This is a genomic window from Grimontia hollisae CIP 101886, assembly GCF_000176515.1.
Lineage (GTDB): Bacteria > Pseudomonadota > Gammaproteobacteria > Enterobacterales > Vibrionaceae > Enterovibrio > Enterovibrio hollisae.
The window spans coordinates 288357-346027 of sequence record NZ_ADAQ01000013.1 but is presented as its reverse complement, the minus strand read 5'-3'; the positions used below and the strand labels follow the sequence as shown (position 1 = coordinate 346027).

Genomic DNA, 57671 nt, shown 5'->3' with positions numbered 1-57671 from the left:
ACAGCAGGAAATTTTTATCAAAATATTTTTTTTGGCATGTCTCTGGTGTAGTGAAATATGTTTTCTTTCGAGGAGAGTCATGTCAGCCTAAACGTTCGTCATTAATGGTCTTAAAAGAACGGCTTTTAGAACGATAATCATGTTATTCACTGATGTCCATCATCATTGTATTGATATTGTGTTAGCAACATATAACGGTGAGAAGTATATTGAGGAACAGATAAAGTCGGTACAACGTAATGACGGTTATCAGTTTATTGTAAACAGTATTATCGTGGTGGATGATGGTTCTAGTGATAATACCGTATCTATCGTAAAACGGTTAGCTATCAATGACAGTAAAATCCAGATTTATGTCAATGAAAGCTCTTCGCTGGGAGCAATGAAAAACTTCGCTCGCGGGGTATATATTAGCCAAGCGAATTTTATTATGTTCTGTGACCAAGATGATGTCTGGCTGGAAAATAAAATATCCTTAACACTTGAGAGCATGATAAAGCATGACGCTACTTTGCCACATCTGGTTTTTTCTGATTTGAAGATTGTAGATGCCTCACTGAATACTATTTGCGACTCATACTTTACAGCTAAAAAAATCCCTAAGAACTGGCACGCCGATATGAATAATCTGGTTAAACAGAATGTCGTGTCGGGCTGTACTATGATGGCAAACCGGGCATTGTTGCAAAAAGCATTACCCATCCCCAACGAGGCTTGTATGCATGATTGGTGGTTTGCCCTGGTTGCAAAAACAGAAGGTAAACTGACCTTTGTCGATCAAGCATTAATGCTTTACCGACAACATGAAACCAACGCCATAGGGACGGGGGACAAGAACCCTCTTGGGCTGTTTAAGCGAATTTATCGTTTCAGGCAAAATGCAAGCAACAGCGTAAAACAAGCGGGGGCACTGTCTGCCCGTTATCCTTATTTGGCGAGCCAATACCCTTCAGTAGCAGCGCTCAGCCAACAGGCAACGCGTTCGCGTCTTCGCAATACCTATGCCGCATTATTTGGTGAGTTACGGAGAAGCTCCTTTCAAGGGAGTGCCGCGATGGCATTGTATTGCCTGTTTTTTTCGGGTTAGCCAAGCAGGTTACAAATGCAAGAGCATGAACATATTCTAAGCCTATCTTGCCTGAGACTTGACTACGCATGCTCTGCTCCTGCCTGCTTTTGTTTGCTTCACTTACCGCTTAATCTGCTAACGCTTTTGCCAAAAGGGTGATGGGGTGGATGGCTTCTAGTTGGGTGTTTTCATCCAGTTGCCATTTGCAGGTTTCGCAGTCAGTGATAATAAAATCAGCCTGTTGTGCCCGTATTTGGTCAAACAGGGCCTGCCCGATTTTGATTGAGGTGTCGTAGTTCTCGGTTTTAAATCCGTACGTGCCGGCACTGCCACAACACTGGCTATCCAACACCACCAATTCTAAATCCGGGATCAGCTTGAGCAGTTCTAAAGTAAAAATGACGTTGCCACTTCGCTCAAGGTGGCAAGGAGTGTGATAGAGCACACGCAACGGTGTTGATTTCAGCTTGAGTGTTTTGCCTTCCATGATGCGTTTGAGCAAGAAACGGGTGACATAATAGATCCGGTCGGCGACAGCACTGTTATCGACGTCAAGCACATGGGGATACTCTTGCTTGAGCGTAAACGCGCAAGTCGACGACGTAGAAATCACCGGCATGGATTGAGGCAGTTGGCGTATTTCACCCACATTGGTTTCGGCATTTTTCTTTGCTTTTTTGAAAAAGCCGTTGGCAATCAATGGGACACCACAGCACCGCTCTTTATCCAGCAATTTTACGCCAATCCCCATCGCGTTGAGCACCTTGACTAAATCTTTGCCCTGTTGGGGATTGTTATAGTTCACGTAACAACCATGGAAGAAGCAAACCTGTTCTGCGAACTGGTTTTGTGTCTCTTTTTGTGAATCGAACCATTTTCTGAACGTGATACGGCTGTATGTCGGCAACGATTTGTGTTCATCAATACCTACCGTATGATGCATTAATTTTTTGACCGGTTTTATCGCTGTTAAGGTGTTCACCACAGGTGCCAGAGGGGCAGACAGCGATCCAAATAAATCCGTATGGCTCAGCACATAGTCACGCAGCCGTTTGGGATTAACCGGGGCTTTTTCATGGTTCTTGCGCGCTAAGGCAATAATGTCGCCGATATTGACACCGGAAGGGCAAGCTGTTTCGCAGCGCTTGCAGTTGGTGCACATCTTCAGGGCATCATCGTAAAAGGTCGCATCTTTCAGTCGAAGCCGTTCACCGTCTGGCCCGCATTGTTTAGGGCCAGGATAGAGTGGATTGGCTTTGGCAACAGGGCAGTAGACAGTGCAAACGGTGCATTTCAGGCACTGTTCAAACCGGGTTTCTCGTTGGGAATGTTGCGCTGTGTTCATGCTGTTGCCTCTTGCTTTGTATCCACATTTTCTTTTTGCCATATTGCGGCGGCATAGCCGGTTGCAATGGAAACGCCACCACCACAACCTTCTTTCACCGGGTCAAACCCTCCCAACACACTCCCCACACAACGTAAGTTCGATACGGTTATGCCTTGAATAGAAGGGTGGAGCCTGTCGTCTGTCACCACGCCACTGCTAATGTAAGGATGGGCATCCAAAAAGCCTGTGCTGTATCTGTCATCCCGATGAGAAGGGGCGATAACGTCCAATCCAAACACAGGCTCAAATATACGATCTTGTGTGGAAACCAAGCCGTGGCTGAAAAAGCTGCCGCTGGCGAGCACAAATTCGGCGGCTCTTAAAGGCACGTCTCCCATTTTTTGTGTGTGGATACCTTCAACATGCCAAACCTTGTTATGCGTTTTCATGCTGGCGCTTGTCACGCAATCGCCTTTGAGGACAGTGCCGCCCGCCTGGGCAAACGCCCGGTGCAGGGCATCGGAGATACGAATTCCAAGCAGGGAAGGTGGCATCGTCGGGACTTCATGGAAATTCAGGTGGGTTTCTTTTTGCAGGCGAGCCATATATTCCTGCCCGTCACCATTACCGAATACACAAGGCAGTATCACCAGATCCCGGGGAGTCGCGTAACGGATGAGCTGGTCACGCAGGGCATGGTAAAGCGATGGTTCACGCAGTGCCCTTGCATAATCAATGGCGCGTTTGGCACGCATGCCATCGTCATTGGACTCAGGTAGAACGATGGAAACTGGCTTAACAGGAACACCAGCGAAATGCGGTAGCTGTGCAATATTTCCTGCGGCGACATTGGCCTGAAAATCACGGAATCCTTCAATACCAGCAACGATTACGCGCTCAAATCCGTGTGGTTTTTGATCATCAAGCAACAGGCTGAATACCTGTGATAACCAGGTCGCTTTGAGTGTGCCAAAGGGAGTTATCCGCCAGTGATTTTGCAAATCGTCCAACTGATGAAAATGAATGCCCTGTGCTTGCATTAGCGCATTGAACCAATCCAATGATGCCTGCGTGTGCTCAACGCCCACTTTTCGGTAAGGGTGAGCATGGCCAGCCGGCAGTTGGGAAATGGCGTTAAATGGATATCTGACAGGCGCGTGTGTCTGGGGATCTTTTGCCAATACATCAATCGAACCTGAAGCAAAATGCAGGCTCCCTTCTCCTTGGCTGATCAGGGCTGTTTTTCGGCCTTGTTGGGCGCTTTTAATGGCGGCACAGTACCCCGCTAAGCCACCGCCAATCACAATGGTGTCAAACGTTAGCATTGGCATCCTCCGCTCTTTTTTCAGTGTGTCGCTGTTGTTTTTCAGGCAGCTCATTACTGCCCATCAACGATTCATAAATCCAATAGCTGTACTCAGATTCACGCAATGCATCACCCCATAAAATGGGCTTTGCCCCTTTCCAACGCTCTTCAAGGAATTCGACCAGCAGGTGCGCCGCATTGGCAACTGAGTATTGTTGGAACAGACTGGCTGCGCGGTATGCACAAAGCTCTCCCTGACAAGGCCCCATGCCGAGTCGTGTGCGGCGGCGCAAGTCAATCAGGTTGTGAACATCCAATGACTGGATGGCGTAATGGATTTCACCGGCGGTCACCATTTCACATTCACAGATAATGGTGTCGCTGTCTTTGCTGCTACCAAGAAAAGCCGCTGCGCGTTCGCCATGACGATACACCGCACTTTCGTAAACCGGTTTGGCTAAGCTCGCGGTTTTCTTTGCAGATTTCGGTGGTGTTGCTGCCCCCGGCAGTAACCGGGTATGTGTAGTACATGGCGTCGTATTTCCAAGTTTCTTCGCGACCAGATCGGTTGTCCATTCCGCCATCAGGCGGCAGGTCATCAGCTTGCCGCCAGTAATGGTGATAAACCCGCCCAGACCATCACGTTCCTGATGATCCAATAACACGATGCCACGGCTGATATCCCTGCCGCTGCCATCATCATTGACTGCAACCAGTGGACGCACCCCCGCATAGGCGCGCAGAATCCGGCTGTTCGCCATAATCGGCGCCAGCTTAGTGCCTTCTTCGAGCAGGGTATCGACTTCATCACTGGTGACATGTAAATCGTTTATTTCGCTGTAATCGATATGTTTGGATGTGGTGCCAATCAGCGAAATTGTGTCTCCGGGCACCAGAATGTCGGCGTCAGAAGGGGGGCGGCAGCGATTAAGCACCACATTGTTAATGCGGTAATCCAGGATCAGTAACGAACCTTTGGCCGGGAACATTTTTATCCGTAAATCGGCATATTCTGCAATACCCTGACCCCAGATACCGGCAGCATTCACCACCTGGTGAGCATAAATATCAAAAGGCTGATGCTGGCACGAATTGTAGCAACGCACGCCAATGATCTGATCCTGTTCCCGGATCAAACCTGTCACCTTGGTGTGGGTGAATACTTTGCCACCCAATTCTTTGGCATCAAGGATATTGGAAGAACACAAGCGGAACGGATCGAGCGTTCCGTCCGGTACGCGAACAGCACCCAGTAAGGAAGGGTTGGCATTGGGTTCAATTCGCAGCGCTTCCTCGCGTGTCAGGCGCTGGGCATCGATCCCGGCTTTATGGCATGCATCGATAAATGTCGGCTGAAAGTTGATGTCATCTTCCGGCAGTGTCAGGTAAAGGCCGTCGGTTTCTTCCACACAGTGTCTGGCAATGCGTTTCAAAATCCGGTTTTCTTGAATGCATTCTTTGGCGGAGTGGCTGTCAGTGACAGCGTAACGGGCGCCTGAATGAAGCAAGCCATGGTTTCGCCCCGTGGTGCCGGACGCCAGGTCATCTTGTTCCAGCAATATCGCATTGATTCCTCGAAGCGCACAGTCGCGCAAGATAGACGTGCCCGTTGCACCCCCACCAATGATAACGACATCTGTCTCAAAATGTGCCATGCCCAAATCCTCATATAACTGATGGATTTATTTTGGCATTGTCACTTTCGTTTTGATATGAGCACACTCACAAAATGCTCGAACGAGCAGCGAGTATTGGTTTTTTTCGAATCTGTATGTTTTTTGATAAGCCTGGCATTTTCTCTTAATGTAACAGTTATGTTTGATTTATTGTCTTTTATTTGGATTTTTATGTTGTTAATTGTTTTCGTTGTGGCGATTAAGTCCTTTTTGTGCTACCTGATAATTGACCTGGATAACAAAAAATAATGCATCATATTTAAAAATGTGCTCGTTCGCTCATTTGTGATTTTGTCGAGTAGTGGTTTGTCGAGTTATGCGTATATTGAGCCTCACTGGTGAGAGGGAAAGTGACCTTTGCGGCTTTGGGGAACGTTTGCAGGCCGCAAAGGTGAATGCACTTTTTAACCACATAAAAACGAGGAGGTCATTATGACTAACAACCGGCAACACACGCTGCTGGGCCAGTGCATTGCAGAGTTTATCGGTACGGGGTTACTCATCTTTTTCGGCATTGGATGCGTTGCTGCGTTGGTACTTACCAATGCAGAATTCACACAATGGGAAATAAGTATTGTCTGGGGCTTAGGCGTTGCCCTTGCTATTTACTGCACGGCGGGTGTTTCAGGGGCTCACCTGAATCCAGCAGTGACTATCGCCCTTGCTGCATTCCATGGTTTTAATAAATCCAAAGTCGCGCCTTACATCTTGTCTCAATGTTTGGGGGCTTTTTCTGCGGCGTCTCTGGTGTATTTCCTCTACAGTCCACTGTTTACAGACTACGAACTGACACATGGTTTTACGCGAGACAGCGTTGAAGCATTGGCGACAGCAGGTGTTTTTTCTACTTACCCTCATGCATCGCTCTCATTCTTTGGTGCGACCATGGTGGAGTTCGCCATCACTGCTGTGTTGATGTTTGGCATTCTGGCATTAGGGGATGAAAACAATGGTGCCCGCCGTGGTGCGATGAACCCATTGTTGATTGGTATTTTGATTGCCGTTATCGGTGGTTCTTTAGGGCCTTTGACTGGCTTTGCAATGAACCCGGCGCGTGACTTTGGCCCTAAATTCTTCGCGTTTGTTGCAGGTTGGGATTATGCGTTGACTGGCGCTAAGGACATTCCTTACTTTATCGTGCCTATTCTTGGCCCCATTGCGGGTGGGTGTTTCGGTGCGTGGCTTTATCCAAAAGCCATTGGCTTTTTCCTGCCGACAGTGGGGACCGGTTGCACCATTCCCAACCAATGTGATGATTCAACTGAAATTGCTCAAATCTGAATAATGAATAAAAACAAAAGGTATAGAACAATGACAAACAAAAAATATATCGTCGCTCTGGACCAAGGGACTACAAGCTCTCGCGCAGTGGTGCTGGATCACAACGCCAATATCGTCAGCAGTTCACAGCGTGAATTTACCCAGATTTATCCTCAGGCGGGCTGGGTTGAGCACGACCCAATGGAGATTTACGCGACACAAAGCTCTACTTTGGTCGAGGCGTTGAGTAAAGCGGGCATTCGCAGTGATGAAGTTGCCGGCATTGGTATTACCAACCAGCGCGAAACCACCATCGTCTGGAACAAAGAAACCGGAAAGCCAGTTTACAACGCCATTGTATGGCAATGCCGCCGCACGGCAGAAATCTGCGAAGAGCTGAAAGCGCGTGGTCTGGAAGAATATATACGTGAAAATACCGGGCTATTGCTCGACCCGTACTTCTCAGGCACCAAAGTAAAATGGATTCTCGACAACGTAGAAGGTGCTCGTGAAGATGCGCAGGCGGGTAAATTACTTTTCGGTACAGTAGATACCTGGCTGGTTTGGAAGATGACTCAGGGCCGCGTTCACGTCACCGATTACACCAACGCATCACGCACCATGCTGTTTAACATCAATGAGATGACCTGGGACAGCAAGATCCTTGATGAGCTGGGTATTCCAGCGAGCATGATGCCAGAAGTGAAATGCTCGTCTGAAGTTTACGGCCAGACCAACATCGGTGGTAAAGGCGGCACACGTATTCCTATCGCAGGTATTGCCGGTGACCAGCAAGCTGCATTGTTTGGACAAATGTGTGTAGAAGCAGGGCAGGCGAAAAACACGTATGGCACAGGCTGTTTCCTGCTGATGAACACCGGCAAGGAAAAAGTCACCTCCCGCAACGGCTTGTTGACAACACTGGCTTGTGGTCCGAAAGGCGAACCGGCTTATGCACTGGAAGGCTCGGTATTTATGGGCGGCGCCTCAATTCAGTGGCTGCGTGATGAGATGAAGCTAATTGCTGATGCAAAAGACTCTGAGTACTTTGCAACGAAAGTGGATACATCAAATGGCGTTTACGTGGTGCCAGCCTTTACCGGCTTAGGTGCACCTTACTGGGATGCATACGCACGCGGCACCATTGTTGGCCTGACCCGCGGTGCAAATGCTAACCATATTGTTCGTGCAACACTGGAAAGTATCGCGTACCAAACCCGCGACGTGTTGGATGCCATGCAGGCAGATTCTGGCATTGAGCTGAGTGCATTGCGTGTAGACGGCGGCGCGGTACACAACAACTTCCTGATGCAGTTCCAGGCGGATTTGCTGAACACAGAAGTACACCGTCCGCAGGTCACCGAAGTAACAGCGCTGGGCGCTGCGTATTTGGCCGGTCTTGCGGTTGGCTTCTGGAATGGCATTGACGAGCTGCAAAATAAAGCGGTTCTCGACCGCTCATTCACCCCGGATGGCAATGAAGAAAAACGTGCCCAGCGATACAAAGGCTGGAAACGTGCCGTGAAATGTGCGCAGATTTGGGCAGAAATCGAAGAGTAATGCCCTGACATACACCACACAAGTAAAAGTCCTGCCCGAAAGAGCAGGACTTTTTTGAACGGTGTATTGTGGGTTGGGAAGGGGATTTGCAAAACAGGATAATGGAGTAGGGAGCAAGATACGAAAAAAGCCTGCTCGAAAGCAGGCTTTTGAAGTGGTGGGCGATACCGGGCTCGAACCAGTGACCCCCTCCTTGTAAGGGAGGTGCTCTCCCAACTGAGCTAATCGCCCGAATAAATGCTTGGGATGCCCTGAAAGGGTAGTGCATTTATTGGAATTTGGTGGGTCTAGGCAGACTCGAACTGCCGACCCCTACCATGTCAAGGTAGTACTCTAACCAACTGAGCTATAGACCCAAATTCTGATTCTATCCTAGTCAGGGATAGAATGGTGCGTCCGGGCAGACTCGAACTGCCGACCCCCGCCATGTCAAGGCGATACTCTAACCAACTGAGCTACGGACGCAAAGTGTTTTCTTTTCAGGCTGAAGCATGGTGCGTCTGGGCAGGCTCGAACTGCCGACCCCTACCATGTCAAGGTAGTACTCTAACCAACTGAGCTACAGACGCATATCTTAGTGATATTCAGCGCTGCTTCCCCTGAAAGCGGGATGAATATTAGCGAGTAGGGCTGGGCTGCGCAAGCGCAAAACGGGACTTTTTTGCGTCCAGGCGCGCGTTTGATGCTTTGCTGCACAATTTGCGCTTTCTTGCGCCAGAAATTTTGGTGCCCATTTGCCATTCTGGATTGCACTGGGCGGATTTTAGGCGTTATGCACCCACCTGAACATTGCAGCGTTTGAACAGTTTTTGCCAATAACTCACGTGATCTTTCACTGCCTGTTGGAACAGACGGTAATGTTCACCACCGAAATAGGCCGCGTTAAAGGCTGAAAACGCGCTGTTTTCTGGTAGTTGGCTGTGTAGTTTTTGAAGGGCGGGCTGGACGTCGAGATAGAGGCCGTTGATGTTCGACAGATACGGCTGCACTTCGCTGACAAAGAATTTGTCGAACACGTTCCTGAGGTAGTTAAAGCGGGTAGGGTCGCGATTGGGACCACAACTGACCAGTGGATCGTCCCGGTGTAGTTGTTTGGTGATGGTGTTAAGCCAGCGGGTGCTTTCATCCATGGAAAAAAATACCGCACCGAGGTAGCGCTGCTTCTCGATGGGCTCCTGAATGTTTACGATGTCAGCCCCTTGTTCTAATAAACTCGCATAAGTATTGATGGCAAGCAGTGCTTCGCTATGGGGAAACGGCTTGTCTGGCGCGATCAGGTTAGCAGAAGGGGGCGTGAGCTGCTGTCGCCATGCATCGCTACTGGTCAGGGTGTTCAGGTACACAATTGGCAGTTGCGCCTGCTTTTGCTTCAGCACTGTTTCAAGCTGAGCTTTCAGGGAATCACTGTCAACCTGCAACAAGCAGCGTTCCAGTGTTGCCAATAGCTGGAATTCGTAGCTTAGTTGACGAAAAGCATCCTGAACTTTGCCCAGGATGGAGTTTCTGTCTGCAACCAGTTGGAAAAGGCCACACTCCCTGAGCTCATACGCATCCAGCAAGCCCATGCGCACATCTTTCAGTGGCTGTTGAAGGTCCCGCTTTCTGGGAAGCGCGATGTAGATGCTGTTTTCGAGGGGAACAGGCTCTGTATTCACCACGTTGGCAAGGCGGGTTTGATAGTTTTCAAACTGCGTGCGGGCTTTGTCTGATCCAAAACAGCCAGATAAGGAGAACACGAGCAAAATAAGCAGACATCGCTTTAAAACCATCAGGTTACCGTTGGGTTGTTGTTTAATCACTGGTACGGAGTATAAAAGATATGGGATCGGATTGGGGTGTCTGGGCATGAAAATCCCGGCACTGGGCCGGGATGTGAGAGGGGTTTATGTCTTCTAAAAGCGAGGGCGTTATTTTTCTGCCATCGCCAACTGGAACTCGTCGGATTGTTTGCGAATCCAGTGAAGGCGCATGCCGAGCATGATAGCGGCAGAGGTGAGGCCAATGATGATACCCACCCAGAACCCATAGGCGCCCATTGGTGCCACAATCCAGTCTGTCAGACCAAGGATGTAACCGGTCGGTACACCCAATACCCAGTAAGCGATAAAGGTACGCTCGAAAATTGCGCGCATGTCCTTATACCCACGCAAGGCGCCGGCAGCGACCACCTGGATAGCATCGGTACATTGATACACCGCAGCCAGCAGCATCAGGTTGGCAGCAATGGCAACCACTTCCGGATTGCTGTTGTAAAGATGAATAATAGGTTCACGGAAAATCACCGTGAGAGCAGCTGTGATTACTGCGGTGCCAAGACCAATCAGGATGCCGAGCTTTGCGGCCCTTGCTGCACCTTCGGTGGATTTTTCACCGAGCTGGTGGCTGACACGGATACTTACCGCAGTGCCAAGGCTCATCGGTAGCATGAAAATCATCGAAGAAAAGTTAATCGCAATCTGGTGCGCAGCGACGACGGTTGAGCCCAACGGCGCGATCAGCAGGGCAATCACAGCAAAAAGGGTGACTTCGAAGAAAAGGGCCGCTGCAACAGGCAGGCCCATTTTGAAAATGCGCCATAAACCGGGAAAGTTAGGCTTCGCGAAGTGAGCAAATGCATCAATGCGCTTTAGTCGCTTGTTGAGTTTGATGTAGATAAACATCGCCACTAACATCAGCCAGTACACAATGGTTGTTGCCACGCCGCAACCTACTGCGCCGAGCTCTGGTGCACCAAACTTACCGTAAACGAAAATCCAGTTCAGCGGCACGTTGGCAGCCAGGCCGATAAAGCCAATCACCATGGCGGGGACGGTCAGCGACATCCCTTCCGCCAAGTTTCGCAGCACCTGGAACAACAGGAAGGCCGGCACCGCAAGGATCACCGCATACAGATAACCAATGGTCTTTTCTGCCAGCGCGGCTTCAACGTCCATATAGTTAACGATATGGCCAGCATTGTAGAGAATGAGCCCGATCGGTACTGACAGCATAAGGGCCATGTAGACCCCCTGTTGCACTTGAAACGGTATCTTTGCCTGACGGCCAGAGCCATTGAGTTGTGCAATGATCGGAACCATCGCCAGCAGAATACCAATACCAAATAGGATCGAGGGCAACCAAACACTGGTTGCGACAGCAACTGCCGCCATGTCGGTCGCACTGACACCACCGGCCATAACAGTATCAACAAAGCCCATCGACGTTTGCGCGAGCTGTGCAATAAAGACGGGGACCCCTAATTTGATAATGGATTTGGCTTCAAGGCGATAATTTTGCACCTACAACTCCAGAGAAAGAAAAAGAGCAGGAAAAGGACAGGACATTATACGTCTGCCGAGCAAATCGACAATCGATAGTGTGGCTTAACGGCAGTATTTTTAGACGCTTTATGCCAAAACAACCTGAATGCGAGCATCTTCAGGTTGTTTTAACAAAGAAAAAGCCAGCATCATCGTTGCTGGCTTTTGTGAATTGACGGCTTTGTGAGTTAGAAGATTTGTTCGTCGTCAGCATCTACGAATAAGTGAATGGTTTTGTGCTGGGAGTCGATCTGTAGATTCAGATGAATCGCGTTACAGCATGCCGGGCAATCATCGTAAAAATCTTGATCGCCACCACTGGTATCCAAAGTAATACGAATCCTGTGTCCACAGTGCGGACAATCGATCCCTCTTTCAGTAAAGTTTTGCATGTTCAACTTCCTCTCTGAACTGCGAGTCTACGATGTGACGCAGGAAAAATAGTGATTTCCTGAACCGTCCATATGTCTATTCTAGAAACACAAGAATGTTTGCTCAGTGAAATAAGATGAAACTATGACCATGTACCGGTATTTGAACTGAATCATCGAAATGCAACATGTTTCATTTGGTATGTATCCAGCACGTCGATAGAGATACGTAACCATATGTTAAAAAATGTATGACGAAATGACTTTTTGTGCGGAGTATTTAGGGAGGCGCTGAAAAAGCAGGACAAATTCAATAAATCTGCCCTGACTTACCGAATTAAAGCCCTAGTATTTCTTGGGTTAATTCGTTAAGCGAGCGAAGTTTTACGTCGCTAATGACCCACTGTGGTTTGTCTGCAACCTGATGTTCTGGCACGACAATCGTGCGCATTTGGGCTGATTTTGCCGCCAGTAATCCGGCGAACGAGTCTTCAAACGCCACGCAATGTTGAGGGTCGATGCCGAGGCCTTCGGCTGCGTTCAGATAAACCTCAGGATGGGGTTTGCCGTATTTCAGGTGTTCTGCAGAGTACCGTTGTTCGAACCAGTCATCCAGTTCCAGTGCTGTCAGTGTTGCGTTGATCAGTTTCAATGGAGACGAAGAAGCGAGTGCAATGCGTAGATTGGCTTCTTTGCACAATGTCAGCGCGTGTATAACGCCAGGCATCATGGGTTTGTGAATCGATACCAGTTCGATGACTTTATCAAGGATCATATTACAGACCGCTTCGCAGGAAGGGCCTTCCCAGCCTTGGGTCTCGTAATAGTGTTTAACGATCTGGTCGATACGGATACCTGTGGTATCAATGGTGTCCTGTCGGCTTACATTAACGCCGATATCGTGAAATACAGCAAGTTGTGCCTCTTGCCAGAACGGCTCAGAATCGACCAGCAGGCCGTCCATATCAAAAATAGCTGCTTGGATCATGAAGATGGGTTCCTAAGAAAGTCAAAAGGCGCCGAAACGCCTCACTCTATATTTTTAGCAGGAACATACTAAATCAATTCAATTCCAGTTTGTTGATTAACGCCTCAGTTTCAGTCAAGTAGGGGCCGCCGAACAGCAAACAATGGTTGAGCATGTGGTAAAGGTTGTAAATGTCTTTCCGCTTTTCAAACCCCGGATCGAGTGGCCACACTTCCTCGTAGCCTTTGTAGAAGCTTTCGGGGAATCCACCAAACAGGTGCGTCATGGCAATATCCACTTCGCGATCTCCCCAATAGCAGGCCGGGTCGTAGATGATAGGGCCACTCATGGTAGATGAAGCATTGCCTTTCCATAAATCACCATGGAGTAAACTGGCTTTGGGTTGGTGACCATTCAGGCGTTCTTTCACCTCATTAACGATGCGTTCGACATCGCCAAACGACATGCCGCGCTCTTCAGCCAGTTTTAGTTGAAAGCCAATGCGGTGATCGGCAAAAAAGTTTGCCCATTTGCGGTGCCAACTGTTTCGCTGTTCAGTAGTACCAATGAAGTTATCAATATCGAAGCCATACTCGAGCTGCTCGCCCCATTTGTGAAGGTTGGCCAACTCTTTGCCAAGCAGATAGGCATTTTCGTCATCCAATGGCTTCATGGGTATGAAATTAAGTACCAGTACCGATTTCTCTTTGATAATGCCAATGTAGACAACCTGCGGGATAGAGACTTCCCCGCTGTTGGCGAGATGGCGCAGGCTCTCTGCCTCTGCTTCGAAAACGGGCAGGTTATCTCTGGAGTTTATCTTTACGAAGAAGCGCATGTTTCCGTATGCAATGGAGTAGCACTCGTTTATATCACCACCGTCGATCGGTGTCTTTTCTTCAACTTCAAACCGTTGGCCCAGAGTAAGCGAAAGCTGAACTGAGAGCGAATGCCACATATTGCACCTCTTCATTGCAATGAAAATTGGTGTGATAACAAAATAGTAGCGCAATCTTGTCACTGTGATGTGTGTGTAAACCCACAATATCTGCTGGAAATAGGGATTTTATTTGAAATAAAACAAAGCCCCGTCAAAACGGAGCCTTGTGATTGGTTTTTACGTGCTACAAGCTGGGTAATAAGTGGGCGGGCATGTATTTGTTATGGCTGGCTTGCTTTAGGTGCATATTGGCTTTTTCAATGTCAGGAGCAAAGTATCTGTCTTTGTCATAGAAAGCGACATGGCTTCGAAGTTCAGCCTTAATTTTCTCGAGCTGTGATGTAGATTTTAGTGGCGCGCGGAAATCCAGCCCCTGACAGGCAGCAAGTAATTCCACGGCGAGGATCCCACGGGTATTTTCTGCCATGTCAGAAAGCCGCCTTCCGGCGAAGGTGGCCATAGAAACATGATCTTCCTGGTTTGCCGATGTGGGCAGGCTATCCACGGAAGCAGGATGGGCAAGGGTTTTGTTTTCGCTAGCCAGCGCAGCAGACGTCACCTGCGCAATCATAAAGCCACTGTTCACACCGCCGTTGTCAACAAGGAAGGGAGGCAGTTTGCTAAGGCTGCTGTCAATAAGCAGTGCCATGCGCCGTTCGGAAAGGCTCCCTATTTCAGCGATTGCCAGAGCAAGGTTGTCAGCCGCCATCGCCACGGGTTCAGCATGAAAATTACCGCCGGAGATGATGTCGCCATCCTCACAGAACACCAAAGGATTGTCTGATACTGAGTTGGCTTCAATTTCCAGCACATCGGCCGCGTGGCGAATTTGCTGCAAACAAGCTCCCATCACCTGTGGCTGGCAGCGCAGGGAATACGGGTCTTGCACTTTCTCACAGCCTTGGTGACTGTCCCCAATTTCGCTTCGGCTTTCGAGCAAATGGCGATAAGCCTCTGCGGCATCCATTTGAGCACGGTGTCCGCGAACGTGGTGAATGCGTGGATCGAAAGGACGGCGGCTGCCAAGCGCCGCTTCCACCGACAGCGCACCACATGCCGTGGCAGACGCAAACAAGTCTTCAGCCGCAAAGAGGCCTTCGAGCGCAAACGCGGTAGATGCCTGTGTGCCGTTCAGCAAGGCTAAGCCTTCTTTCGGGCCAAGGGTGACAGGTTCAAGGCCGGCAATTTTCAGGGCCGTCGCACCGGAAATGATTTCGCCTTTATGTCTTGCCTGACCTTCGCCAAGCAAGACAGTGCTCATGTGGGCGAGGGGAGCAAGATCACCCGATGCACCCACCGATCCTTTCTTGGGAATACAGGGAAAAACCTCGGCATTAATCAGTGTTGCCAAGGCATCGACAACAGAGAAACGGATGCCTGAATACCCTCGGGCGAGGCTTGCAATCTTCAGTACCATCATCAGGCGTACTGTGTTGTCATCCATAAAGTCGCCAATCCCTGCCGCGTGGGAAAGAACGATAGAGCGTTGCAAGGTTTCCAGATCGTCCAGTTCGATACGGGTGTTAGCGAGCAAGCCAAATCCGGTATTAATGCCATAAACGACACGGCCTTCTTCAAGCACATTGGCAACGGTATCCACGCTTTCCTGCATGGTTTCAGCGACTCCGTCAGCAAAACGCACCTGTACGGCTTCACGGTTTACCATGCGGAGTTGTTTGAGCGTCAATGCACCGGGTGTAATCACGAGTTTATTCATCTTGGCCCCTTACTGCTTGACCGGAACGTTGGGAAGATCGAGCAGTGGCAAATCCAGTTGCTGCTCTTTGGCGCAATTGATAGCGATGCCATAACCGGCATCCGCATGGCGCATCACCCCGGTTGCCGGATCGTTATGAAGCACACGGCCGATCCGTTTGGCGGCATCTTCCGTGCCATCACACACAATAACAACGCCAGAGTGTTGCGAGAATCCCATTCCCACACCGCCACCATGGTGCAGAGACACCCAGGTCGCGCCGGATGCTGTGTTCAGCAGAGCGTTGAGCAATGGCCAGTCAGACACCGCATCAGATCCGTCCATCATGCCTTCGGTTTCCCGGTTCGGGCTGGCAACGGAGCCGGAATCCAAATGATCGCGGCCAATCACAATGGGGGCTTTCAGTTCGCCGTTTTTGACCATTTCATTGAAGGCAAGGCCAAGACGGGCACGATCTTTTAACCCAACCCAGCAGATGCGCGCCGGCAGTCCTTGGAACTGGATACGTTCACGAGCCATGTCTAACCAGTTATGCAGGTGAGGGTTGTCCGGGATCAGTTCTTTCACTTTCTGGTCGGTTTTATAGATGTCTTCCGGATCGCCGGAAAGCGCAGCCCAACGGAAGGGGCCAATGCCCTGACAAAACAGGGGGCGAATGTACGCTGGGACAAAGCCCGGGAAATCAAATGCGTTCTCGATGCCTTTTTCCAGAGCCATCTGGCGAATGTTGTTCCCGTAGTCGAGTGTTGCTGCGCCGCGTGACTGCAATGCCAGCATGGCCTTAACCTGTTCAGCCATGGAACGTTTTGCCGCTTCAATGACAGTGGCCTCGTCAGTTTTGCGTTTTTCTGCCGCTTCTTCCATCGTCCAGCCCTGAGGAAGGTAGCCGTTTAATGGATCGTGGGCAGAGGTTTGATCCGTTACCACGTCGGGCGTGATGCCGCGGTTGACCAGATCGGCAAACACATCTGCCGCGTTGCCTAATAAGCCAATCGACAGCGGTTGGTTGTTGTCGATGGATTGTTGCAGCAGGGAAAGGGCCTCGTCGAGATCCGTCGCTTTTTTGTCGACATACCCGGTACGCAGGCGATAGTCGATACGGCTTTCATCGCACTCGACCGCAATCATGGAAAATCCCGCCATCGTTGCCGCCAATGGTTGCGCGCCGCCCATGCCTCCCAAACCGCCGGTAAGTACCCAGCGGCCTTTGGCATTCCCGCCGAAATGCTTTTTAGCCACGGCCACGAAGGTTTCGTAGGTGCCCTGGACAATGCCCTGTGAGCCGATGTAAATCCAGCTGCCTGCGGTCATCTGCCCGTACATCATCAGGCCTTGTTTATCGAGCTCATTGAAGTGTTCCCAATTTGCCCAGTGCGGCACCAGATTGGAGTTCGCAATCAACACGCGCGGCGCGTCTTTGTGGGTAGGAAAAACGCCCACCGGTTTGCCGGATTGAACCAGCAACGTCTGGTCGTCTTCAAGACGGCGCAATACATCGACAATTTTGTCATAACATTGCCAGTTACGTGCAGCGCGACCAATGCCGCCATATACCACCAGTGCATGGGGATGTTCAGCCACGTCCGGATGTAGGTTATTCATCAGCATGCGAAGCGGGGCTTCGGTCAGCCAGGATTTTGCAGTCAGTTCAGTGCCTGTCGGGACGTTAACCGTCCGCGACAGATCCAGACGGGGATCCTTCATTGCGTCATTCCTTGTGAGTGTCTAACTATTGGACCTGTAAGGCTGCGGGAAATCGTCCATACGAGACGGGCAGCGAGACGGGCAGTATGGTTATCGATGTCGTACCGCGGGTTCAGTTCGGCGATATCGGCAATTTTCAGTTTGGGCGAGCCTGCATCATCTCTGGCTTGGCAGATTCTGCGGATAAGGCGCTCGACCAGCGCATAATCCACACCGTGTGTTGCCGGTGCGCTGACACCTGGTGCAGTCGCAGCCGGGAATACGTCGAGATCAATGGTGAGGTACACGGCATCGACCTTGGCGATGAATGCGTCAATGTGTGTTTCGATGGTTTTCAGGTTAGCAATATGGAAGTCAACGTCTTCTATTGTCAGCACATTTAAGGCATTCGCTTTTTCAAACAGGGCTTGCGTGTTGCTGGCGCGGCTGACCCCGAGACAGGCGTAATGAAAAGGCCATTGCCGGTTTTGGCAAAACTCCGCAATTTGGGAGAAAGGGGTGCCGGAGCTTCCGTTCTGCGCGTTGCCTGATGTTGGGCGAAGATCGAAATGTGCGTCAAAGTTGATGATGCCGATTCGAGGGGGCTTACTCCTACCTTTTTGCAGATAATGGTTGGCTAACCCCTGAAAGCTTCCCCATGCCACTTCGTGTCCGCCACCTAGAATGCAAGGGAAGTGTTTTTGGCGAAGGGCTTCACTGATGTTATCGGCAAGCTGTTTTTGTGCTTTGGCCAGATCGTGGTCATCACAGCGCACATCACCACTATCGAACACGGCAAGTGATTGATGATGCCATGGCAGGTTTGCCAGCATTTTCCTGATTTCAATCGGGGCGGTATAGGCACCTACGCGGCCTTTATTGCGTGATACCCCTTCATCGCAGGCAAAGCCCATCAACATCACGCCCGGCTCACGTGCATGGTCAGCGCTTTTTATCTTTTGGTGAAAACGCAAACCGAGGTCGCCATCTTCTGTATCTGTCCGGCCTTGCCAGACATCCATATTAACGGTCATTGGCTTTAACCCCTTTCAGGTAGCGGGCATGAAGCGGTGCCAGCCCTACCTGATAACTGAGCTGGGCGGGGGAGTCTAAATCCCACACTGAAAAATCCGCATCAAATCCCACAGCAATTTGTCCTTTGTTTTCTAAGCCAAGTGCTTTTGCTGCGTGGCGGGTTACGCCATACAGGGTTTCCTGTGGCGTCAGGCCAAACAGGGTTGATGCCATGTTCATCATCAACGTGAGACTGGCAAACGGGGATGTGCCGGGATTGAAATCGGTGGCAATAGCCATAGGCACATTGTGTTTGCGGAGTGATTCAACCGGCGGCTTTTGGGTTTCACGCAAGAAGTAGAATGCGCCGGGAAGCAGGGTGGCGACGGTGCCGCTTGAAGCAAGAGCTTTTACGCCGTCTTCGTTAAGATATTCAATATGGTCGACGGAGAGCGCTCCCATCTCGGCAGCCAGCGCGCTTCCCCCCAGATTGGAAAGTTGCTCAGTGTGCCCTTTGATGTTGAGCCCATGTTTTCTGGCTGCGTCAAATACCCTCATCATTTGAGCGGGCGAAAAACCAATGCCTTCACAGAACACATCAACCGAGTCAGCGAGTTTAGCTTCAGCCGCTGCGGGGATCATTTCTTCACACACCAGCGAAATATAGCTGTCGCTGTCATGCTGGAATTCTGGTGGCAGGGCATGTGCGCCAAGCAAAGTGGTTGAGATGTTGACATCGAGCTCTTGCGCCAGCATTTTCGCCGCCTTGAGCATTTTTAGTTCGTGCCCGACAGTTAGCCCATATCCGCTTTTCACTTCGATAGTTGTGACGCCGTCACGTATTAATGCATTGGCGCGCGGAAGGGCCAGAGACACCAGTTCTTCAAGGGAAGCAGCACGGGTGGCTTTCACTGTGGAGAGAATGCCGCCGCCGTTTTTGGCAATTTGTTCGTAGGGCACGCCTTGCAAACGTTGTTCAAATTCACCTGAACGATCACCGGCATAAATGAGGTGGGTATGGGCGTCGATAAGGCCGGGCGTGACGAGGCGGTTACCGAGAGAAACGCATTCATAGCCGTCGACAGAGATATCCTTACCGATGGCAGTGATCACACCATTTTCGGTCGCAATCATGTGTTTTTCCCTGACCCGATAGCCTTCAGGTTGGCTTATATCGCTGTCCATGGTGACTACGCGGCAATCGGTGAAGATCGTCTTCATTTTATCTATCCCTTATTTGTATATATAAATGTATAGACAAATAAGAGAGCGGTTTCAACCCATATTGTTATGAATTTGTGATAATGGATGTAAACCTGTGCGACCAGTTTAAAAAATGTGCTGAGATCTGCGAGGGTTAACGATCGGTTCTGGCGCTCAGTTTGTACCGGTTACCGGGGTGGTAAAGCAGCGCAGCGCTCACCAGTTGGTTTTCACTCCATGTGCGGCGGTGGAGCAGCAGGCAAGGCTGGTTGGCGTCTATTTGAAGTTGTAATGCGATGTGGGCAGGCGGAAGAATGGCCTCTACCGTGTGTTCAATGGTCCCCAAAGGGCAGTGTTTCATCAGATAATGGTTAGGCGTGATTTGGGAAAAATCCTGCTTCAGGTAATCTGGTGCAAAAGTTGGGTTAACCCACCTGAGTTCTACCTGAATGGGCACATTATCAGCAAAGTGAACGATTTCACTTTTATACACATCACTACCAAGTTTCAAACCAAGGCGCATTGCAACGTCTTCCGCCGCGCTGATACGTTGCAGTGTGATGATTTCACTATGGTGCTTCTGCCCCCGTGCGCTGATTTCCTCGGCAATGTTACGAATATCCATCAAAGGGCTTTCTGCTTTAGGTTGGCAAACAAATGTGCCAAGCCTTGGTGTCCGTTCCAGCCAGCCGCTATTCACCAAATCACGTACGGCTTTGTTCACCGTCATCCGGCTTACCGAAAACTGTTCGCACAATTCGGCTTCGGTAGGGACTTTAGTGCCAACAGGCCATTCCCGTGACTCAATTTTCTGGATCAGGAAATCTTTGATTTGTTGGAAGCGGGGAGATTTAGGCATAGGTTCTCAGTTTTTCATTCGTATATACAATTCATGATTATTGAAGTCCTTATTAAAATCAAGGTAAGAAGACAGGATGATCGATATGGCAGAAGGTAATAATGGGCTCTGGCAAATCGTTAAATTGACATGAAACGGTAAAATTTCTGTATTAAATCATTCATCTAGAGCATTCAGAATGCCGCACCATGACATAACGCAAGTGTGTGCCCTAACATCCTGTTATTTGTGTGTTTGGGTGTGACGTCTTTTAATAAGGAAGCTATAGATGAAAAATATCGTCAAGTTTGGCTTGGTTTTCTCTGCACTTGTTGCAGGCAGTGCACTGGCAGCCAGTGATTACACGTTGGGCCCGCGTCCTTTGTTTCTGGTTACAGACATGGATGACGGTGAGTTGAAAGAAAAACTGGAAAAATGTCTGGATGACAAACCACGAAAAAGTGAGTTTTCTATTGGCCACCGCGGCGCACCGATGATGTTTCCAGAGCACACTAAAGAATCCTATATCGCCGCTGCGAAAATGGGGGCCGGTGTTTTAGAATGCGATGTTGCTTTCACCAAAGATAAAGCCTTGGTGTGTCGTCATTCCCAAAATGACCTTCACACCACGACAGATGTCCTTGCCCATCCTGATCTTGCAGCCAAATGCACCGTCCCCTTCACGCCAGCAAACCCTGAAACAGGAGAGGAGGCCAGGGTTGAATGCCGTACCACGGATTTCACACTGGAAGAATTTAAACGCCTGAAAGGCAAAATGGATGGCGCAAACCCTATGGCGACCACGCCAGAAGAATACATGAACGGTACACCGGGGTGGAGAACTGATCTTTATGCCAGTCGCGGTACATTGATGACGCATGCTGAAAGCATCGCCTTATTTAAAGCACTGGGTGTGAAGATGACACCAGAGCTAAAATCGCCTGTTGTTGAGATGCCTTATCAAGGATTCACGCAACAAGATTACGCGCAAAAAATGATTGATGAGTATAAAGAGGCCGGTATTTCGCCTAACCAAGTGTTTCCACAGTCTTTTAGTCTGGAAGATGTCAAATATTGGATAGCGTCGGAGCCGAAATTTGGCCGTCAAGCCGTGTATCTTGATGAACGTATGGGAGAAGAAAACTGGAAACCTTCTCTTGAAGAAATGAAGGCGCTCAAGGCATCGGGCGTTGAATACATTGCGCCTCCTTTGTTTGCACTCGTTACTCTTGATGACAAAGGTGAAATAGTGCCATCTGATTATGCGAAAATGGCGAAAGAAGCAGGTTTGGACATTATTACCTGGACACTGGAACGCTCGGGACACCTTGGTAACGGTGGCGGCTGGTATTATCAGAGCATAAAAGACGTTATCAACAACGATGGTGATATGCTCAAGTTACTGGATGTGTTGGCTCAGGACGTGGGTGTTGTTGCCGTCTTCTCTGACTGGCCAGCAACCACCACTTTTTACGCAAACTGTATGAACATCAAATAAAAAAACAGGCCTCAACGAAGGGAGCGTTGGGGCCTGAAACAACAGCATTGCAGTATCACATTGCATGATGTGATGACAGTTTATTCCGTTCAACTCTGCCGTATGATACGGCTGCTGATTCCTTTTACAGGTTGCGTTATTCCGCTACATAGTTACAATTCTTCATCTCTTCCCGTACATGTATTTTGATTTGTACCAAGATTTGTACCTGAAGACTTTCCCTAAAGACTCATTATTCTCAACATATTACGTTGTTATTAATGAGAAAAATTTTAAGCAAGTGCTACTTCGTGTGTAGCACCACTGTAAAATAGGACGAAATAATGCCTGTAATTACTCTTCCTGACGGTAGTCAACGTTCATTCGATAACCCCGTTTCTACTTACGATGTTGCAGCAGACATCGGTTCTGGTTTGGCGAAAGCCTGTATTGCTGGCCGTGTTAACGGTAAACGTGTTGATGCCTGCGATCTCATCACCGAAGATGCCAATCTTGAAATCATCACAGCAAAAGATGAAGACGGTCTTGAGATCATCCGTCACTCCTGTGCGCACCTACTTGGACACGCTATTAAGCAACTGTTCCCTGATGTGAAAATGGCGATTGGCCCGACCATCGATAACGGCTTCTATTACGACGTTGACCTTGATCGTTCTCTGACTCAAGAAGACCTGGATGCGATTGAAAAACGCATGAAAGAATTGGCCAAGACCAAATACCCGGTCATCAAGAAGAACGTGAGCTGGCAGGAAGCGCGTGACACCTTTGAGTCACGTGGTGAAACCTACAAGATGGAAATCTTGGACGAAAACGTATCCCGCGACGATCGTCCAGGCCTCTATCATCACGAAGAATACATCGACATGTGCCGTGGTCCGCACGTACCACACATGGGTTTTTGCCAAAACTTCAAAATCCTGAATGTTGCCGGTGCATACTGGCGTGGTAACAGCGACAACAAGATGCTGCAACGTATCTACGGTACCGCGTTCAGTGATAAAAAAGAATTGAAAGCACACTTACAGCGTCTGGAAGAAGCCGCGAAGCGCGATCACCGTAAACTGGGTAAGCAGCTTGATCTTTACCACATGCAGCAAGAAGCGCCGGGTATGGTGTTCTGGCACCACAACGGTTGGGTGGTTTTCCGTGAACTTGAAGCTTTCGTGCGTTCAAAACTGGCTGAATACAATTATCAGGAAGTGAAAGGCCCGCTGATCATGGACCGTGTTCTTTGGGAACGCTCCGGTCACTGGGACAAATACGCCGATTATATGTTCACAACGCAATCCGAAAACCGTGAATATGCCCTCAAGCCAATGAACTGTCCAGGCCACGTCCAGATCTTTAACCAGGGCCTGAAATCATACCGTGACCTGCCATTGCGTATGGCGGAATTTGGCAGTTGTCACCGTAATGAACCATCTGGTGCACTGCACGGTCTGATGCGTGTCCGTGGTTTTACCCAGGATGATGCGCACATATTCTGTACCCCAGAACAGGTACAACAGGAAGTCACATCTTGCATTAAAATGGTTTACGACACCTACAAGACCTTTGGTTTTGAAGATATTGTTGTAAAACTTTCTACCCGCCCAGAGATGCGAGTGGGTTCAGATGCGATGTGGGATCGCGCAGAAAAAGCACTGGCTGAAGCGCTGGAATCCATGAACATTCAGTTCGAGATTCTGGAAGGCGAGGGGGCATTCTACGGTCCTAAGATTGAATTTACCCTGCATGATTGTTTGGATCGTGCATGGCAGTGTGGTACTGTGCAGCTCGATTTTGCGTTGCCTGAACGTTTGGGCGCGACCTACGTAGGTGAAGACAACGAGCGCCATACTCCTGTGATGATTCACCGTGCGATTCTGGGGTCATTGGAACGCTTTATCGGTATCTTGATTGAAGAATACGCAGGCCACTTCCCAAGTTGGTTGGCGCCTCAGCAAGCGGTTGTCATGAACATTACTGATAATCAAGCTGAATATGTTCAAGAAGTCGCGAAAAAACTGCAAAAAGCAGGATTTAGAGCTTCTGCAGACTTGAGAAACGAGAAGATTGGCTTTAAAATCCGCGAACATACTTTGAAGCGCGTACCTTACATGCTGGTTTGTGGCGACCAAGAGATGGAAGCTGGTGAAATCGCGGTACGTACACGCAAAGGTAAAGACTTGGGTAAATACAAAATTGACGAATTCATTTCTCTGCTTGAGAACGAAATTCGTACCCGAACTCTTAATATTTTGGAGGAATAAGGTATTAAAGGCGCAAGAAAAGCCCCGGCTAAACAAAATGCTCACCGTCTAAACGAAGAAATTCGCGGTTTGCGTGAAGTACGTCTTACTGGTATCGACGGTGAACAACTTGGTGTTGTTTCATTTGAAGAAGCTCTGAGAACCGCAGAAGAAGCGGGCGTTGATCTGGTAGAAATCAGCCCTAATGCCGAGCCTCCAGTTTGTCGTGTGATGGACTATGGTAAGTTCATCTATGAAAAGAGTAAGGCTGCGAAAGAGCAGAAGAAAAAGCAAAAAGTTGTCCAGATTAAGGAAATTAAATTCCGTCCTGGTACCGATGTTGGCGACTATCAGGTAAAACTACGCAACCTGGTTCGCTTTATTGAAGAGGGTAACAAGGTCAAGGTCACAATCCGTTTCCGTGGTCGCGAAATGGCGCACCAGGATATCGGTGTTGACGTTCTGAATCGTCTGAAGGAAGACACTGCTGAAATTGCTTCAGTAGAAAGCTTTCCTTCAAGGATTGAAGGTCGTCAAATGATCATGGTTCTTGCCCCTAAGAAGAAGTAATTTCGGCATACAAGTAACATTGAGGCTATGCGCCAGCTCTTTTAGAGCGGGGTATGGCTTCTTTGTTCGCCAAATTACACAGTTATTAATGCATACAATGCGGAGTTATTCATCATGCCTAAGATGAAAGCAAATAAAGGTGCTGCTAAGCGTTTCAAGAAAACTGGCGGCGGTTTCAAGTTCAAGCATGCTACTAAACGTCACATCCTGACTAAGCGTACTACTAAGAACAAACGTCAACTGCGTCCAAACGCGATTCTGCCTAAGTGCGAAATCGGTGCAGTTGTTCGTATGCTTCCATACGCATAATTTTTCTTAGTATTTTTAACGAATTAGTTTAGGAGAGACATAATGGCTCGCGTAAAACGTGGTGTACAGGCTCGTGCACGTCACAAGAAAGTTCTGAAACAAGCTAAAGGTTATTACGGTGCACGTTCACGTGTTTACCGCGTAGCTTTCCAAGCAGTTACCAAAGCTGGTCAATACGCTTACCGTGACCGTCGTCAGAAGAAACGTCAATTCCGTCAACTGTGGATTGCACGTATCAACGCTGCGGCTCGTCAAAACGGTATGTCTTACAGCCGTTTCATCAACGGTCTGAAGAAAGCGTCTATCGAAATCGATCGTAAGATCCTGGCTGATATCGCTGTATTCGACAAAGTTGCATTCTCTGCTTTGGTAGAGAAAGCGAAAGCTGCTCTGTAATTTTTACAGAATAGACGTTTTGGGAAAGGGGAGCTTCGGCTCCCCTTTTTCGTGTTCCGTTTCCCGCTTTGAGCCATCAAAAGTTTACGTCAAGGTTTCAACAATTCTCCATCTTCATCATTAACGCAGAATGTGTTGAAAAAAATGTGGCTATGAAATAGGCATGGCAAGCACTTATCATGCATTTCGGATTGGCTTTGTTGAACCGATTTATTACTATGTGTCGTTACGTCTCATACCAATTCCCAGAGCACTTTCCGTACTAAGTTTATGACTGATGACATGCGGATTTTGCTCCGAGAATTGGTATATCTTTTACTCCCCCGTAGGACACTGCCTGTGCAGGCAGATGAGGAAACGATGCAACAACTAGAAGAGATTCTATCCAACGCAACGGCTGCGATCGAAGCAGTTGATTCGGTTGCGGCCCTAGATGAGGTACGTGTTAAGTACCTGGGTAAAAAAGGTGAGCTGACGCTTCAGCTTCAACAATTGGGTAAACTGCCACCGGAAGAGCGCCGTGAAGCAGGTGCGAGCATCAATAAAGCGAAACAAGCAGTTCAGCAAGCGTTGACTGAGCGCAAAGCCGCACTTGAGAGGGCTGAGCTTGAAGCCAAATTAGCAGCAGAAACGATTGATGTAACCTTGCCAGGCCGTCGTATTGAAAACGGTGGTATTCACCCAGTGACCCGTACTATCGAGCGTATTGAGAGCTTCTTTGGTGAGCTGGGTTTTACGGTTGAAACTGGTCCTGAAATTGAAGATGCGTTCCACAACTTTGATGCATTGAATATTGCGGAAGATCACCCTGCACGTACCGATCATGACACGTTCTTCTTCAACCCTGATCTGATGCTGCGTACGCATACCTCTGGTGTTCAAATCCGTACCATGGAAGCGAAGCAACCGCCGCTGCGCTTTATTGCACCGGGCCGCGTTTACCGTAACGATTACGACCAAACTCACACCCCAATGTTCCATCAGGTAGAGGGCATGCTGGTTGACGAAAACGTGAACTTCGCGCAACTGAAAGGCATTCTGCATGACTTCCTGTGTAACTTCTTCGAAGAAGATCTGGAAGTGCGTTTCCGTCCTTCATATTTCCCGTTCACTGAGCCTTCAGCGGAAGTTGACGTAAAAGGCAAAAACGGAAAATGGCTGGAAGTCTTGGGCTGCGGTATGGTTCACCCGAACGTTCTGCGAGCGGTTGGCATCGACCCAGAGAAATACTCAGGTTTCGCGTTTGGTATGGGTGTTGAACGCTTGACCATGCTGCGCTACGGCGTAAACGACTTGCGTGCGTTCTTCGAGAACGATCTGCGTTTCCTGAAACAATTCAAGTAAGCATTGGGGTAATTGATAAATGAAATTCAGTGAATCCTGGCTTCGCGAGTGGGTGAACCCAGCAGTAAACAGCGAAGAACTGGCACACCAAATCACCATGGCAGGTCTGGAAGTTGATGACATCGCAGCCGTTGCCGGTGAGTTTACCGGCGTTGTCGTTGGTGAAGTGGTTGAATGTAGCCAGCACCCTGATGCAGACAAACTGCGTGTCACCAAAGTCAACGTAGGTGGTGAAGAACTGCTTGATATTGTATGCGGTGCACCAAACTGCCGCCTTGGCCTGAAAGTTGCGGTTGCTACTGTCGGCGCCGTACTGCCTGGCGACTTCAAAATCAAAAAAGCGAAGCTTCGCGGCCAGCCTTCTCACGGTATGCTGTGTTCTTTCTCTGAGCTGGGCATCGATGTGGAGTCAAACGGCATTATGGAACTGCCAGCAGATGCACCAATCGGTACCGATTTCCGTGAATACCTCAAACTAAACGATGTCACCATTGATGTTGACCTGACGGCAAACCGTGCAGACTGTCTCAGCATTAAAGGTTTGGCGCGTGAGGTCGGTGTGCTGAACCGCGTTGAAGTATCTCAGCCTGCGTTTGAGAAAGTAACATCATCGATTGATGACAAAGTGTCTGTTGCGGTTGAAGCACCGGCTGCGTGTCCTCGCTACCTGGGCCGTGTGGTTAAAGGTGTTAACGTTAAAGCTGCAACGCCTCTTTGGATGCAGGAAAAACTGCGTCGTAGTGGTATTCGCTCTATCGATCCTATTGTAGACATCACCAACTACGTGATGCTGGAGCAGGGTCAGCCTATGCACGCCTTCGATCTGGCGAAGGTTGAAGGTGGTATCGTTGCACGTATGGCGAAACCCGGCGAGAAACTGGTGTTGCTGGATGGCAACGAAGCAGAATTGAACGAAAACACGTTGGTGATCGCCGACCACAACAAAGCACTGGCGATTGCGGGTATCTTTGGTGGTCAGGATTCTGGTGTAAACGCCGAAACCACCACTGACGTTCTGCTTGAAGCGGCATTCTTTGCACCGGAAGCCATCCGTGGTCGAGCACGTAACTATGGCCTGCACACGGATTCCTCACACCGCTTTGAACGTGGTGTGGATTCAACGCTGCAATACCATGCGATGGAGCGTGCAACTCAACTGCTTATTGACATCTGTGGTGGTGAAGCAGGGGAGATCGTCGGTCAGGAATCTGAAGAGCACCTGCCAAAAGCAAATACCATTGCGTTGCGCCGTAGCAAGCTGGATAACCTGCTGGGTCACCATATCCCATCAGAAGATGTGGTAGAAATTCTGACCCGTCTGGGCTGTGACGTTGAAGCAACGGACGAAGGCTGGACTGCAAAAGCACCATTCTGGCGCTTCGATATGGCGATTGAGCAGGATTTGGTGGAAGAAGTGGGCCGCATTTATGGTTACGACAACATACCAAACCAAGCGCCTGTTGCGTCGCTGAAGATGAATGATCACGTAGAAGCTAACCAGCCTCTGAAGCGCGTGCGTGATTTGCTGGTTGACCGTGGTTACCACGAAGCGATTACTTACAGCTTTGTCGAACCAAACCAGCAGAAACTGATTGTGCCGGATGTAGAACCCCTGATACTGCCAAACCCAATTTCTGCCGATATGTCAGCGATGCGTCTGAGCCTGTGGACTGGCCTGCTAAACACGGTCGCTTACAACCAGAAGCGCCAGCAACCACGCGTTCGCCTGTTCGAAGCCGGTCTGCGTTTCATTCCTTGTGAAGGTGCTGAGAATGGCATGCTCCAGGAGATGATGCTGGCAGGTGTGATCGCAGGCCCACGCGCTGAAGAGCATTGGGACATTGCAAGCAACACCGTTGACTTCTTCGACCTGAAAGGCGATCTGGAAGCGATTCTGGAACTGACTGCCAACGAGCTGAATTACAGCTTCAAGGCCGCAAAACACCCTGCACTGCACCCTGGTCAATCTGCAGCGATTGAAGTGGACGGCGAAATCGTCGGTTACATCGGTACTGTTCACCCAGAGCTTGAGCGTAAGTTTGGCCTGAATGGCCGCACCATCGTGTTTGAAATCGAATGGTCTGCTATCAACAAACGCGTGATTCCGGAAGCGGTTGTTATCTCCAAGTTCCCCGCAAACCGCCGTGACATTGCGGTGATTGTAGGTGACGATGTAGCATCTGATGCTGTTGTTCGTGCTTGTCTGGAGACAGACAATCCCCTTGTTACCGGTGCGAAGCTGTTTGACCTTTATAAGGGCAAAGGCGTAGAAGAAGGTAAGAAGAGTCTGGCAATAGCACTGAGCCTGCAATCTACCGAACGAACGCTGGAAGAAAGAGATATTTCTGAGGCAGTTGCTTCGGTTATTGCTTTACTTAGTGAGAAATTTGACGCACATCTTCGCGATTAATGATAAAAATATAAATAAAAAAGCGGCTGGTTGGCCGCTTTTTTATGTCTAAAAGTTCTAACACGTTTCATTTTGATAAATTGGTGCTTTATCAAAACCTTAACAAATCGCACTCCACAACTGTTTAAAACCTGAATAAAAACATTGCTTAATGAAACTCTACTCAATTAACTGTCTCATTTTTTATGCATAACTTAAGAATGAAAAGCTCATAAACAGAGCACTGTTCTAAATAATGATATGGAAAAAAGTTGGCGCAAATCAGCCAGTTGGCTTACACTGTTCGTAAGTTACTGCTAGAGAATAGGCTGCCCGACGAAGGAGCAAGTAAATATTTCTTTTGCAGTGAAATTCGTGGTGTAGATACGACGTATCACATTTGTGTTCAACATTTCTTGAGGGAATGACCTATGGCGCTCACCAAGGCCGATTTGGCTGAGAACCTGTTTGAAAATGTCGGGATGAGCAAGCGGGACGCCAAGGAAACTGTCGAAGCGTTTTTTGAAGAAATTCGAAAAGCGTTAGAAAGTGGCGAACAAGTCAAGTTGTCTGGCTTCGGAAATTTTGATCTTCGCGACAAGAATGAACGTCCGGGCCGCAATCCAAAAACGGGTGAAGATATTCCAATTACAGCTCGACGAGTTGTGACTTTCCGCCCAGGCCAAAAACTGAAGGCGAGAGTCGAGAAAGCCAAAGTAGACAAATAGTCGCCGTGCGAGAGTTTTCCAAAGAACCGTGGCTTATGTTATGACCACGGTTTTTTATTGCCCCGACATCGCATACGCCTGCTCTCATGAATTGCGTTTGTTATCAAAGTGTTTAGTTTGTATATTGACGGCTAAGACATGGATACCAAACAATTCATAAGGATAGTTAGAAATGGATAGTCAATTATTCAGGGGTTTTCTTAAGCATACGTTATTTCCACCTGAAAATTTCCAGCCATCCTGTATTACCTTGCCAAATGGTATAAATGTTAAGCATAGTGAGATTGGTGTGGTTGAAGTGACGCCACCGGTATCAGAAAAGGCGATTATTATTTCATCCGGCATCCATGGCGATGAAACCGCGCCGGTTGAATTGGTGGATGATTTGGTTGGCGGTATTTTGGAACAGCAAATTACACCTAAAAACCGCGTGCTTTTTATCATAGCCCACCCAAAAGCAATACATGCCCACACGCGCTTTATAAAAGAAAACTTAAATCGGCTCTTCACCAGTTTGAACCCTATCCGGAATGAAGAATGTACGCTTGCTAACCGGCTTCAAGAGAAGGTGAAGCATTTTTTTGATAGCGTCGATGACGAGCGTTGGCATTTCGACCTTCACTGCGCGATCAGAGCATCACAGCATTATATGTTTGGCGTTGTGCCTGCTTCTACTAAGGCAACAGACGTGCGCCCATTGATTGCTTTCCTGAAAGCAGCACATATGGATGCTGTGCTGTTGAGCCAGACGCCTTCTTCGACGTTTAGCTGGTTCAGTGCGGAAAACTATGGTGCGATGGCTGCCACATTTGAAATGGGTCGGGTAGCGCCGCTTTACCAAAACAATATGGCAGAATTTGTGCCGCTGCGTGAAGCGCTGATCGCAATGCTTGAAGAGCGTTATTTGCCACAAGAATCACAGACCAAGAGTTTTTCATCCTACAAAGTGACCCGCACGATTACCAAAACCGATGCGTCTTTCCAGCTGGCGTTCAGTGACGATACTGCTAACTTTACTTTCTTTCAGGAAGGCGAGTTGTTAGCTGAAGAAAATGGCGTACTTTATCATGCCTTACCGGGTGGAGAGGCCGTGGTGTTTCCAAATGCCAATGTGGCAATAGGGCAGCGTGCTGCTTTGCTGGTACAGCCTTTTGAACCCGATGACGCCCAGCCACTTTATGTGAATGTTGAGCGCAAATCTGGCACTTTCGCCGCCAGTTAGCACTTTTCATTTTGAGCGGTTCTATGTATGGTTGGCGGCAATCGTTAATTGAACCCGAAAACCATGCAGTTATTTCAACTTGCCAAGCGTCATGAGAGGCGCTGGCATGCCGCATTCATTGTTTCACTCTGCCTTCTCTTTGTGGGTGCTTTTGTCTCACTTTCCGTTGGAGAGATCTGGATATCTCCCTTTTCGTTTGGTTCTGCGTTAGAACAACAGCTTTTGGTTGAACTGCGGGTTCCCCGAGTGATTGCAGCCGTGCTGATCGGCGCATCACTGGCGGTGTCCGGTGGTGTTTTACAAGTCTTGTTGGGAAACCCTTTGGCTGAACCTGGCGTGCTGGGTATTTCTGGCGGCTCTAGCCTTGCTTTAGTGGTTACGATGTTTCTGTTTCCGGTATTCGCCACACCTTACGGTTTGATGGCCTCGGCGATGCTTGGCGCATTGGCGTTTACGACAATATTGGTGATGTTGGCAAGACGCAGGGCAATGTCGACGGCGAGATTGCTGCTGATTGGTGTTGCTCTCGGTATTCTCTCAGGTGCGATTGTCACCTGGGCATTCTATTTCAGTTCAGATCTAAATCTTCGCCAGCTTATGTATTGGTTGATGGGTAGTCTTTCTGGTGTGCATTGGTCTCAGCTCATCTTAGCGATCTTAATGGTTCCTGCTGTGATTTGGCTTTGTTTCCAGGGTAAAAAGCTGGATCTCATGATGCTCGGAGACGTGCAGGCTAGACAGTTAGGATTGAACATCAATGCATTGCGTTGGCAGTTAATCTTAATGGTGAGCTTATTGGTCGGTGCGTCGGTCGCCATGGCCGGTGTGATTGGTTTTGTCGGTTTGGTGGTGCCACACTTCCTGAGATTATGGTTTGGCACTGAAAACCGATTTCTTCTGCCGCTATCAGCGATTTCCGGCGCTTCATTGATGCTGGCAGCAGACACAATTGGCCGAATGGCGATCGCTGAAGCAGAGTTGCCTGTAGGAGCAGTAACGACGACAATCGGCGCTCCTTTGTTTATTTGGATGTTATTGAGGCGTGTATGATTGATGCTAAAAATATAGCGTTAGGAACGCGTCTTCTTCCCCTGAATTTTCGTGCAGGCAGAGGGGAGATTGTTCACCTGCTGGGTGCCAACGGCAGCGGGAAAAGTACACTTCTCGAATTGCTGTCAGGATTGACTGAAGGGCAGGGAAAAGTGATGTTGGATGGTGTTGAACTCGCGGGGATGGATGCGCTCTCTCTTGCCCGTCAGCGGGCATACCTGTGCCAACAACAAAAGCCAGCATTTGCCATTGGTGTGTATCAATATCTCAGTCTTAGTTTGTCAGCCATTCGTAACCTTATGCCAGAAGCCGCGGAGAAGGCAGTCAATGAAATATGTAGTGCTTTGGGGATTGCTGACAAGTTGGGTCGGAATACCGAGCAACTCTCAGGGGGCGAATGGCAGCGTGTGCGTCTGGCTGGTGTTTGCCTGCAAATATGGCCTGAAATCAACCCAGAAGGAAAGCTGTTGATTTTGGATGAGCCAGCTACAGCGTTGGATATTGCCCAACAAAGCGTGATGTACAATATCGTCAGGAAAATTGCGGACCAAGGGATTTCGGTAGTGATGTCCAATCACGATATTAACCGTACTTTGTCTGACGCGGACAGGGTTGTGCTGCTCAAAAACGGCCATATCGTCGCACAAGGCAGTCCTCGCGAGGTGATGACAGTCGACACTTTGGCGCATACGTTCGGTGTAAAACTTCGACGGGTAGAAGTGGGAACACAAACACTCATCTTAAGCCAATGACCCGTCTGGTGAAGAAACCAGCAGGTTCAATGCTTCAATAGAGAAACAGAAATAGAGGAACAGAGGCTATGAATCGATATTACCTGCCTCTGTAAAGCCCTTAGTTATTCTCGGTTACTTCCAGCTTCGCTTTAATAAACAGGGCGTGGTCGAGATATAAAAGTTCTGCGGTTTTGCGAATCACTGACTCTTCCAATGGATCCAGCCTACCATCAGCGTAGGCAACCTCCCACATGGCTTTTACCAGGGCATACCGCTGCGCTTGCTCCAACTGGCGTAATTTGTCTGTGTAGTCATACAATGACACTGCCTTTTGACTGTCGTTTCTGGCGTCGGTTAGCAGCGAGATTGCTTCTGCTTGTTCGATATCCAGTAACGCACAGAGAAGATTGGATTTTGCTGATTCTTCCCGGGGATCCAACTGATGATCGGCGCCAGCGACCTCACAAAGAAGCCCCGCCATTGCACGCTGGTAGTACGTCTTATTTGGGGCTACATTCCCACCTTCCTCGGCAAATACATCTCTTAAAATCGAAGACAGTTTTGAAAACACCGATTTACCCCCTGTTAGTGTGCTTAGCCTGAGAGTATGCGACAATGAAACATGATGTAAACTAGATTTACAAAGTGAAAAGCCCTGACGCTTTTAGAATGCTGTTGGTGCAAAACCGGTGACGACATCCAGCTTCAACGCTTTACCCAGCTTAGTCAGTGGGTGAACAACCACAAGACCACGTACAGATTTTTTCAGTTTGCCCATATCAGACTGTTCCAATTTAGTGATCTCGCGTGAGAAAGGCATATTCAACAATGCTTTGCGTTCTTTGTTTAACGAAAAGTTCTGTTTGTGGCTCAACTGGCTGATTTTTTTGTTTAAATCATCAATGTCGTTCGTGAACCTGGTAACCAATTCACTATCACCACGCGTTTTCGCGCCATCCAGTTTACGTTGGTTTTTGTCCAGACGGCTTTTCAGCTGTTGTAATTCTTGTTTAATGCTCATGGTGACCCAGTGTGTTTGTTTGCAAGGGCGCGGAGTGTATCACAGCATAGACACCAGGGTCATGCCAATTCCTGTTTAGGATGTTGTTCGTTATTCGGTGTCAACAGTTTAAAAAGGAGAAGTGAATGAAGATCGAGGTCATGGCGGTTTATGGTAGAATCTTCGCAATTTTTTAGACGGTACTGAGCCTGCTTTACGTTTACGCTCGTACTGTGAGTGGATTTTCTTCAAACAGCATTTCTCTGGATAACGATTTGACCGCTTCAATCCATCAAAACAACGCTAAAACACTTTTCGCTGCGCTTGATGACTGCATGCTGAAAGACAGGTTCCGCCTCAGCAAACGCATCAAGGGTGCACAACGCATCAAGAAAAACGAGGCCCGTCAGGCCGTCTTTGATGACATCGCACTGGATATTGCCAAATCCATGCAGGTTCGCTTACAACGCCTGAATGCCCAACCCACCATTACGTTCCCAGAACAGTTACCTGTCAGCCAGAAAAAAGACGAGATTGCGCAAGCCATTGCCAACAACCAGGTGGTGATTGTCGCGGGTGAAACGGGCTCAGGTAAAACCACCCAGTTACCTAAAATTTGCATGGAACTTGGGCTTGGCGTATCCGGGGTGATTGGCCATACCCAACCGCGCCGTCTGGCGGCACGCTCAGTCGCGACGCGGATTGCAGAAGAATTGGAAACCGAACTGGGTAAAACCGTTGGTTACAAAGTGCGGTTCAACGATCAGGTGTCAGAGGAATCCCGGGTCAAACTGATGACCGACGGTATTTTGCTGGCTGAAATTCAGCATGACCGTTATCTCAACCAGTATGACTGCATCATTATCGATGAAGCGCACGAACGCAGCCTGAATATCGATTTCATTCTGGGGTACTTAAAGCAATTGCTGCCGAAACGCCCGGATTTAAAACTTATCATTACCTCGGCAACCATCGACCCTGAGCGTTTCTCGAACCATTTCGGTGGTGCGCCAATCATTGAAGTTTCTGGCCGCACCTATCCGGTGGAAGTGCGTTACCGCCCTTTGGTAGAAGACAGTGAAGACACGGATCGCGATCAGCTTCAGGCGATTTTTGATGCTGTCGATGAGCTGCATGAAGAAGGGTCGGGCGACATCCTGATCTTTATGAACGGTGAACGCGAAATCCGTGATACTGCCGATGCCCTGAATAAGCGTAATCTGCGTGACACTGAAATCCTGCCGTTGTATGCGCGTTTGTCATCGTCTGAGCAAAACCGTGTGTTTCAGCCCCATTCTGGTCGCCGCATCGTACTGGCAACCAACGTGGCGGAAACTTCGCTGACGGTGCCGGGCATCAAATACGTGATCGATCCCGGTACGGCGCGGATTTCCCGTTACAGCTATCGCACCAAGGTGCAACGCCTGCCGATTGAACCGATTTCACAGGCAAGCGCTAACCAGCGTAAAGGGCGCTGCGGACGGGTGTCAGACGGTATCTGTATCCGTTTGTATTCAGAAGAAGATTTCCTTTCCCGTCCAGAATTTACCGATCCTGAAATCCTGCGTACCAATCTGGCGTCCGTTATCCTGCAAATGACGGCGATTGGTCTGGGTGATATTGCTGCGTTTCCGTTTGTCCAGCCGCCAGACAGCCGCAACATCTCTGATGGTGTTCGCCTGCTTGAAGAGCTGGGTGCGCTGAAAGAAAGCAAGAAAGGCGATGATCAAAAACGCCTGACGGATATTGGTCGTTCACTCGCGCGTCTGCCTATCGACCCACGACTTGCCCGTATGGTGCTGGAAGCGGGGCGTCTGGGTGCGCTCAATGAAGTGATGGTGATTGCTTCAGCGCTGTCGATTCAGGATCCCCGTGAGCGTCCGAGTGAGAAACAGCAGGCAGCCGATGAGAAACATCGCCGCTTTAACGATAAGGAATCTGACTTCCTGGCCTATGTAAACCTGTGGGAGTACATCAAGGAGCAGCAAAAGGCACTGTCCGGCAACCAGTTCCGCAAACAGTGTAAGAAAGATTACCTGAACTATCTGCGTATCCGTGAATGGCAGGATGTGCATTACCAGATCCGCCAGGTGATTCATGAGCTTGGCTTCAAGATCAATCAGGAACCGGCAGATTACTCATCCATTCATGTGTCATTGCTGGCGGGGTTACTGTCCCATATTGGCCAGAAAGATCAGGAAAAGAACGAATACCAAGGTGCGCGTAATGCCCGCTTCAACATCTTCCCGGCATCTGGCATCTTCAAAAAGCAGCCGAAGTGGTTAATGGTGGCTGAGCTGGTGGAAACCTCCAAACTTTGGGGGCGTGTCGCCGCTAAAATCCAGCCTGAATGGGTGGAGCCGCTGGCTAAGCACCTTATCAAGCGCAGTTACTCCGAACCGCATTGGGAGAAGAAGCAGGCCGCTGTCTTTGCCTTCGAAAAAGTGATGCTTTATGGCATTCCTATCGTGCCGAAACGTAAAGTGAATTATGGCAGCATTGATCCTGTGGTCAGCCGTGAGCTCTTTATCCGCTCTGCGCTGGTAGAAGGAGATTGGGAGACTAAGCACAAGTTCTTCCACCAGAACCGCAAAATGCTGGCCGAAGTGGAAGAGCTGGAGAAGAAATCCCGTCGCCGCGATATTCTGGTTGACGACGATACACTCTACGAGTTCTACGATCAGCGTATCGATCATACCGTGGTATCTGGCCGTCACTTTGACAGCTGGTGGAAGAAAGTCAGTCGTGATGAACCTGAAAAGCTGAACTTCGAGAAAGCCATGCTGCTCGCAGGCGATGCCAGCCATGTCACTGAGTTGGACTATCCGAACTTCTGGCATCAGGGCAACCTGAAGCTGAAACTCAGCTATCAGTTTGAGCCGGGTGAAGACCATGATGGTGTGACTGTGCATATCCCGCTGCCAGTGCTCAACCAGATTGAGCCTTACGGCTTTGACTGGCAAATCCCGGGCCTGCGCCATGAGCTTATTGTTTGTTTGATTAAGTCATTGCCCAAAACGTTACGACGTAACTTTGTGCCAGCACCAAACTACGCAACGGCTTTCCTTCAGCGTGTCACGCCCATGGAAATGCCGCTGCTGGATGCGTTGGAGAAAGAGTTGAAGCGCATGACCGGTGTGACTGTGCTGCGTGAAAACTGGCAACTGGAGCAATTACCGGAACACCTGAGAATCACTTTCCGTGCCGTTGACCACAAAAATCGTAAGTTAAGTGAAAGCTATGATTTGTATGAGCTGAAAGACGGCTTGAAAGAGAAAGTGCAGGAGACGCTGTCTCAGGTGGCTGATGACGATATCGAACAACAGGGACTGACCACCTGGAGCTTTGGTGCGCTGCCGAAAATGTATCAGCAGAAGCGTGGTGGATTTGAAGTCAAAGCTTTCCCAGCGATTGTGGATAATAAAGATTCAGTCGGCATCAAGCTGTATGAAACCGAAGAAGAGCAGCATCAGGCCATGCAACAGGGCCAGCGCCGCCTGATCCTTCTGAACGTACCGTCACCGATTAAGTACCTGCATGAAAACTTGCCGAACAAGTCGAAGCTTGGCCTGTATTTCAACCCGTATGGCCGTGTGCTGGATTTGATTGATGACTGTATTGCCTGTGGCGTTGATAAGCTGATAGAAGCGCAGGGCGGACTGAAATGGCAGCCTGAAGAGTTCGAGGCGCTGAAAGAGCATGTACGTGCAGAGCTTGGCGATACCGTGGTGGAGATTGCCAAGCAGGTAGAGCAGATCCTGACGACAGCCTTTAACATTAACAAGAAGCTGAAAGGTAAAATTGACTTTACCATGGCCTTTGCGTTGTCAGATATTAAAGCGCAGATTGAAGGCTTAATCTTCAAGGGGTTTGCAACGGAATGTGGCTGGAAACGTTTGCCGGACATCCAGCGATACATGAATGCGATCGAACGTCGTTTGGAAAAACTGCCTATCGATCCGAATAAAGATCGCTTGCATATGCTGAAAATTGAGTCTGTCACTAATGATTACAAAGAACTGCTGAACAAGATCCCGAAAGGGCAACGTGTTCCAGAAGCAGTGAAGGAAATCCGTTGGATGATTGAGGAGCTCAGAGTCAGCTATTTCGCACAGCAATTGGGGACACCTTATCCCATTTCAGATAAGCGCATTAAGAACGCTATCGATGCGGTCTAATAAACCTTTACATCTGTGTTTCAGTTAAGGAACATATTTCATTAAAAAAAGAAAGTCAGCGTTTATGCTGGCTTTTTCATTTTTTACCGTTATGGCAACATTCGCCGAAATCAGCAGCAATAAACGGCAAATTTACGCCTATGCCACTGAAATGAATGTTTGCGTGTCAACAGACAAATCGTGAAATTCAAGTCTTTCGGTATTCTTACCTTCTGAAAAATAAATAATTTGTGCCAAAAGAATTTGGTGCGGGCTTTGGTATGGCATTTATTATGCCGCCTTTAATTTGAGGTTACCGGGGAGAAATATGAGTTGAGCGTTGTACTGTACGGCACGCATGTGCTTATTACAGATCATTTACGGGTAAACGATGTTGTTAAAGGTATTGAAGGTAACTTTAGCATTCCTGTTAATGTTTCTTTCAGAAAATGTATTCGCAATTGCTATGCCCGATGCACAATCTATGTATCGGGAATTAAATTTATCGACGGAAGTTTCATTTGGAAAGTTCCAGAAAGCATATAACCATTTTCTGGCCCATCGTGGCAGTAAGGATGTTTTTACTGTGATTGATTACGGTAAACCGTCTTCTCAAAAACGATTTTGGGTTATTGATGCAGCGAAGCGCAAAGTCCTGTTTGCTTCTTACGTTTCTCACGGTAAAAACAGCGGGGCACTTTATGCGAGAAATTTTTCCAATGTTGTTAATTCACACCAGACGTCGATTGGTATTTTCCGGGCAGCAGAAACTTACTATGGCAAGCATGGTTACTCGCTTCGCCTAGATGGGCTTTCAAAAGGGATTAACGACAATGCACGGCGGCGTGCAATTGTTATTCACGGTGCCACGTATGCCCATCCCAGTGTGATTGCCAAAACCGGACAATTAGGGCGCAGTTGGGGATGCCCAGCTTTACCCAGTTACTTATCAAAGAAAGTCATCAACACTATAAAGAATGGCACATACATTTACGCGTTTGCTTAAGAGTGTATGGATTATTTCATGAATAAATGGTACCGGGTTTCAGGCAAACAAAAAGATAATTTGTCATAAACGCGCTACCATTGCTGGATATTAATGTTTATTGAGCAGAGCCGCAGAACGTTTATTTCTGCGGTTTTTTTTATTTCCATAACGGCCGATAACACATCGATTCTGATCATTAATAATCACTAAACACTCCAAGCATTGAATACATTCGTTATAGTCGATACGTCCATCAAAGCGTATCGCATTGATTTCGCATTTTTTATGACATAACTGGCAAGGGTTTCCGCACTCTTTTCTTCGTTTCAACCAGGAAAATAGTCTGAGCCTTCCTAGTATTGCCAAACCAGCACCCAAGGGACAAAGGTATCGACAATAGAACTTGTGGACGAATAACCCAGCGCCCAGTAATACGAAGGCATAGGTAACGAAAGGCCAGTGGCGGAAAAAATTCATAGTAAGGGTTGTTTTAAAGGGTTCGATTTCTGCGAGAGTTTCGGCCATCGACAAGTCAAAGAATGCAGCCATGATTAACCCGATAAGTATCGGGTATTTGATACGTTGCAATGTACGATGATGTGAGTCTAAGGGTTTCCATTGGGGAAGTCGCAGCCAATTCGCTAATCGTCCTATTAACTCTTGAAAGGCGCCGAAAGGACAAAGCCAACCGCAGAACAAGCCACGTCCCCACAAAAAAAGGCTAATGAAAACAAAACTCCAAATGATAAAAAGGATAGGGTCTAGCAAAAACACATGAACATCAAAACCCTGCCAAACTGAGAGCAGTAACGTGTAGATGTTGACGACTGAAAGTTGTCCTTGTGCGTAGTAGCCAATAAATCCAATGATAAAAAACAGTGATATAAGCCTGATGTTAGGTAGCCATTTCCCATATCGGGGGGCAAGCTGACGTTGGAAGACGAACAACCCCGTGAGAAAGCACAAATACACAGTTAACACAGCGATATCAATGGCTCTTTGCTGCCAGAGCCGTTGCCATAAGGGGGTAGGCGTCGCTTGGGGCATTTCATTTTTTTCAATGAGCGCCGGTGAGATGCTGACTTGTTTTGAAAGTGTGATGCTGGTGGTTTGAATGGGATTAGAGGAAATGAACAGGGTCATTCGAAGTTCAAAAGGGGATGATAAATCAAAGCCTGAATTCGCTTTGATGCGAAAAATGTTTATGTCCCGGTATGTCGGGAAGTTCTCTGTGAAAGATTCCGGATAAAAACTATAAAAATTCAGGTCTCTGATATCAACAGCATACCCATTTTGATAGATACTGAGCCTGTTGGGCGTTGAACCTGATGCAAACTCAGGTTCGATAAAACTTATCGCACCGTTGGAGCTCATCATTAGTGCCAGCTCCCCGGGAGCCAGCTCCTGGAAAAGCCGTTTATATTCATCATCGCCAAGAAGGTTTCTGCCAACGCGTTCACTGTTGATAAACGCCCAATGAATATCAATGAGTGATTCTGCATTGTTTTCTCTTAAGCTGTCGAGTTGAACGTTTTCAATACCGACGGATTCAAGCACGTGCCAGGATTTTAAATAGTCTTTTGATATAAGCTCGTTAACACTCATGGGGGTGAAACCTGATTTGAAGGCAACCTCTGGGGGCGCTTCAAAGCCTGATAGTTTCATTCTGGCAACGCGCATGGCAGCCCCTAAAATAGTGTCGTGGATAACCATGACTGACACCGTTGCTCTTGTTATGCCATCGATGTAGTTGGTGTTTTCATCCTTATCCGAAGAACTTTTACCAACCAACAGGCGTTGATCAATACGTCGGTTTAAGTATTGTTGCACAAACTCATGGAGGGGTTTTTGTCCAAGGCCATAAAGAAATATGGGCTCGTGATGGCTGATTATTTTTATTCCCCGGATAATCCCTTTTGTATCGAGAGCAATGCGTAGATTAATTGTTTCGCCTGAGAATCCAGGAAAGTTGGTGAGATTGTTACTTTCAAAAACATAGCCAATCAGTTGATTGAGTTGATAGATGGGAATTATCCCTAGTTCAGTATCAGGCTCTCCAACACGGGTAGCGGAGGGAAATAATTCAGCAATTTCGCTATTGGCAGGGGATTGGTCTTGTGCGTGTAACTCACAGCCAAACCATAATGTAGAAGCAAAAAAGATTGATACGAAAATACGTTTCAGCGAATTAAGGTGGAAACATTGCATTTTCCGTTTCCTCACTGACAGTTAGGCCCACTTTTCACTTATTGAACGCTTAAGTAGAGATGTTCCCCAGCTTTGTGTTTAACCGTGTTTTAAGCTCTGGATTACCAGTCTAACGGGCAGCCAGTGCACCCTTCCATATTCGCGCCTTCGAAAATGGCATAAAACGTTCGAGCACCTGTGATATCTGCATCTTGCAAGTTAGCATCATACATTTTGGTCTCTTGTAGGTTGGTATTGAGCATATTCGCTCTCAGAAAATCGGTTTTGGGTGCCCAAACCATTTCTAGATTCGCAGCTTGTAAATTGGCATCATGAAACTGGGCTTTGGCAATGCGTCCAAACTCTAGATTGGCACCCCGAAGATCTGCATTTTTGAAAGATGCTACTTGAGCAAAGATGGCCCACCCCTGTATAGCTTGAAGATTGGCATTATCAAAGTTGGCCACTCGGGCATTGGCATGCCGCAAGTCTGCCCGTGCCAGATTGGCGTTTTTAAATTGTGCTTTTCCTAGATTTGCATTTTTCAAAGTAACATGGCGTAAGTCTGCGCCACTAAAGTCTGCACCGTTAAAATCAGAGCCGGTCAGATCTAAATTAGCCAGATTAGCATTGCGAAGATCAGCACCCGGACAGGATGCAAAGGGCTTTAGTTTACAACCATTTACAACAAGGAACGCTTCTTCCTCGGCCCATCCATTTGACGATAGGCACATTGACATGCCGAGTAGAAAAATACCTTTAATAGTTTGGTTTATACAGTTCATGGCGCTTTCCTAGGGGGTAATCAGGGGAAAAAACGGTCAGCATACATGCTGACCGGAAACTTCGTGTTAGAGCCATTCAGGAAGACGGAACACCCAGAAAGCACCGCCTTGTGGAACAGGTTTGGTCAAATCGGCCATATCTCCTCCCCAAAGAGGGACTGCGCCACCATAACCCGAAGCGAGTCCAATGTATTGGACGCCATCTATCTCCCAGGTCACTGGGCATGAAATGACCCCAGATCCTGTTTGGAAGCGCCAAAGTTCTTCTCCTGTTTCGGCATTGAGGGCTTTGACATAACCATCACTGGTTCCTGTGAATACCAGGTTGCCTTTCGTTGCTAGGGTTCCAGACCACAACGGGAGTTTCTCTTTGTGCTCCCAAACGAATTTCCCAGTTTTCGGGTCTACTGCACGTAGTATTCCTACGTGGTCGTCATACATGCGCTTGATGCGAAACCCTTGACCGAGATATGCCGCCCCTTTTTTATACGTTACTTCTTCCGTCCAGTAGTCTTCCTTCCAGTGATTTGCTGGTACGTAGAACAACCCGGTATCTTGGCTATACGACATAGGGTTCCAGTTTTTACCACCTAAGAATGGCGGGGAAACTTCAACGGGTTTTCCTGATTTCTGTCCCGGTTCTGGCAAGGGGGGGCGTTGTCCTTTAACTTCCATAGGACGTCCAGTTTCTGGATGGATGCCTGTTGCCCATGTGATGTTATCTACGAATGGGAATGCTTTTATGAATTTGCCGTTATCTTGATTGACAAGGTAGAAGAAACCATTTCTGTCTGCGTGTGCCGTAGCACGAATTGTTTTGCCATTTTCTTCGTATTCGAATAACACGAGTTCGTTATTCCCGGAGAAATCCCAGGCATCATTCGGTGTGTGTTGGTAGAACCACTTCACTTCGCCGGTCGTTGGATCAACGCCTACTTGTCCAGAAGTATAAAGGTTATCGTAATCGAGAGGGTTACCACCTTCAGATGTACGCTTCCAAGTGTTCCAGGGAGCGGGGTTACCAGCGCCAATAATGATGGTGTTGGTTTTTGCATCATAACTTGCACTTTGCCAGGGTGCCCCGCCACCATGGTGCCAGGCTTCAACAAGGTTACCCTTCTTATCTCTTGGCCAGGTAGGGGCTTTAGGATCGCCAGTTGGTGTGCTTTCTTTTCCGTTCAAACGTCCCATGTGCCCTTCAACGAAAGGGCGCATCCAGATTTCTTCACCGGTATCAGGATCACGGGCAAACAATTTTCCGACCACACCAAATTCATCACCGGAAGAACCGTGAATGAGCATGACTTTGCCTGTATTCTGATCTTTCACAATGGTTGGTGCACCAGTCATGGTGTACCCGGCTTTATGATCACCGAATTTTTTGCGCCATAGACGCTTACCTGTATGACGATCAAGTGCAACGATAGCCGCATCAAGTGTTCCCATAAACACCTTATCACCATAAATTGCAGCACCGCGGTTTACGACATCACAGCAAGGACGAATGTCTTCTGGCAACCGATGTGTATAGCTCCAAAGCCTTTTTCCTGTTTTTGCATCAAGCGCAAACATTCTTGAATACGATGCTGTCACATAGATAACACCATCGTAGACGAGTGCTTGGGATTCCTGACCTCGTTGCTTTTCATCACCAAATGAGAATGACCAGGCAGGCACGAGCTTTTTAACATTATCTGTATTGATTTGCGTAAGACCACTGTAGCGCTGTGCTTTGGGGCCGATGCCATACATTAAGACGTTTTCGGGAGTGTTGGCATCATCCATGATGTCATCCCATGTGACGCCTTTTCTTGTATCTGCGATAGCAATAAAACTTGTCAAGACCAAGGTCATGGTTAAATAAAAACGTTTATGGTGAAGAAGATTACGATTATGCATTGTTCGGTTCTCCTAGGTTTTGCAACTAATTTGATTGCATTCGCACATCAGTTTTTTTGCGCTATTTGTGAGACGCTGAGGAGATCGGCACCATTTGCATATTTCGGAGCATTAAGCGTTTGAACTCGATAAGACGTTCTTATGCAAAGCATCTTGAAACACAATATTTCAAGCTGCTTCGTTGTATTTAACTGAATTAGTAAATAGGCCGAGCTTCTTCCTAACATATATAAGGTTTCAATGTCCGGTGCTCCCGAGCTGAGATGTATTCTAGAAGCAAAAGAAAAAGGGGGGCCATAGGCCATTGGGCGCTCCCAAATCCTACTTTGGTATATCGTACGGTTTATGTGGAGACTCTGATTGTTGGATGGCGCGTCAACGGAATATTGATAATTAAATGAAGAGTGTCTGCATTTCAGAAGTGTTCTGAGTGGTTGTACGTCGCTTTTTTGTTGATTTATGCAACGTTAAAGCAGGATGTTGATGAGACGTCTCAAATACCTTACCCAAATTGGCATCACAACTGTCTTCGTTAAAAATGGATGTCATCACAAACGAACAGACGGTAAAAATCATGAAGTCAGCGCCACTGATGTTAGCTATTTCATTAAGCTTGATCGCAAATCAGGAGGTTGAGGCTGTTACCAATCATCATTACAAGCCTCAGTTGGCAGTTTCTTTTGACGATGCAGAAATCAACGGTTGGACTCATTATTATTACAGCGAGAAGCTCGATGGAATTCGCGCTTACTGGGATGGTCAATCTCTGTTTACGCGACAAGGTAAGCAGATTTTCGCACCAACATGGTTTGTCGATGCGTTCCCTGATATCCCCTTGGAAGGTGAGCTCTGGATTGGGCGAAATCAATTTGAAGCCACAATGGCCGTGGTGATGGATAGCAAGCCGGATGATGAAGCCTGGAAACAAGTGCGGTTTATGGTGTTCGACATGCCAGCAAGCATTGATCGCTTTGAAAAGCGCTACAGTGATTTCAAAAGCCTGATTTTGAACATAGACATTCCACATTTAGGGTATGTAGAACATTATCCCGTTGAAGGTGAGGTGGCATTAAAGGAAATACTCAATGCCGTTGATAGTGTCGGTGGTGAGGGCTTGATGCTTCGCAAACTTTCCGGCGTCTATACTGCCGGGCGTTCAGACAATGTGCTCAAAATGAAAGTTGCTGATGATGCTGAAGCTGAAGTGGTTGGCTACGTTGGCGGAAAAGGTAAACATCAAGGTCGGATGGGGTCTCTGGTAGTAAGAATGCCTGATGGAAAAGAGTTTAAAATTGGTACAGGTTTTTCCGATAAACAACGGGAAAACCCACCTGCGCTGGGAGTGAAGATCACCTATCGTCACAACGGCTTTACCCACAATGGTGTCCCTAAGTTTGCACGGTTTGTGCGGGTGGATGCCAGCAAGCAATAATCCCGATTAAACACCGTACCGTTTTGTCTGAATGAAACCTGACATCGGTGTATGATCATGCCGTCATTGCAAGCATCCCTCCAAGCGTAGGAGACTTGAAAGTAAAGCGACCCATGCAAAAAAGCGCCCCGGAAGGCGCTTCTTTGTTTCAAGCTCAAACGCAATTAGATGCGGATGAAGTCCATGTGCATGACTTTTGGCTTGAATGGGTGACGCTGGATGTCCTGAGGCTTAACTTTCACTTCTGCGCCGTCGATTACCAGGGTAATCGCTTCGTAGAACTCAGGCTTGTCCATTTGAGTGATCACTTTAGAGTGATCCAGTGCGATGGCAACTGGTGCTGCTTCGCCACCGTAAACGACTGCTGGGAACTTGTCAGCGTGACGCAGGCGGCGGCTCGCACCTTTACCCTGCTTAGTACGTACTACTGCTTCGAATTTCATAATAAATACTCTTAAATAGAGAGTTGAAAATAAGTACTCAGATTTGCGACCAAACTGAGTACCAAGTAAATCGAGCGCGGATACTAACATTGAGACCGGGTAATAACAAGCTATCCCAGCAATTTAGTGCTCAATTGATGGCAAATTGTACGAGCCACGTTTGCTTGTGCAAAACACTGTTTAGGCTACGTTTGACAGCATGGTTCGAATCTCTTGCTGGGAAGCAAACTGGTTTAAATCAAAAATCTTATCCCTGATTGCCCAGAACCTGCCATTTTTGCGGGCAACGACAAAATCTGGAAACCTCAGCCTGTGCTCTGCACGCACCACTTTAGATGGTGCGGTGTCAGTAAATGGACGGTGTCTGTCTACCAAGTGGGGATTGACAAACTTTGCCAAAAATTCTTCTTTTTGCCGCTTGGTAGAAAGTGGCCAGATTTCGTGGATCTCAGCGCCATCTTGCCCGATATAGGTCACTTTAAGCTGTGGCTTGTCGAACTTGTTTTTCCCTGCCGTTAGGCGCATGTCGGTGCAGGCCATGATCATTGCGTCTTTAAGTTTCAGGGCATCACGCAGCTTTTTGTCCGGATCCACCAGGGCATGGTCACATTGGTGGCAACGGCGTGCAGCAATGTCATTGTCTGCTCCGCATTCACTGCAAAATTTGGCACGGAAACGGTAGCCACAGATTTCCCGTTCACCGTCGTCATTCTCAAAAAATCCCTGGCAGCGGCGGCCGTAATGCTCAATCAGAAAGCCGTTGTTATCCAACTTGCCCCAGAAATTATTGTTAAAACCGCAAGCCGGGCAGGGCACGGTGACAATTTCACTGTCGCTGTCAGGTTTAGGATCGCCTATTTCCGGCTGATACAGATCGTAGACGTTACCGGCGTAATCGAGGATCAAACAATCCTTTTTACCCGGTGAAAGGCGAAGGCCGCGTCCGGCAATTTGTTGGTACAGGCTGACAGATTCTGTCGGGCGCAGTATCGCAATTAAATCGACATGGGGGGCGTCAAAGCCTGTGGTGAGTACCGAGACATTGACCAGATATTTAATTTGGCGGTTTTTGAAGCGCTGGATAATGCTATCGCGCTCATCTTGCGCGGTATCGCCAATGACCAGTGCAGATTCTCCGTCTGGCAAGAGCGTCATGATTTCCTGGGCGTGTTTGACCGTTGCAGCGAAGATCATCACGCCGTGTCGCGCTTTCGCATACTCCAGCACCTGTTGGATGATCTGCGGCGTGGCACGCGGCGCATTTTCAATTACCCTGTCCAGATCCGCTTCTTTATAAAACCCCGTCGAAGAGGCTTTCAGCGACGAAAAATCATAGCTCAGCACCGGGGCGTCTAAAATCCGGGCCTCAGTCAGAAAGCCTTCATCCAGCAAGAAACGAATGGGTAACTCAAAGATGCAGTCACGGAAGAATCTTGGGGTTTCGCTGCGTACCCGGCCTGCGGTGTGATATTGGTATATCCATCCCATGCCAAGACGGTAAGGGGTGGCAGTCAGGCCAAGTACTTTGAGCCCCGAATTCATACTTTGCAGGTGTGCAATGACTTTGCGGTAACTGCTGTCTTCGTTGTCCGGTACGCGGTGGCATTCGTCGATAACCAGAAGGGAAAACTGGTCTTTAAACGCATCAAGGTTTCTGACCACAGATTGGACGGATGCAAATACCACTTTGTCTTTGCTCTCTTTCCTGCCAAGACCGGCAGAGAAAATGCCACCCTTCAGTCCGTAACCCTCATACTTTTCATGGTTCTGCTCGACCAGCTCTTTGACATGGGCCAGCACCAAAACACGGCCACGGGCGAGCTTTGCCAGCTCTGCAATCACCAGGCTTTTACCAGCACCGGTCGGCAGTACAGCGACCGCTGGCGTGGAATGGTGGCGGAAATAATGAACAACAGCTTTGACAGCGTCAGCCTGATAGGGGCGGAGGGTATACATGAAACTCAAAAGGCAGCCAATATAAGGCTGCCCAGTGTATCGAATCCGGTGGGGGCAATAAAGACTAGCGGATTAACCGCTTGGACATAATGCAGTGCTGGCGGCGCGGCATGTAATCAAACTGCTCATAAAACTCACGCGCGCCACTGTTGCCAATGTTCACTTCAAGAATCACTGCCTGACATGCTTTTTCTGTCGCATGAGCTTCTATCTTGGGCAGTATGTGAGAGCCGACACCCTGGCGGCGCCAGTCTTGTTGCAGGAATATTTGGTCAATGACCGCAATTTGCCCGCCCAACTCAATGCTGAAGCTGTAACACAGTACGACAAAACCAATAATTTCTTGTTCGTCATCCTGGTCAATACTGATGAGGAATACATCACCCTGTTTAGGGTTTGCGATGAGGAAACTGAATGCGGAAGTCACGTGTTCGATATCAAACGTCAGTGCTTCATGGTCGTGCATGGACTTGGAAAGTTCAAGGAGACGAGGCATTGATGCTACGGAAGGTGACTGCAGCGAGATTTTCATAAATGCTTCCTTAATCAATAAGTTAGTCAAAATAGGAGTATACTCAAAAATTGGAAGTCACGGGGTTAGGCTGTCTCGGAATTGTTAAGTTCGGCATCTCTTAGTTATAGACAGTGAATGAGAGAGTGCAATGTCAGCGCTGCATTTTGGGGTAGCCGACTTTCTTGTTTACACCAATCCCTCAGCGGTGAAAACTGACTATCAGCGTCATTTGAGTATATAATCCGCGCCCTAAGAAATTGGCGGTGAAAAGCAATGATCAGGCTAGATAAATTCTTGTGTGAAACAGTAGGTGTTACTCGTAAACAGGCAGCAAAAATATTAAAAGAAGAACGCGTTACTGTGGATGGCAACATCATTAAAAATGGAGCGATAAAAATTGCCGAGGAGGCCGACGTTGAATTTGATGGGATGTCACTGCGGCTGGCTGGCCCACGCTATTACATGATGAACAAGCCTGCAGGTTATGTCTGCTCCCATGACGATCCTTACAACCCAACGGTGTTTGTTCTGCTTGATGAAATTGGTGCGGAGAAGCTGCATATTGCAGGGCGTCTGGATTGCGACACAACAGGCCTGTTGCTGTTGACGGATGATGGGCAGTGGTCACACCGGGTAACATCGCCTAAACACAAGTGTGACAAGGTTTACCGTGTTTGGTTGGATGATCCCGTGTCACCTGAAACGGAACAGTGTTTTGCTGAAGGCATTAAACTTCGTGGTGAACGCACTGAAACCTTGCCAGCGCAAATGCAAAGGGTCGGTGAGAAAGAAGTGTTGCTGACAATTCATGAAGGAAAATACCACCAGGTGAAACGTATGTTTGCCGCGGTGGGCAATAAGGTGGTTGGCCTGCATCGTGAATCCGTGGGTGGGTTGGTGTTGGATGAGGCGCTGGAACCGGGTGAATATCGCGAACTGACGGATGAAGAGATTGCTCTGTTTTTACCGAAGCAATAACTGCCGCTACCCTGAGACGCTGCAAAAGAGCATTTGTGGCGTTTTTATGCTTTGGTTGTTTGACATTACATCCAGTTAGAAAGGGATTGTTTCCTCACTGGAATGAATCAAAGTGTTATTATGTGACTTATATCATTGTGGCGTTCAGCCACCCAGGTGTCGCGCAGTAGCCGAATCCTTCGGTGACGACATATTTTCACCTTCTCCTCTTTTTCAAGGCATACATGACAACAAACGCAGTAAACCAACCTCAGCAACAACAGCTGACCTTCTTATTGATCCTGGTGCTTGGTGCGATCGCGGCACTTACGCCGCTGGCCATTGATATGTATCTTCCTGCCATGCCGGAAATTGCGCGTGATCTTGCGGTGAATCCCGGTCTGGTACAACAAACGCTGGCGGCCTATACAGCAGGTTTCGCCATCGGACAACTTATCCATGGCCCTATTTCAGACAGCTATGGCCGTCGTCCGGTATTAATTGGTGGGGTCAGTTTGTTCATGGTGGGGGCGATAGTCAGTGCGATGGCTGCTGACATTACCACCTTGACTTATGTCCGTGCGGCTCAAGGGTTTTGTGGTGCAGCCGCCGCAGTCGTCATTCAGGCATTGGTGCGTGATATGTTCGACCGCGAAGAATTTGCCCGCACGATGTCATTCATTACACTGGTGATGACAGTTGCACCACTGGCTGCGCCGATGATCGGGGGGTATCTGGCCGTCTGGTTTGGCTGGCGCTCAATTTTCTGGCTATTAGCAGGTTTTGCCGCACTGGTGATCGTGTTGGTGATGGCATTAATCCCGGAAACACTGCCATTGACGGGCCGGCCACCGCTTCGTATTGGGTCGACACTGCGAAACTACATGAAGATCCTACGCTCAAGGCAATCTGTGGGGTATATCTTTGCGTCCGGTTTTTCTTTTGCCGGCATGTTTTCATTCTTGACCGCCGGTGCCTTTGTGTATATCGATCATTACGGCGTAAGCACGGAAAATTTCGGTTATCTGTTTGCCCTGAATGTGGTCTGCCTGATTGTAATGACCTCTTTTAACGGTAAGTTTGTACGCCGTATTGGCAGTGAAAATATGCTGAAAATTGGCCTGACTATTCAGCTTTTGGCCGGTATTGCATTAATCGTAGGTCAAGTGCTGGAACTGGGTTTGTGGGGCACCGTGATCCCGGTAGTCTTTTTTGTCGGCACCATTTCCATTGTCGGCAGTAATTCGATGGCATGCGTGCTCAGCGCCTATCCGGAACTGGCAGGCACGGCGTCTTCGCTGGCAGGTACACTAAGGTTTGGCACAGGTACGATTGTTGCTGGTATAGTTGCCGCCATTCATGTGGACTCTGCCTGGCCGATGACAGGCGCCATGGCAGCGTGTGCAATACTGTCCGCCCTGTTTTACTGGGGCCTTGCGAAAAAAATAAGAAAATGAGCTACATCGAAGACATTAAATCCGTCGTGGATTCAGCGCTTGCCGAGCTTGAGGCAGCAAAGGCAAATGGCAAATTACAAAATAACCCGGTCAGTGAAGAGTCATTTCTGTGCCGCTGGGTAGCGCAAGCGATAAAGAAACAGCGCTTTAAAAACTCAGTTTCCAGAGAAATGACCCACTGGGTGCAGCAGGGGCGTAGTATGGGCAAGAATGCCAATATCAAAGGGCAAATGACACATATTGCCAAGGTGTATCATCACTACTTCCCTGCAGGAGATGACCATCCGGCACTGACCCGGACGCAGTTTGATAACCTGATAGACGAGCTCGAAAAAGCGGACTGGATGATTCACACCGAGTACGAAATTAACCGTAAAGTGCGGGTGATCTCCGATGGCCAGCATTCATTTGCCGTATGCAGTACTGCGCTGGCCAAAAGTTTCAATGAAGATGGCGAGTTGGTAAAACCGCTGAGCCTGTATGTGCGTGGCCCAGAATCCTGGTTCGTAGAGACAATGCGTGAGCATGGTTTTCTGGTAACTAAAGTGACGGACTATAAATCGATTGTGAAATATCATGGCGAATACCAGATTTGGCCGCGTAATCAGGCAGACCGTCTGGTGGTGTTGCCAGACAGCCTGAAACCTTAAGATGTAAAAGCCATCGGGTGTAAAAAATCAGGAAGGGTGGTGTGGAGAGATTTTCTTCGCGCCACTTTTTTTTGCCAGCGCGTATGCCATGCCTTTAAAGATAAAAAGATGGGCCGGCATCATGGCAAACCAGTAGAGTAATCCGCTAAACCCGGCAGGATGCCACCATGCCCGGATATCGAGCTGCCGGGTTTCGCCTAGATCATTAACGGTGAATTCCAGCCTGCCAAGTCCCGGGGCTTTCATTCCAAACAGCAAGGAAAGGTGCTTTTTCGGCACGCATTGAATTACCTTCCAGCTATCAATGTAATCACCGGTTTGTAAGGTGTCTGATTGCGGCCTGCGTTTTACCAGTGCGTTTCCCCCAATTGCGGCATCCATCCAGGCGCGGAGCTGCCAAAGCGCATTGCCAAAGAAATAGCCATTTTCGCCGCCGACTTTCTGGATGTTCTCCCATAAGACGTCAGCACTGGCGTCGGTTTCAACACAAAACCCGGCGTGTTTAGGATAGTAGCCATAATTCCTGTGCCAGCGGGCAATCGCATCCGCATCAAACCCCCATATATCGCTTTTTACCACGTCACTTTCATTGGCTAGGGCGGCCTCAACAGCCTGCTCGAAGCTGATCTGGGGTTCGGGAATCACACTGGCAATGTCGTTTCCTGTGGGCAAAAGATCGTAACTCAGACCATCTATCAAAGCGCTGGCAATCGGTTTGGGAACGGTGGTAATCAACGTTAACCAAAACGATGAAATTCTGGGGGTCAGCAGCGGCATCTTAATAATGAAAATGCGTTTGTTGATAATCCGGGCAAAGCGGCGCATTTGATCTTCATAGCTGATCACTTCCGGGCCGCTGACATCAAAAACCGGCGACCCTTTTAGGTCTATATCGATGAGTTTGGTCAGGTAGCCAATCATGGTTTCAAGGGCGACAGGGCTGGACTTGGATCTCACCCAAACAGGGGTAGTGATGACAGGCAGATGCGAGACAATGTCACGCATCACCTCAAACGCCGCCGATCCGCTCCCGATAATAATGCCCGCACGAAGTTCAATAACTTGCTTCCCACCGTCTCTTAATATATTTCCAGTCGCCTTGCGTGCGGCAAGGTGGGGAGAGGAGACATGCTGGGGTTGGATTGCGCCAAGATAAATCAACCTTTCAACGCTGCTGGTACTGATCTCCCTCGCGACATGACGAGCCATATTCAATTCATATTGATAGAAGTCTGTACCGGAGGCCATGCCGTGAACGAGGTAGAATACATGGGAAACCCCCTCTAAAATGGTAGAAAGATTACCTTCGTCGATGAGATCGGTTTGCACCAAAGACACATTGGGGTGGGCGTGCCACGGATGATGTTTTAATGCATCTAATGACCGGCTTGTTGCTGTTACCTGATAGCCCTGGCTGAGCAGGGCGGGGACCAACCGACTTCCGACATAACCGGTGGCGCCGATCACCAATATCTTTTTATTGGTTTTTATCATGTCATTTCCATTGAAAAGTGTTTCCTTGATTGGGGGATCTCATCGCTGCCGCATGCTATTTTATGGCAGGTTGCTATGAATTTTGAAAGCAGTTTTGTCAGTGTATTTTACATACAGAATCAAAAAGCAGAGGAACCTGCAACGGGCTTTAATGTGATACGACGGTTTATCGACAGTCAGAAACGTGTTGACACAGGATACCTGTTCATTGGAATAGTCATTGAATCGACGAATGGTGAATGGGTCATTAGCTAAAAACGATCCAAATAGACGGTGGGTTCAAACACCTTTCTTGACGGGTTAGATTGCGGTAAATTGCACCATTTATCATGCGTGTTCGCTGTATTTTTTGAGGCGGGTTTGACGTCTCAAGGGGAAAAGATGTTAGAGCTGATTGGACTTTGCAAGGGGTATTTGGATGGCGGGGATTTCCATCCGGTTTTGCAAGGGGTTGAGCTGTCTTTGGCCAAGCACGATCAGGTTGCTTTGATGGGGGAAAGCGGATCAGGTAAAAGCACCATCCTTAACTTAATTGGTGGACTCGACAACCCAGACTCCGGTGAGATCATCGTAGCGGGCACACCCATCCATGCATTAACAGAGCGGGAGCGTACCCGCTTCCGCCGGCATTACATTGGTATGATATTCCAACAGTTTAACTTGCTTCCCACTCTGACCATTGCCGATAACATCCGTTTTTGTCGTCAGCTAAAAGGGTTGCGAGACGATGACGGATTGTGGCGTCAAATTCTCGCTGCATTGGATCTGATGCCGCTGCTTGGACGTTACCCAGAAGAGGTGTCAGGTGGTCAACAGCAACGTGCGGCGATTGCTCGGGCACTGTATATGGAACCGAAAATTCTCCTTGCTGACGAACCGACGGGTAGTTTGGATGAACGTAATGCTGATGCGGTAATGCGTCTTCTTACTACGCTGACCCGTTCACTTGACTGCGCGCTGCTGGTTGTCACTCACAGTGAAAAAGTGGCGGAATACCTGGGGCACCGTGTCACGCTGCAAGGGGGCGTTCTGAATGTACGTACCCGTCGCTAAGGCACTGTTTGGCCACTATCGCCGACACCCATTTCAGATCTTGCTGGTTTGGTTAGGGCTGACACTGGGTGTCGCGTTGCTGGTGGGTGTAATGTCAATCAATCAACATGCCCAGGACAGCTATCAAAAAGGGGCCAGTTTCTTTACCAATCCGTTTCCTTATGTGTTGCATCACCGTGAACGGGGGAAACGGATTGATGAATCCCTCTACATCTCATTGCGCCGCGCGGGTTTTAACCAGTGCGTGCCTGTTGATATTTACCGGACCTCGACCGCCGACGGACGCGATATCCAACTGATGGGTATGGATACCGTCGCGATGTTCGCGTTTAACGTTTCCAACCCAGACGCTACTGCTGCCGAACAATCTTTGCTTGAAGGGTATACGACTCAATGGGTCAGTACTGAACTGGCCAGTCATTTCGGTTGGGTGGATGGCCAGAAAATTGCCCTGAAAGGGGGCCGTGAGATCGGGCCCATCAAACTGGTTGAAGGTGGGAAAATTGGCTCGGGGACCCGGTTGCTCGGGGATATTTCTGTGATTCGGCGTCTTACTGACCATGAGGGTTTTAAACTTATTTATTGTGGTGCCATGGACAACGCCGAACGGGATGCGCTGCAGCATAGGTTGCCTTCCACGATCACCCTCACCCGGACTGAGGCGGCGCAACTTGGACCTCTGACGCGTGCATTCCATCTCAACCTTTTTGCGATGGGGTTACTGGCATTTTTGGTCGGGCTGTTTATTTTCTATCAGGCTATTTCCCTGTCAATGACGCAACGTCAGCCGCTGGTAGGCTTAATGCGTGAGTTGGGTGTTGGTCGCAAATCCTTGGCGTTAGTGGTCAGTGTGGAAATGTTGATCTGGCTGATTCTGGGGTTAATTGGCGGCAATATTGCCGGTTTGGCGTTGGCCCAGAAACTGATGCCAACGGTGGCAACCACCTTGAGCGATCTTTATGGTGCGAACGTTGATTTGACACTGCACTGGCAATGGAAATGGGGCCTGTACAGCTTTCTTTTGGGCGTATGTGGCTTTGCTATGGCATCGGGTTGGCCTTTATATCGGCTTCTCACTACGCCGCCGGCGCGGCTGTCAAAACGGATGTCACTGGTGCGTTTCTCTGGCCGTGAATTCACTTGGCAAGCTGTGATTGCCTCTCTTCTTATCCTGATCGCACTGGGTGTTTACAGTGCACCGCAAAGTCAGGCGCAGGGGTTCACCCTGATTGCACTTATTCTTATCAGTGGTGGCTTGTTGTTGCCGTTTATGATGTGGAAAAGTTTTTTGATGTTGTCAGACAACATCAACGTGGCGCGGATGCGCTGGTTTCTTTCTGATGCATCGGCTTCGCTGAGCTACCGTGGTATCGCAGCCATGGCATTTATGATGGCCATTGCCACTAACATCGGTATGGAGACCATGGTTGGCAGTTTCCGGGTGGCAACAGAAAACTGGCTTCAACAACGTTTGGCCGCGGATATTTATGTGCGTCCTGACAAAGCGGTGGCGGAAAAGCTGTCTAGCTGGCTCAGTGAGCAGGATGCTGTCAAGCGGAGTCTGGTTCAGTGGCGACACGAAATTGATACTGCTCAGGGGGTGGTTGAAATCCACACCATCGGCACCAGTGCAGAAGAGCGTGAAGCATTGGCAATAAAAGTAGCTGCTCCGGATTATTGGAATCACCTGCATCAAGGCAAGTCATTGATGCTGAGCGAATCGCTTGCCCTTAAGTTTGACGCCCAACCTGGTGATTCAGTCAGTTTACCTGCGCCTTTCGGCGGAAACTGGCGGGTCGCTGGCATTTATTTTGATTATGGAAACCCCTACAGCCAGGTCATCGTATCAAATCGCTCTTCACTGCTCCCCTGGATTCAGGAGGCCGGTCGAGTGGGCGTGGCAGCCTTGTTTGAAGATGGCGGTGATGAGGATGAGTTGGTGGACACTATGCGGCACCAGTTTAACCTCCAGGATTCGCAGGTCAGCAACCAAAGGGAGATTCTTGCGACTGCAATGCGTATTTTTGACCGTACGTTTTTAGTCACAGATACCTTGTGTACATTGACCCTGATTATTGCAATCTGCGGCCTGTTCTTTTCCACATTGGCAACAGAGCTGTCCCGCCAACGGCAATATACCTTGCTGCGTTACATGGGTATTTCCGGCCGCGAGCTGGCTTTCCTAGGGGGTGGTCAGCTGATGCTGATCGGTCTTTTCTCTGCATTGTTTGCATTACCGCTGGGGCTGATTATTGCAGAAGTCCTGATCAATATTGTGCTCAAATATTCATTTGGCTGGACCATGTCAGTGTCCTATTTCCCGACAAGTTATTTCATCACCCTTAGTGGTTCGCTGCTGACGCTGTTGTTGGCCGGTTGCTGGCCAGTATGGCGATTAATAAAACGGTCGGCAGTGCTGTCGTTCAGGGATGCTCAATGATGCGTGATGAAAGAAAACCCCAACCGCTCGTATTCACTGTTATAGGGTGGGGGATTGCCATTCTACTCTGCTTATTGGCGCTGTTTGGTTCGGTATTGATGGAAAAAGAAACCCCGGACCGCTCAGCGGTTTCTGCATTGGTGGCGGCCAACCCAGAGATGTTTTCATCTGTCATCCCGGGCATTCCCCTGACATTTCCTCGGGACTATGGTGTCCACAACGATTTTCGACAGGAATGGTGGTACATCACTGGCAATGTGCAAGACAGAGATGGCAACCAATACGGTATCCAGTGGACCTTGTTCCGTTCTGCCCTGCACGGAGAAAAAGGGGAAGGATGGAGTGATAACCATATTTATATGGCGCATGCAGTACTGACCAGTAAAAATGGCGTGTATGCCGCAGAGCGTTTTGCCCGGGGAGGGATCGGCCAGGCCGGTGTCACGCCTAATCCTTTCAATGCCTGGTTGGATAACTGGCAATGGACGGGGAGTGGCGAGCAACCTTTTCCCGGCACTTTACAGGCTGCGGATAAGGGATTTTCCTTTAATTTGCACATGCACTCGACCCGGCCAGAGTTGTTGCAGGGGGATAACGGTTACAGCCAAAAGCACGCTGATAAACCGGTGGCTTCTTACTATTTTAGCGTGCCAGCCATTGCACTCAATGGCACGATAACGATCAATGGAAACACGGTTGAGGTGGCTGGCAAAGGTTGGGTTGATCGTGAGTGGAGCACCCAGGCATTGAGCGAAGACCAGATCGGGTGGGATTGGTTCTCAATCCAACTGAATGAGGGACGTTCTCTGATGTTGGTGCAGGTGCGTGGGGAGAGAACGCCATACCGGTTTGGCGTTATCAGTGATGAATCTGGTTGGTCTGAAACACTGACACATCAAGACATCAATATGATGCCGGTAGATTTTGCGAAAATGCCAACGGGGAGACACCTGCCTGTCAAATGGAAACTCAGCGTACCAAAGTATGGTATTGATCTGACCACTGAGCCCTTGCACCAGCAAAACTGGTTGCCATTTACTTTTCCGTACTGGGAAGGCCCCATCATAATTACTGGCTCTGGTGAGGGGATTGGCTTTATGGAAGCGACGGGGTATTAGGGTATATGAAGGTGTATTGACGACATCTTCCACCCCGGATCGATTGAAAGACAACCTCAAGCTCTTTTTTGAACGCCTCGAAAAATGTTTTCTCCATCGCAGATGGCTTTGTCTGGTCTTCTTTGTCTACAAAAAAGGTTAACGCCACTTCGGCTTTCTGGGTACCAGTTCAACGCCGGTTTGTCCGCGTCCGCCAATCGCATCCAAGGCCAGCCGCAATGCATTTTCACAGAGCAATTCGAACTGTTGGGGAAGGGATTGAACTTTCAGTGGAATGAAATCCAACATCCGATTGTCACCAAAGGTTGCAAACTTCACGTGCGAACCGATTTCTGGTCGTTCGAGAACCACATCCAATACGCCTTCAAACAGGGAATAGGAGGTGGTAATAATAGCCTCTGGAACAGTGCCTGCTTCATACCACGCCAGCATTAGACGCT

At 48.6% G+C, this 57671-nt stretch carries 47 protein-coding genes and 4 tRNA genes (2 of these 51 cut by a window edge); 24 read left to right on the top strand and 27 right to left on the bottom strand.

The features are described from left to right. Positions 1-137, top strand: the 3' end of a protein-coding gene (locus VHA_RS14520) for a glycosyltransferase family 2 protein (RefSeq protein WP_005505588.1). 679 nt of this gene lie to the left of the window's left edge; only the last 137 of its 816 coding nucleotides appear in the window; its start codon lies beyond the left edge, outside the window; its stop codon occupies positions 135-137. A 2-nt stretch (positions 138-139) separates the two neighbouring features. Continuing rightward, positions 140-1087, top strand: coding sequence for a glycosyltransferase family 2 protein (locus tag VHA_RS14515; RefSeq protein ID WP_005505586.1), 948 nt, complete (start codon positions 140-142; stop codon positions 1085-1087). Positions 1088-1196: 109 nt separating this feature from the next. Here the strand turns inward: VHA_RS14515 and glpC are convergent, their stop codons facing one another. Genes glpC through glpA form a run of 3 tightly spaced genes read right to left on the bottom strand, consistent with a single transcriptional unit; the run spans position 1197 to position 5357 of the window. Further along, entirely contained in the window at positions 1197-2414 is a 1218-nt protein-coding gene (gene glpC / locus VHA_RS14510) for an anaerobic glycerol-3-phosphate dehydrogenase subunit GlpC (protein WP_005505584.1), read from the bottom strand. After that, positions 2411-3727: a glycerol-3-phosphate dehydrogenase subunit GlpB gene (glpB, locus tag VHA_RS14505; RefSeq protein ID WP_050778569.1), complete on the bottom strand. Its 1317-nt coding sequence runs from the start codon at positions 3725-3727 to the stop codon at positions 2411-2413. Before glpB ends, glpC begins: the two co-directional genes overlap by 4 nt. Continuing rightward, positions 3708-5357, bottom strand: a complete 1650-nt coding sequence (gene glpA, locus VHA_RS14500; protein ID WP_005505580.1) for an anaerobic glycerol-3-phosphate dehydrogenase subunit A — start codon at positions 5355-5357, stop codon at positions 3708-3710. Before glpA ends, glpB begins: the two co-directional genes overlap by 20 nt. A 453-nt stretch (positions 5358-5810) precedes the next feature. Here glpA and VHA_RS14495 point away from each other — a divergent pair, with 453 nt between their 5' ends. Both VHA_RS14495 and glpK read left to right on the top strand, forming a co-directional pair. After that, positions 5811-6659, top strand: coding sequence for an MIP/aquaporin family protein (locus VHA_RS14495; RefSeq protein WP_005505578.1), 849 nt, complete (start codon positions 5811-5813; stop codon positions 6657-6659). A 30-nt stretch (positions 6660-6689) separates the two neighbouring features. Further along, complete coding sequence (gene glpK / locus VHA_RS14490; protein WP_005505576.1) at positions 6690-8198, top strand: glycerol kinase GlpK; 1509 nt, start codon at positions 6690-6692, stop codon at positions 8196-8198. A gap of 155 nt (positions 8199-8353) precedes the next feature. Here the strand turns inward: glpK and VHA_RS14485 are convergent. From VHA_RS14485 to hutC, 14 genes are all read right to left on the bottom strand, one after another. Continuing rightward, positions 8354-8429, bottom strand: a tRNA-Val gene (locus VHA_RS14485). A gap of 48 nt (positions 8430-8477) precedes the next feature. Further along, a tRNA-Val gene (locus VHA_RS14480) sits at positions 8478-8554 on the bottom strand. Between the two features lie 32 nt (positions 8555-8586). Next, a tRNA-Val gene (locus VHA_RS14475) sits at positions 8587-8663 on the bottom strand. Between the two features lie 27 nt (positions 8664-8690). Continuing rightward, positions 8691-8767 (bottom strand) — tRNA-Val (locus VHA_RS14470). A 201-nt stretch (positions 8768-8968) separates the two neighbouring features. Next, the gene (locus tag VHA_RS14465; RefSeq protein ID WP_040529053.1) at positions 8969-9967 is read right to left on the bottom strand and encodes a DUF3080 family protein; all 999 of its coding nucleotides are present in this window, start codon (positions 9965-9967) and stop codon (positions 8969-8971) included. 138 nt (positions 9968-10105) lie between these two features. Then, complete coding sequence (locus VHA_RS14460) at positions 10106-11476, bottom strand: MATE family efflux transporter (RefSeq protein WP_005505572.1); 1371 nt, start codon at positions 11474-11476, stop codon at positions 10106-10108. Positions 11477-11685: 209 nt separating this feature from the next. After that, a complete protein-coding gene (locus tag VHA_RS14455; RefSeq protein WP_040529052.1) occupies positions 11686-11889 on the bottom strand; it encodes a CPXCG motif-containing cysteine-rich protein in 204 nt (67 codons plus the stop codon). Positions 11890-12205: 316 nt separating this feature from the next. Beyond that, a complete protein-coding gene (hxpB, locus tag VHA_RS14450; RefSeq protein ID WP_005505566.1) occupies positions 12206-12856 on the bottom strand; it encodes a hexitol phosphatase HxpB in 651 nt (216 codons plus the stop codon). A gap of 73 nt (positions 12857-12929) precedes the next feature. Beyond that, positions 12930-13793, bottom strand: coding sequence for a fructosamine kinase family protein (locus VHA_RS14445; RefSeq protein WP_005505564.1), 864 nt, complete (start codon positions 13791-13793; stop codon positions 12930-12932). A 166-nt stretch (positions 13794-13959) separates the two neighbouring features. Continuing rightward, the gene (gene hutH / locus VHA_RS14440; RefSeq protein WP_005505562.1) at positions 13960-15492 is read right to left on the bottom strand and encodes a histidine ammonia-lyase; all 1533 of its coding nucleotides are present in this window, start codon (positions 15490-15492) and stop codon (positions 13960-13962) included. Positions 15493-15501: 9 nt separating this feature from the next. Further along, the gene (gene hutU, locus VHA_RS14435; protein ID WP_005505560.1) at positions 15502-17196 is read right to left on the bottom strand and encodes a urocanate hydratase; all 1695 of its coding nucleotides are present in this window, start codon (positions 17194-17196) and stop codon (positions 15502-15504) included. Next, complete coding sequence (hutG, locus tag VHA_RS14430) at positions 17193-18209, bottom strand: formimidoylglutamase (protein WP_040529050.1); 1017 nt, start codon at positions 18207-18209, stop codon at positions 17193-17195. The genes hutU and hutG overlap by 4 nt, the downstream gene beginning before the upstream one ends. Further along, positions 18199-19410 carry an imidazolonepropionase gene (gene hutI, locus VHA_RS14425; RefSeq protein WP_005505556.1) on the bottom strand — a complete coding sequence of 404 codons (1212 nt, stop codon included), beginning with the start codon at positions 19408-19410 and terminating at the stop codon, positions 18199-18201. The genes hutG and hutI overlap by 11 nt, the downstream gene beginning before the upstream one ends. A gap of 136 nt (positions 19411-19546) precedes the next feature. Continuing rightward, the gene (gene hutC / locus VHA_RS14420; RefSeq protein WP_005505554.1) at positions 19547-20251 is read right to left on the bottom strand and encodes a histidine utilization transcriptional repressor HutC; all 705 of its coding nucleotides are present in this window, start codon (positions 20249-20251) and stop codon (positions 19547-19549) included. 268 nt (positions 20252-20519) lie between these two features. Here hutC and VHA_RS14415 point away from each other — a divergent pair, with 268 nt between their 5' ends. From VHA_RS14415 to btuD, 11 genes are all read left to right on the top strand, one after another. Then, complete coding sequence (locus VHA_RS14415; RefSeq protein WP_005505552.1) at positions 20520-21728, top strand: glycerophosphodiester phosphodiesterase family protein; 1209 nt, start codon at positions 20520-20522, stop codon at positions 21726-21728. Between the two features lie 323 nt (positions 21729-22051). Beyond that, positions 22052-23980 (top strand): threonine--tRNA ligase, encoded by a 1929-nt coding sequence (thrS, locus tag VHA_RS14410; RefSeq protein WP_005505550.1) that lies wholly within the window; start codon positions 22052-22054, stop codon positions 23978-23980. A gap of 3 nt (positions 23981-23983) precedes the next feature. Then, positions 23984-24529 (top strand): translation initiation factor IF-3, encoded by a 546-nt coding sequence (gene infC / locus VHA_RS14405; RefSeq protein ID WP_040529049.1) that lies wholly within the window; start codon positions 23984-23986, stop codon positions 24527-24529. A 114-nt stretch (positions 24530-24643) separates the two neighbouring features. After that, a complete protein-coding gene (gene rpmI, locus VHA_RS14400; protein WP_005505546.1) occupies positions 24644-24838 on the top strand; it encodes a 50S ribosomal protein L35 in 195 nt (64 codons plus the stop codon). 42 nt (positions 24839-24880) lie between these two features. Further along, positions 24881-25234 carry a 50S ribosomal protein L20 gene (rplT, locus tag VHA_RS14395; RefSeq protein WP_005505544.1) on the top strand — a complete coding sequence of 118 codons (354 nt, stop codon included), beginning with the start codon at positions 24881-24883 and terminating at the stop codon, positions 25232-25234. A 360-nt stretch (positions 25235-25594) separates the two neighbouring features. Beyond that, positions 25595-26578 carry a phenylalanine--tRNA ligase subunit alpha gene (gene pheS, locus VHA_RS14390; RefSeq protein WP_005505542.1) on the top strand — a complete coding sequence of 328 codons (984 nt, stop codon included), beginning with the start codon at positions 25595-25597 and terminating at the stop codon, positions 26576-26578. Positions 26579-26597: 19 nt separating this feature from the next. Beyond that, on the top strand, positions 26598-28988 hold the full coding sequence (pheT, locus tag VHA_RS14385; RefSeq protein WP_005505540.1) for a phenylalanine--tRNA ligase subunit beta: 2391 nt from the start codon (positions 26598-26600) through the stop codon (positions 28986-28988). Positions 28989-29398: 410 nt separating this feature from the next. Further along, the gene (gene ihfA / locus VHA_RS14380) at positions 29399-29695 is read left to right on the top strand and encodes an integration host factor subunit alpha (RefSeq protein ID WP_005505538.1); all 297 of its coding nucleotides are present in this window, start codon (positions 29399-29401) and stop codon (positions 29693-29695) included. Between the two features lie 172 nt (positions 29696-29867). Next, entirely contained in the window at positions 29868-30917 is a 1050-nt protein-coding gene (locus tag VHA_RS14375; RefSeq protein WP_005505537.1) for a succinylglutamate desuccinylase, read from the top strand. 63 nt (positions 30918-30980) lie between these two features. Next, positions 30981-31967: a vitamin B12 ABC transporter permease BtuC gene (gene btuC / locus VHA_RS14370; RefSeq protein ID WP_040529048.1), complete on the top strand. Its 987-nt coding sequence runs from the start codon at positions 30981-30983 to the stop codon at positions 31965-31967. Beyond that, the gene (btuD, locus tag VHA_RS14365; RefSeq protein ID WP_005505528.1) at positions 31964-32719 is read left to right on the top strand and encodes a vitamin B12 ABC transporter ATP-binding protein BtuD; all 756 of its coding nucleotides are present in this window, start codon (positions 31964-31966) and stop codon (positions 32717-32719) included. Before btuC ends, btuD begins: the two co-directional genes overlap by 4 nt. Before the next feature lie 100 nt (positions 32720-32819). On the opposite strand, the gene VHA_RS14360 is transcribed toward btuD, so the two are convergent. Together VHA_RS14360 and VHA_RS14355 are read right to left on the bottom strand one after the other, a co-directional pair. Beyond that, positions 32820-33272, bottom strand: coding sequence for a tellurite resistance TerB family protein (locus VHA_RS14360; protein WP_040529047.1), 453 nt, complete (start codon positions 33270-33272; stop codon positions 32820-32822). Positions 33273-33365: 93 nt separating this feature from the next. Next, a complete protein-coding gene (locus VHA_RS14355) occupies positions 33366-33722 on the bottom strand; it encodes a YibL family ribosome-associated protein (RefSeq protein ID WP_005505526.1) in 357 nt (118 codons plus the stop codon). A gap of 254 nt (positions 33723-33976) precedes the next feature. Here VHA_RS14355 and hrpA point away from each other — a divergent pair, with 254 nt between their 5' ends. Together hrpA and VHA_RS14345 are read left to right on the top strand one after the other, a co-directional pair. Continuing rightward, the gene (hrpA, locus tag VHA_RS14350; RefSeq protein WP_005505525.1) at positions 33977-37879 is read left to right on the top strand and encodes an ATP-dependent RNA helicase HrpA; all 3903 of its coding nucleotides are present in this window, start codon (positions 33977-33979) and stop codon (positions 37877-37879) included. 412 nt (positions 37880-38291) lie between these two features. Next, complete coding sequence (locus VHA_RS14345) at positions 38292-38864, top strand: murein L,D-transpeptidase catalytic domain family protein (RefSeq protein ID WP_050778568.1); 573 nt, start codon at positions 38292-38294, stop codon at positions 38862-38864. Between the two features lie 90 nt (positions 38865-38954). Here VHA_RS14345 and VHA_RS14340 read toward each other — a convergent pair whose 3' ends face one another. The 3 genes from VHA_RS14340 to VHA_RS14330 all read right to left on the bottom strand — a co-directional run bounded on the left by VHA_RS14340 (position 38955) and on the right by VHA_RS14330 (position 43672). Next, positions 38955-41054: a NosR/NirI family protein gene (locus tag VHA_RS14340; protein WP_005505519.1), complete on the bottom strand. Its 2100-nt coding sequence runs from the start codon at positions 41052-41054 to the stop codon at positions 38955-38957. 101 nt (positions 41055-41155) lie between these two features. Beyond that, positions 41156-41818, bottom strand: coding sequence for a pentapeptide repeat-containing protein (locus tag VHA_RS14335; protein WP_081456038.1), 663 nt, complete (start codon positions 41816-41818; stop codon positions 41156-41158). Positions 41819-41884: 66 nt separating this feature from the next. Continuing rightward, complete coding sequence (locus VHA_RS14330) at positions 41885-43672, bottom strand: methanol/ethanol family PQQ-dependent dehydrogenase (protein WP_040529266.1); 1788 nt, start codon at positions 43670-43672, stop codon at positions 41885-41887. Positions 43673-44291: 619 nt separating this feature from the next. On the opposite strand from VHA_RS14330, the gene VHA_RS14325 reads away from it, so the two are divergent. Further along, the gene (locus VHA_RS14325; RefSeq protein ID WP_040529265.1) at positions 44292-45149 is read left to right on the top strand and encodes a DNA ligase; all 858 of its coding nucleotides are present in this window, start codon (positions 44292-44294) and stop codon (positions 45147-45149) included. A 164-nt stretch (positions 45150-45313) separates the two neighbouring features. Here the strand turns inward: VHA_RS14325 and rplY are convergent, their stop codons facing one another. The 3 genes from rplY to VHA_RS14310 all read right to left on the bottom strand — a co-directional run bounded on the left by rplY (position 45314) and on the right by VHA_RS14310 (position 48080). Further along, a complete protein-coding gene (rplY, locus tag VHA_RS14320; RefSeq protein ID WP_005505513.1) occupies positions 45314-45592 on the bottom strand; it encodes a 50S ribosomal protein L25 in 279 nt (92 codons plus the stop codon). A 180-nt stretch (positions 45593-45772) separates the two neighbouring features. After that, positions 45773-47548 (bottom strand): DNA repair helicase RadD, encoded by a 1776-nt coding sequence (gene radD / locus VHA_RS14315; RefSeq protein WP_005505511.1) that lies wholly within the window; start codon positions 47546-47548, stop codon positions 45773-45775. Between the two features lie 64 nt (positions 47549-47612). Next, positions 47613-48080 carry a GNAT family N-acetyltransferase gene (locus tag VHA_RS14310; protein ID WP_005505509.1) on the bottom strand — a complete coding sequence of 156 codons (468 nt, stop codon included), beginning with the start codon at positions 48078-48080 and terminating at the stop codon, positions 47613-47615. A 255-nt stretch (positions 48081-48335) separates the two neighbouring features. Here VHA_RS14310 and rsuA point away from each other — a divergent pair, with 255 nt between their 5' ends. The 3 genes from rsuA (at position 48336) to VHA_RS14295 (ending at position 51126) form a co-directional block, all read left to right on the top strand. Then, positions 48336-49040: a 16S rRNA pseudouridine(516) synthase RsuA gene (gene rsuA, locus VHA_RS14305; protein ID WP_005505504.1), complete on the top strand. Its 705-nt coding sequence runs from the start codon at positions 48336-48338 to the stop codon at positions 49038-49040. A 224-nt stretch (positions 49041-49264) separates the two neighbouring features. Beyond that, positions 49265-50476: a Bcr/CflA family multidrug efflux MFS transporter gene (locus VHA_RS14300; RefSeq protein WP_005505502.1), complete on the top strand. Its 1212-nt coding sequence runs from the start codon at positions 49265-49267 to the stop codon at positions 50474-50476. After that, positions 50473-51126: a DUF2913 family protein gene (locus tag VHA_RS14295; RefSeq protein WP_005505500.1), complete on the top strand. Its 654-nt coding sequence runs from the start codon at positions 50473-50475 to the stop codon at positions 51124-51126. Before VHA_RS14300 ends, VHA_RS14295 begins: the two co-directional genes overlap by 4 nt. A gap of 27 nt (positions 51127-51153) precedes the next feature. Here VHA_RS14295 and VHA_RS14290 read toward each other — a convergent pair whose 3' ends face one another. Beyond that, the gene (locus tag VHA_RS14290; RefSeq protein ID WP_005505498.1) at positions 51154-52620 is read right to left on the bottom strand and encodes a DUF2867 domain-containing protein; all 1467 of its coding nucleotides are present in this window, start codon (positions 52618-52620) and stop codon (positions 51154-51156) included. Between the two features lie 381 nt (positions 52621-53001). Here VHA_RS14290 and VHA_RS14280 point away from each other — a divergent pair, with 381 nt between their 5' ends. The 3 genes from VHA_RS14280 to VHA_RS14270 are packed head-to-tail and all read left to right on the top strand — an operon-like array spanning position 53002 to position 57231. Next, positions 53002-53673, top strand: coding sequence for an ABC transporter ATP-binding protein (locus VHA_RS14280; protein WP_005505496.1), 672 nt, complete (start codon positions 53002-53004; stop codon positions 53671-53673). Further along, positions 53654-56113 (top strand): ABC transporter permease, encoded by a 2460-nt coding sequence (locus VHA_RS14275; RefSeq protein ID WP_005505493.1) that lies wholly within the window; start codon positions 53654-53656, stop codon positions 56111-56113. Before VHA_RS14280 ends, VHA_RS14275 begins: the two co-directional genes overlap by 20 nt. Beyond that, positions 56062-57231, top strand: coding sequence for a lipocalin-like domain-containing protein (locus VHA_RS14270; protein WP_226926525.1), 1170 nt, complete (start codon positions 56062-56064; stop codon positions 57229-57231). The genes VHA_RS14275 and VHA_RS14270 overlap by 52 nt, the downstream gene beginning before the upstream one ends. A gap of 138 nt (positions 57232-57369) precedes the next feature. On the opposite strand, the gene cra is transcribed toward VHA_RS14270, so the two are convergent. Then, a protein-coding gene (gene cra / locus VHA_RS14265; RefSeq protein ID WP_005505488.1) for a catabolite repressor/activator crosses the window boundary here: on the bottom strand, positions 57370-57671 show its end. It continues 676 nt past the right edge of the window; only the last 302 of its 978 coding nucleotides appear in the window; the start codon falls outside the window, past its right edge; the stop codon is at positions 57370-57372.

Excerpts from the sequence above, each read along its gene's own strand:
- VHA_RS14515 (WP_005505586.1), top strand. The coding sequence starts at position 140 with ATGTTATTCACTGATGTCCATCATCATTGTATTGATATTGTGTTAGCA.
- VHA_RS14280 (WP_005505496.1), top strand. The coding sequence starts at position 53,002 with ATGTTAGAGCTGATTGGACTTTGCAAGGGGTATTTGGATGGCGGGGAT.
- btuC (WP_040529048.1), top strand. The coding sequence starts at position 30,981 with ATGCAGTTATTTCAACTTGCCAAGCGTCATGAGAGGCGCTGGCATGCC.
- VHA_RS14335 (WP_081456038.1), bottom strand. The coding sequence starts at position 41,818 with ATGAACTGTATAAACCAAACTATTAAAGGTATTTTTCTACTCGGCATG.
- pheS (WP_005505542.1), top strand. The coding sequence starts at position 25,595 with ATGCAACAACTAGAAGAGATTCTATCCAACGCAACGGCTGCGATCGAA.
- thrS (WP_005505550.1), top strand. The coding sequence starts at position 22,052 with ATGCCTGTAATTACTCTTCCTGACGGTAGTCAACGTTCATTCGATAAC.
- VHA_RS14495 (WP_005505578.1), top strand. The coding sequence starts at position 5,811 with ATGACTAACAACCGGCAACACACGCTGCTGGGCCAGTGCATTGCAGAG.
- VHA_RS14330 (WP_040529266.1), bottom strand. The coding sequence starts at position 43,672 with ATGACCTTGGTCTTGACAAGTTTTATTGCTATCGCAGATACAAGAAAA.
- VHA_RS14310 (WP_005505509.1), bottom strand. The coding sequence starts at position 48,080 with ATGAAAATCTCGCTGCAGTCACCTTCCGTAGCATCAATGCCTCGTCTC.
- VHA_RS14455 (WP_040529052.1), bottom strand. The coding sequence starts at position 11,889 with ATGCAAAACTTTACTGAAAGAGGGATCGATTGTCCGCACTGTGGACAC.
- VHA_RS14290 (WP_005505498.1), bottom strand. The coding sequence starts at position 52,620 with ATGATAAAAACCAATAAAAAGATATTGGTGATCGGCGCCACCGGTTAT.
- VHA_RS14355 (WP_005505526.1), bottom strand. The coding sequence starts at position 33,722 with ATGAGCATTAAACAAGAATTACAACAGCTGAAAAGCCGTCTGGACAAA.
- glpC (WP_005505584.1), bottom strand. The coding sequence starts at position 2,414 with ATGAACACAGCGCAACATTCCCAACGAGAAACCCGGTTTGAACAGTGC.
- rplY (WP_005505513.1), bottom strand. The coding sequence starts at position 45,592 with ATGAAATTCGAAGCAGTAGTACGTACTAAGCAGGGTAAAGGTGCGAGC.
- ihfA (WP_005505538.1), top strand. The coding sequence starts at position 29,399 with ATGGCGCTCACCAAGGCCGATTTGGCTGAGAACCTGTTTGAAAATGTC.
- VHA_RS14270 (WP_226926525.1), top strand. The coding sequence starts at position 56,062 with ATGGCGATTAATAAAACGGTCGGCAGTGCTGTCGTTCAGGGATGCTCA.
- VHA_RS14300 (WP_005505502.1), top strand. The coding sequence starts at position 49,265 with ATGACAACAAACGCAGTAAACCAACCTCAGCAACAACAGCTGACCTTC.
- VHA_RS14295 (WP_005505500.1), top strand. The coding sequence starts at position 50,473 with ATGAGCTACATCGAAGACATTAAATCCGTCGTGGATTCAGCGCTTGCC.
- glpA (WP_005505580.1), bottom strand. The coding sequence starts at position 5,357 with ATGGCACATTTTGAGACAGATGTCGTTATCATTGGTGGGGGTGCAACG.
- VHA_RS14415 (WP_005505552.1), top strand. The coding sequence starts at position 20,520 with ATGAAAAATATCGTCAAGTTTGGCTTGGTTTTCTCTGCACTTGTTGCA.
- VHA_RS14275 (WP_005505493.1), top strand. The coding sequence starts at position 53,654 with ATGTACGTACCCGTCGCTAAGGCACTGTTTGGCCACTATCGCCGACAC.
- VHA_RS14445 (WP_005505564.1), bottom strand. The coding sequence starts at position 13,793 with ATGTGGCATTCGCTCTCAGTTCAGCTTTCGCTTACTCTGGGCCAACGG.
- rpmI (WP_005505546.1), top strand. The coding sequence starts at position 24,644 with ATGCCTAAGATGAAAGCAAATAAAGGTGCTGCTAAGCGTTTCAAGAAA.
- hutG (WP_040529050.1), bottom strand. The coding sequence starts at position 18,209 with ATGACCGTTAATATGGATGTCTGGCAAGGCCGGACAGATACAGAAGAT.
- rplT (WP_005505544.1), top strand. The coding sequence starts at position 24,881 with ATGGCTCGCGTAAAACGTGGTGTACAGGCTCGTGCACGTCACAAGAAA.
- radD (WP_005505511.1), bottom strand. The coding sequence starts at position 47,548 with ATGTATACCCTCCGCCCCTATCAGGCTGACGCTGTCAAAGCTGTTGTT.
- VHA_RS14375 (WP_005505537.1), top strand. The coding sequence starts at position 29,868 with ATGGATAGTCAATTATTCAGGGGTTTTCTTAAGCATACGTTATTTCCA.
- hutI (WP_005505556.1), bottom strand. The coding sequence starts at position 19,410 with ATGAAGACGATCTTCACCGATTGCCGCGTAGTCACCATGGACAGCGAT.
- pheT (WP_005505540.1), top strand. The coding sequence starts at position 26,598 with ATGAAATTCAGTGAATCCTGGCTTCGCGAGTGGGTGAACCCAGCAGTA.
- rsuA (WP_005505504.1), top strand. The coding sequence starts at position 48,336 with ATGATCAGGCTAGATAAATTCTTGTGTGAAACAGTAGGTGTTACTCGT.
- btuD (WP_005505528.1), top strand. The coding sequence starts at position 31,964 with ATGATTGATGCTAAAAATATAGCGTTAGGAACGCGTCTTCTTCCCCTG.
- VHA_RS14345 (WP_050778568.1), top strand. The coding sequence starts at position 38,292 with ATGTTTCTTTCAGAAAATGTATTCGCAATTGCTATGCCCGATGCACAA.
- hxpB (WP_005505566.1), bottom strand. The coding sequence starts at position 12,856 with ATGATCCAAGCAGCTATTTTTGATATGGACGGCCTGCTGGTCGATTCT.
- hutC (WP_005505554.1), bottom strand. The coding sequence starts at position 20,251 with ATGCCTAAATCTCCCCGCTTCCAACAAATCAAAGATTTCCTGATCCAG.
- VHA_RS14465 (WP_040529053.1), bottom strand. The coding sequence starts at position 9,967 with ATGGTTTTAAAGCGATGTCTGCTTATTTTGCTCGTGTTCTCCTTATCT.
- VHA_RS14340 (WP_005505519.1), bottom strand. The coding sequence starts at position 41,054 with ATGCAATGTTTCCACCTTAATTCGCTGAAACGTATTTTCGTATCAATC.
- glpB (WP_050778569.1), bottom strand. The coding sequence starts at position 3,727 with ATGCCAATGCTAACGTTTGACACCATTGTGATTGGCGGTGGCTTAGCG.
- hutH (WP_005505562.1), bottom strand. The coding sequence starts at position 15,492 with ATGAATAAACTCGTGATTACACCCGGTGCATTGACGCTCAAACAACTC.
- VHA_RS14325 (WP_040529265.1), top strand. The coding sequence starts at position 44,292 with ATGAAGTCAGCGCCACTGATGTTAGCTATTTCATTAAGCTTGATCGCA.
- glpK (WP_005505576.1), top strand. The coding sequence starts at position 6,690 with ATGACAAACAAAAAATATATCGTCGCTCTGGACCAAGGGACTACAAGC.
- hutU (WP_005505560.1), bottom strand. The coding sequence starts at position 17,196 with ATGAAGGATCCCCGTCTGGATCTGTCGCGGACGGTTAACGTCCCGACA.